Below are 48,853 nucleotides of genomic sequence, written 5' to 3' on the forward strand. Positions count from 1 at the left end.
CGTCCAGGGCCCTTGTGAGCCAGCATACCTTTGAATAACGACGCCGCAGCCCGCCAGAGGCCCCACCTCCCAGTTCGCCGGCAGCCTCAGATGTGTATAAGAGCCGCCCCCCCCCCCACAACCGTCATCCCGGCGAAAGCCGGGATCTCAGGCGGATCCATCCCCCGCACCGCTTCCGCCGCAAACCGCCAAGCTTTCGCGCGCGACAGCCGCGCCGCCATGCTACGCACGCACCGTGCCCCGCATCCTCTATCTCGCCGCCGGCTTCCTCTGCCTCGCACTGGCGGTGATCGGCGCGCTCCTGCCGGTCATGCCGACCACGGTGTTCGTGATCCTGGCCGCCTATTGCTTCACGCGCAGTTCGCCCCCGATGGAGCGCCGCCTGCTCGAACACCCCAGATTCGGTCCGCACATCCTCCGCTGGCGCGAACGCGGCGCGATCAGCCGCACCGGCAAAAAGGCGGCGACGATCGCCTTCGCGCTCAGCATCGCCATCACCCTCGCCTTCACCCCCATGCCATGGCCGCTGGTCACGCTGGCCGCCGCGGGGATCGTCGGCACATGGATCTGGACTCGACCAGAGGCATAGCGCGACGTCCCCATGTCTGGCCGCGACCTGCGTCGCTGATCCGAACGCACCCGCCGCACGCGAAAAACCCCGGCGGTCTTGCGACCACCGGGGCTTCCTCGCGTCCCTTCCCAAAGGAAAGAGTGACCGGCCGTGATGCCCTGTCAGGGGGGTGACACCCCGACCGGCACACGCTTAGCGAAGCAGCGACATGACGTTCTGCTGCGACTGGTTGGCCTGCGCCAGCATCGCGGTCGATGCCTGGCTCAGGATCTGCGCCTTGGCGAGCGCCGTCGTTTCGGCCGAGAAGTCGGCGTCCTCGATGCGGCTGCGCGCTTCGGACAGGTTGCTGGTCGTGGTGGTCAGGTTGTTGACCGTCACTTCCAGGCGGTTCTGCACCGCGCCCAGATTGCCGCGGCTGGTCGAGATCTGGTCCAGCGCCGCGTCGATCTTGGCCATCGCCGCGTTCGCTTCCTCGACCGTGGCGATCGACAGCGTCTTGGACGCGCTGCCGGCACCGGCCGTGCCGCCCTGGGTCGCCAGGCCGAGCACCGAAGTGTTGTCGCCGGTGATCTCGATCGGGCTGCCATCCTTCGACGTCAGCTTCAGCGAGCCGAATGCGGGCTGTCCGACCGTCACCGCTCCGCCGTCTGCGTCGGCCAGGCTGGCGACGCCGGTGCCTACCCCGTTGGCGATGGTGACGTTGGAGCCCGAGGTCGACGTGATCACCAGCTTGCCGTCTTCGCTCGCCGACGCCGTCACACCCGCGCTGGTGCCGGTGTTGATGTCATTGATGATCGTGTCGAGCGTCTTGTTGGTGGTCAGGTTGATGACCTTGCCGTTGACGGTCATCGTCGCAGTGCCGCTGAAGTTCGCCGGCGCGAGCGCCACGGTGACCTTGGTCTCCGCGGTCGCGGTGACGCCGGTTTCCGCCGACTTGGCGTTGATCGCCGCGGCCTTCGCGGCGGCGCTGCCATCCGACGACGCGCCGATCGACACGCCGTTGATCTTCACCTTGTCCGTGGCGGCAAACGCCGCGCTCGTCACGACCGTGCCCTTGACCCCGTCACCCGAGCTCAGGTTGAGGCCGATTGCCTGCAACTCCGTCGAACTCGCCTTGCCGCCGATCGCCAGCGCGCCGCCATCCTTGGTATTCAGCGCCACATAGCCGGCGTAGGTACCATCGGTCAGGCCCGCCTTGGTCGCGCCCGAGCTGCTGTTGGCGGTCGCCACGATGATGTCGGCGCCCGTGTCGTTGGTCAGAACGACCTTGCCGTCGACCAGCGACGCGGTCACCCCAGCCACATCGCGATTGATGTTGCTGACCAGTTCCTCGACGCTGTTGGCAGCACCAACCGAGTCATTGTTGATGACGAGGTCGCCGGCAGCCCAGCTCGTGCCCGTTGGGGCAGTGCCCTTGAGCTCGTTATACGCCTTGGCCGTGACGCCCGTCGCCGCCGAATTGGCGTTGATGGCGGCCGCGAACTTCGTCGCGTCGTCGATGTTCGACCCGGTAAGCCCGCCGCTGAATGCGTTGACGCCGTTGAAGGTCAGATCGTCGACCGCCAGGTTCGCCGCGTTGGTATAGCGGCCCGTGGTCACCTGACCCGCCGCGCCCGTGCCGGTGAGGCCGAGATCGCTGGCGCTGGTCGCGACCATTGCCATCGTGATCGTCTGGCCGGCATTGGTGCCGGTCTGCAGCTTCACTTCCTTGTGCGACCCGTCGAGCAGGTTGATGCCGTTGAAGTTGGTCGTCTTGGCGATGTCGTCGATCTGCGAGATCAGCTGCGAGACTTCGGCCTGAAGCGCGCCGCGCTCCGACGTGCCGAGCGTGCCGTTGGCCGACTGGGTCGCCAGTTCCTTCATGCGCTGCAGCATGTTGGTGACTTCGCCCAGCGCGCCTTCGGCGGTCTGCGCCAGGCTGATGCCGTCATTGGCGTTGCGGATCGCGACGCTCATCGACTTGATCTGGCTGGTCATGCGGCTCGCAATGGCGAGGCCGGCCGCGTCGTCCTTGGCGCTGTTGATGCGCTTGCCGGTCGACAGGCGCTCCATCGACGTCTGCAGGCTCGACGATGCCATCTTGGACGCGTTCGCGGCGCGGAGGCTCGCGATGTTCGTTCCGATAACAGTCATGGTGGTTCTCCGTTCAGTCTCGGCGTCCTTGCTACCCCCCCCTGAATGCGAAGGAGCTTCGAGCCGCCAATGGGGTCAAACGGCAGGGTGCGGGCTGCATTAAGCAAAAAAGTTTCGTGCCCTCGCGCACATGCGTAAGGGCGCGCGCGGCAATCTGGAGCCGGCAAGGCACGATTTTGCCGGATGGTTTACCAGTCGTTTACCATCAATGCGGCATTTGGGACGCCTGACGGAGGGAAACCTCCTTGGGGGGTTTCGAATGCAGACGATCTTTCCTTCGGCGGCGGTGCTGCGCCAGAACTACGCGCTGGTGTCGGCGCTGCGTGCGCAGGGCTTCACGATCGGCGCGGCCGACAAGGTAAAGCCGATGCCCGGCGACCTGTTCATGATCGTGGAGGGCGAAGCCCCGCCGGTCTCGTCGCGCACGCTGGTGCTGGCCGACGGCCCCGTCGCCGCCACCCCGTTCCATGACGGCAACCCCGCCCGCCTGTCCTACGGGCAGGACGACGCCGCGGTCGCCGCCGGTTTCGCCAGCGCGATGCTGCGCGGCGCCCACGCCCCCGTCGCCGCCGATCCCGAAAGCCTCGCGCTGTATGCCCTGGCCGAGCGGGTCGCCGCCGCCGACATCACGGTGCTCATCAACGGCCCGACCGGCACCGGTAAGGAAGTGCTGGCCAAGGCGATCCACATGGGCTCGACCCGCGCCGGCGGCCCGTTCATCGCGGTCAATTGCGCCGCGCTGCCCGAAACCATGCTCGAAGCGCTGCTGTTCGGTCACCAGAAGGGCGCGTTCACCGGCGCCAGCTCGGGCGGCGAGGGCTTCTTCCGCGCGGCGAACGGCGGCACCCTGCTGCTCGACGAAGTCGCCGAGATGCCGCTCGCACTCCAGGCCAAGCTGCTGCGCGCGCTTCAGGAGCGCGAAGTGGTGCCGATCGGCGCGACCACGCCGGAAAAGATCGACGTGCGGGTCATCGCCTGCGCCAACCGCGACCTTCAGGCCGAAGTCGCCGAAGGCCGCTTCCGCGCCGACTTGTACTACCGGCTCTCGGTCTTCCCGCTCTCGACCAAGTCGCTCTGCGAACGTCCGGGCGACATTGCCGCGCTCGCGTCCGCCATGGTGCTGCGCCATGCCGGCAATCGCCCGCGTCTGCCGTGGGTGACGCAACACGCGCTGGCGGTGCTTCAGTCGCACAGCTGGCCCGGCAATGTCCGCGAGCTCGAAAATGTCATCCAGCGCGCACTGCTGCTGTGCCCGGGCGATGCGATCACGGCCGACCACCTGATCTTCGATCGCGCGCCGGTCGCGCCGGTGCAACAGGCCGAAGGCACGCTCAGCAACATCGTCCAGCTCAGTGAATTCGCCGCGATCCGCGAAACGCTGGCGCAATGCGGCGGCAGCCGGATCGAGACCGCCAGGCGGCTCGGCATCTCCGAACGCACGCTGCGCTACCGCCTCGCCAAGGCGCGCGAACAGGGTGAGGATATCGCGACCCGGAGGATTAGCGCATGAGCATCGGAGCCGTAGGAGGCGCCGGCGGCATCGACCGCGTGATGCAGCTTCGCGCCCAGATCCTCGAGCGCAATGCCGCGCTCAAGAACGCGACCAGCGCGACCGCCGCGCCGGTCCAGGCACAGCAGCCGGCCGGGCCGGTCAGCTTCGCCGATACGCTGGAAACCGCCCTGAAGCAGGTCAACGGCGCGCAGAGCCGCGCCAGCGAACTGTCCGACGCCTATGAGCGCGGCGAGACGGTCGACATCGCCAAGGTGATGCTCGCCCGCCAGGAAGCCTCGGTCGGGTTCGAAGCGACGCTGCAGGTCCGCAACAAGCTGCTGACCGCCTATCGTGACATCATGAGCATGCCGGTGTAATCCATGAGCAACGCCATCGCCACCACCGAAACCCCCGCCGTCCCGGCGCTTGCGGGTGCCGCCAATCCGCTGGCTCAGGTCCGCTCGCTGCTGGCCCAGCCGGCGGTCAAGCGCAGCCTGCCACTCATCTTCATGCTCGGCCTGATCGGCGCCGCGGCGCTTGCCTGGGCGATGCTGTCGACGCCGCCGCAACGCGTGCTGTTCGCCAATCTGCCCGAAAGCGACAAGGCCGCGGTATCGCAGGCGCTCGACGCCGCGAACATCCCCAACGCGATGGACAATTCCGGCTCGATCACCGTCAACGAGGACGATTTCCACAAGGCGCGCATGCTGCTCGCCGGACAGGACCTGCCAAAGGCCGCGCCGGGCGGCTACGCCCTGCTCGACAACCTGCCGATGGGCGCCAGCCGCGCGATCGAGGGCGAACGCCTGCGCCAGGCGCGCGAAACCGAACTCGCCCGCTCGATCAGCGAAATCGACACCGTCGCGGTCGCCCGCGTGCATCTGGCGACGCCCGAAGCCACCGTGTTCGTGCGCGACAAGGCCGAACCCTCGGCCTCGGTCATCGTCACGCTCCAGCCGGGCCGCAGCCTGTCGGACGCGCAGGTCCGCTCGATCGTCAACCTCGTCGCCTCCTCCGTCCCCGGCATGAAGCCGGATGCGGTCACGATCGTCGATCAGGCCGGCGAACTGCTCAGCAAGACGGGCAGCGACAGCGCCGGCGACGCGCGCATCGACTTCCAGCGCCGCGTCGAGGACAAATACCGCCAGCAACTCGTGCAGCTGCTCACCCCGCTGCTCGGTGCCGGCAACTTCACCACCGAAGTGCAGGCCGAAGTCGATCTCGACGAAAGCCAGGCGACGCGCGAAAGCTTCGACAAGGCGAACACGGTCATGCGCGCCGAACAGGGCAGCTGGACCGGCGCACCGCGCGACGTCGCGGGCGCGCCCGGCGGCATCCCCGGCGCGCTGTCGAACCAGCCGCCGGCCGACGCCACCGTCGCTGCGCCCACGCCCGGCACGGCGCCGGCGCCCGGCGATCCGGCCACGCCCGCCGCGACGACGGCAGCCGGGGTCAAGCAGACCGACAGCTACGCGCGCAGCTACGACAATGCCAAGGAAGTCTCGGTCACCCGCGCCGCTCCGGGCAGCATCAAGCGCCTGTCGGTCGCGGTGCTGATGAAGGAAGAGCCGGGCAAGCCGCGCGGGCAGGTCGAAATCAGGCAGATCGACGAACTGGTCAAGGCCGCGGTGGGCTTCAACGCCGCCCGCCAGGATCAGGTGACCGTCGTCAGCCGCAAGTTCAGCGCCGCGACCGATGCGCCGGCGAACGGGCTGCCCTTCTACGAAACCAGCTGGTTCGCGATGGTGCTGCGCAACGTCACCGCGCTCGTCATCGCGCTGCTCGTCCTCTTCATGGGGGTCCGCCCGCTCGCCAAGGCGCTGCTCAGGAAGCGCGACGATGCCGGGCGCGGCGCAGCGCTGCCGATGGGCGGCGCCGATGGTGTTGCCCTGCCCACGCAGGTCAGCCCGGAAATGCTCGGCGCGGCGGGCGTTTCGCTCGGCGATCGCGTCGGCCTGGTGCGTGACTTCACCCGCGACAATCCCGCTCGCGCCGCGCTGGCCGTGCGCGACATGATCAAGACGGGCAATTGAGATGAACGCGCCAGCCAGCCTTCCCGCCCGCAATTTCACCGGCGTCGAACGCGCCGCCGTGCTGATGATGATCGTCGGCGACGAGGAAGCCGCCGCCATCCTGCAAAAGCTGGATCCCGACGAGGTGCGCGAACTCGGCACCGCGATGATGAACGTCGCCGATGTCAGCGAATGGGAAATGGCCCAGGTCCTCGACGATTTCACCGGCCGCGCGCAGGAGCGCAGCGCGATCCAGTTCGATCCGCGGCCCAAGGTCGAAACGGTGGTGACCAAGGCGCTGGGCCCGGAACGTGCGAGCACGGTGCTCGCGCGCATTCTGCCGCCCGAGCCCGATGAATCGATCGCCCAGCTGGCCTGGATGGACGCCGACGAGATTGCGTCGATGCTCGAGGACGAACATCCTCAGATCGCCGCCGTGCTGCTCGCGCATCTCGAGCCGGAAACCGCCGGCAAGGTGCTCGAGATGCTGCCCGAAGCGATCCAGCCGCAGGTGCTGCGCCGCGTGGCTCGCCTCGGGCCGGTGACGCCTCAGGCCATCGCCACGCTGACCGCGCTGATCGACCGCCATTCCGCGCAGCCGCGGCGCGTGGCCGGGCTGCAGATGGGCGGCACGCGTGAGGCGGCGAAGATCATGTCCTCGGTGCGCAAGGTGACCGAGCAGAAGGTGATGCCGAAACTCGCCAAGCTCGACCGCGAAGTCGCCAGGGCGATCGAAGAGGCGATGTTCGTCTTCGACAACCTGCTCGAACTCGACGACAAGAATATGGGCACGCTGCTGCGCAACATCGAAAGCGACGTGCTGGTCCGCAGCCTCAAGGGCGTGGACGAGGATGGCCGCAACCGCTTCCTCGCCTGCATGTCCAGCCGCGCCGCCGACACGATCCGCGACGAGATGGAAGCGCGCGGGCCGATGAAGATGGCCGAAGTGCTCGATGCCCAAAAGCAGATGATCGCCATCGCGCGCCAGCTGGTGAAGGACGGCACGATCACCATGCCGGGTGGCGGCGGAGACGACGATTATGTCTGAGTTCGTCGCGGGCCTTTCGGCGCGGCAGGGCACCGCCGGCATTGCCGAGGCGCTCCAGCGCGCCTTCGCGCCGCCGATCGCCTTTGCCGCCCGTGCGGTCGGCCTGCGCGACGACGCGCCGATTGTCGAGCCGCGCCATTTCAGCCCGGCCGAACCCGGCCACCGGCCGACCGAGGGCTGGGACCCGTTCGATGCAGCGCAGGACCTGACGGCCAAGCCGTTCGTCGATCCGGTCGCTGCGGCGCACGAAGCTGGCTATGCCGAAGGGTTCGCCGCCGCCCGCGCCGAGGCGGACACCGCCGCACAGGCGCACGCCGCCCTGCTCCAGCAGGTGAGCGACGCGCTGGCAAGCGGCGCGCATTTCGACCGCGAACGCATGGCCGGGCATCTGCGCCAGACCGTCCTGCATCTCGTCACGCGCATGATCGGTGAGGCCGGCGTCGCGCCCGACGTGCTTGCCGGCCGGATCGAGGCGGCGACCGACATGCTGGCGGACAGCGCCGAATCGGCGATCCTGCGGCTTCACCCCGACGACGTCGCGCTGGTCGAGGGCAAGCTGCCCAAGACGGTCTTCCCCATCGCCGATCCCGCCGTGCAGCGCGGCGGCTTCCTGATCGAAAGCGCCTCGACGATCGTCGAGGACGGCCCCGACCTGTGGCTGGAACAGCTTGCCGCCGCGATCGATCGCGTGCCGATCCCGCCCATCGTCTGAAAGCGTTCATGCTCAACAGTTTCACCTCCGATTATCTCGACGGCCTGGCATGTGGCGGCTTCAGCCCGCGGCCGATGGTCTCGGGCCGGCTGTCTTCCTATGACGGCCTGCTCATGGAAGCGGTCGGCCTGTCGCTCCCGGTCGGTACGGTCTGCGCAATCGGAACGGGCGAAAGCCGCGTCGACGCCGAAGTGATCGGCTTTCGCAACGGCAAGACGCTGATGATGAACCTCGGCGGTCCCGCTGCGCTCCTGCCCAACGCGCCGGTGCGCCCCGTCGGCCCGCCAGGCGAAGCGGAAGTCGGCGCCGCCATGCTCGGCCGCGTGGTCGATGGCGCCGGCAAGCCGATCGATGGCCTCGGACCCATTCGCGGCGCGGGCAAATGGCCGCTCGCCGGCCGTATGCAGTCGCCGCTCGACCGCGGCCGCGTGCTTCAGCCGCTCGATGTCGGCGTCCGCGCGATCAACGGCCTGCTGACCATCGGACAGGGCCAGCGCGTCGGCATCATGGCGGGATCCGGCGTCGGCAAGTCGGTGCTGCTCGGCATGATGGTGCGTGCCGCCAGGGCCGATGTCATCGTCATCGGCCTGATCGGCGAACGATCGCGTGAAGTGTCCGACTTCCTCGAGACCAAGGTCGCGGGCGAGGCGCGCGCGCGCTCGGTCGTCGTCGCCGTGCCCGCCAACCATTCGCCCGTGCTGCGCATCCGCGGCGCGCTGCGCGCCACCGCCATCGCCGAAGCCTTTCGTAACGAAGGCAAGAAGGTGCTGCTGATCATGGATTCGCTGACCCGCGTCGCGCATGCGGGCCGCGAGATCGGGCTTGCGCTGGGTGAACCGGCCTCGGCACGCGGCTATCCGCCGTCGGCGATCGCGATGCTGCCCAGCCTGCTCGAACGCGCCGGCTCCGACGTCAATACCGGCGGGTCGATCACCGGCATCTACACCGTGCTCGCCGACGGCGACGATGGCAACGATCCGGTCGTCGATTCGGCACGCTCGATTCTCGACGGCCATATCGTCCTGTCGCGCGCACTTGCCGAACGCGGCGTCTATCCAGCAATCGATCTTGGTCCATCCGTCAGCCGCGTGATGACCGACATAGCCGGCAAGCCGCACGTCAACGCCGCACGCGTGCTGCGCCGGCACCTAGCAACCTATGAGGAGAATCGCGATCTGGTGCTGATGGGCGCTTATCGCGCGGGTGCCGATACGGCGATCGATGCCGCCATTGCCTGCCATGATTCGGTGCTCGACTACATCCGTCAGGCCTATGACGAGACCGTCAGCCTGGAAGAAGCGGTGACCGAACTGGTCGGCGTATTCGGCGACGCGTGACCTGATGGCCGACAAGCATGCCAAGAAGCTCGGCCGCCTGCTGCGCGTCCGCACGCTCCAACTCGACATGACGCGAGCAGGCGAGGTCGCTGCGCGTGAGAAGGTGTCGAACGAGGAAGCCCTGCGCGCGCGCATTGCACAGCTGGCGCAAGGCGTCGCGCCGGCCCCGGCGCCCGCGCCGGGCAGCGCCACCACGCTGATCGCCGCCGCTCATTACCGCGAGCGCCTGCACCAATCGGCCGCCGCCGCCGAACGCCGTGTAGCCGAGGCACAGCGCGGCCTGGATCATGCCCGCGCCGCGACTCAGGAGGCCAAGCGCGACCAGAGCGCGATCGAGAAGTTGATCGACAGGGCGCAGACCAACGCTGCCCGCAAGGCAATGCGCGCGCTCGAAGACATGCCGGCCACGATCAAGAAGCGCTTCGACTGAAAACGGCACGATCCTTGCTGAACATAGTGGCAAAGGAGACCCGCCGACGTGCCCGACCTGCTCGCCAGCATTCAGATCACGCCCAGCCTGCCAGCGCTTGCCGCGATCGTCCCGCTCCGCGCGGCACCGGTCGCGCTGCCGGGCAGCGCCATGGTGGGACCACCCGGCATCGATTTCGGCGCGGCGCTGGTCGGACTGCTCGATCCGGCCAAGCCTCTTCAGCCATCGGACGACCGGCAAGCCGGTGCCGCGGACGGCAAGGCGTTGCCGGAGCTGGACGTCGCCGACTCGGATCCGCTGATCGCCTGGGCACCGCAGCCGCTTGGCGCGCCGCCGCCCGCGCCCACCCCTGACGCGGAGCCGACTGGCGATGCCTTGCCTTCGAGCGCACCGGTTGCGGGTTCATCGCCCGCCCCGCTCATCCCGGCCGCATCGACGGCAAGTGCGCCAGTCGCCGATCAGCCGCCGCTGGGCGTGGAAAGCGCTTCAACCGCAATGCCGCTCCGCCCCGCCGCATCTCACGCCGCCCCCACGCCGTTCACCCCGGGGTCAAGCCAGATCGCGAGCATGCAACCTGAGCCGTCTCCGCTGACACCGCCAGAGGCCCCGCCCGCGCCGATTGCTGCGGTCGATCCGGCAACCCTAGCTTCGGAAGCCGACGCTCAGCTCGACCCGATCGCCAACGACAGGTCGGTCACGCGCGAGCCGCTCGACCTGGCGAGACCGGAAGCAGGGCACTCATCCCAACCGCAGGCCGTCCTTACACCTGGTGCGCCACGGCTCGCCCCCCCGCCCAGGCCTGGGACGCCTGCTTTGCCCCCCGCCATCGCACCGGCCGTCGTTGCGCCGGCCGCTGGCGCCTCACCGATGCCAAGGCTCGCGATGGAGGTCGCGGCAACGTCAGCTGGGACCGACGCCGTGCCGCCGTCCGAGCTTGAACCGGCCAACTCGATCACCGCCCCGCTTCATGCCGATCCGGCGACAGGAGCCGATCCGGTTCGACGCTTCCATACCGTGACCCACGGCGGCGCCGCGGCGAAGGCCGACACAACCCTATGGGTCGCCTTGCAACCACAATCGCCGGTCCCTGCTGCCGTGACCAGCGGCGCGGCTGCACAGGTCTTTGCCGCCGCGCTGTCGACCGCGGGCGGCGCCGGTCCAGTCGAAGCCCGCCCGGTCGATGCCCGCATCGATGCCGCCACGCTGTTCGGCGGCCCGATCGCACTAGAGACCCGGCCGATCCCGGCCCCTGGCACGAACGCGCCGCTTGATCTGACTCGCCACGACTGGCCGGAACAGATGATCGATCGCATCGCCGCACTGCGCGATGCCGCCGAAGCGGCAGACACCCGGATCAAGCTCGCACCCGAAAATATGGGAGCGCTCGAGATTTCGCTGCGGCGTGAGGGGGATCGTGTCCACGTGCATTTCACGGCCGAGAACCCGGCCGCACGACAGCTGATCGCAGAAGCGGCACCGCGTCTCGCCGAACTTGCCGACGCGCGCGGCGTCAAGCTGGGACAGGCGACGGTCGATGGCGGCAGCCAACAGGGGTCGCAGCACGATGCCCAGCAGCGCCAGCAACCCGCACAGACCTCCAGCCACAACGGCCAGGCATCGGCGACGGCCGAGCCGCGCTCGGATGAGCGAATCGCCTGAAATCGAGAAGGAACTGAACGATGAGTGACAAGGAAGCCGCAGAAGCCGCGCCGAAGAAGAAGGGCGGCAAGAAGAAGTGGGTTTTCATCGGCGTGGGGCTGTTGGTCCTGATCGGCGGCGGGGTGGGCGGCGGCTTGTACGCGTCGAACGCCGGCCTGCTGGGCGGCGGACATGCCGAAGCTGCCGAGGCGAACGGCCCCCGTCTGGTGCCCAAGAGCGAGCAAGTGCGCGCGTCCGCAAGTGGCGAGGGCGGCGAGGGTGGAGGCGGCGGCACGCGTCCGCCGACCGGCGCCGGCGGCGACAAATATGCCTCGACCTACTATACGATGGAGAAGGAGTTCACCTCGAACCTGCGCGACAGCGTGCACTTCATCCAGGTCGGCATCGCGATCTCGACCCCCTATGACAACACGATCATCGAAAATCTGAAAACCCACGAGATGGCGGTTCGCAGCCAGGTGCTGCTGACGCTCGGCGAGACGACGGAGGACGAGGTGTTCACCGCCGCCGGCAAGGAAAAGCTGGGCAAGCGCCTCGTCGCGTCGATCAACGGCGTCCTTAAGCAAAAGGAAGGATTCGGAGGCGTCAGTAACGTTTACTTTACCAATTTCATTGTTCAGTGAGACATGGTTAACGGGGCTTCAGAAACGGCGAATGGCGCAGCAGAGCGGCGGGAACGCGCGCGCGCCGGTGCCGAACATGCCCCGGCGCTCGGCGCAGCGGCGAACATCAATCCGTTCGGCGATCTGCACGCGCTCCAGCATCTGACCGCGCGGCTGGCAAAGGCACTGAAGCCGCAGTTCGAACCCTATGTCGGCGATGGTGTGCGCTGCTGGGCCGAGCCGCTCGTCGTGCAGCGCTTTGGTGACTACAAGAGCGAACGGCCAGCTGGCCTCACCGCATGGCTTCAGCTCGCCATGGCCCCCGGTCGCGGCCGTGCGCTGATCGCCATCGACGGCAAGTTCGTGTTCGAGATGCTCGATCGCTTCTTCGGCGGCGACGGCGAAGCATCGCATCCCCTGCCTGCCGAGCTGACCGGTTCGGCCGAAACCCTGCTCATGCGGCTGGGCGCGGGGATTGCGGCGCAACTCGATCCGGCGTGGGAAATGCTCGCCCGCATTGAATTTACTTGCGTCGAGCCGGTCGCGCCCTTGTCCACGCCTCCCGAGATCGATTCCGGCGAAGCGATGGTGTTCACGCGGCTGGGTGTCGCGTCGGGCGATGCCAAGCCCCACTGGATCGACATCCTCTATCCGGTCGCGGCGCTCAAACCGCACACGCCCAGCCTGACTGCCAAGGTGATCGGCGGCGATCCCGAGCCTGAACCCGAATGGCGCAATGGCCTCACCCGCAGCGCGATGGCGTTGCGCCTGCCGGTCCGTTCCGTGCTGGCCGAGCCGCTGGTCCGCGCCTCGACGCTGATGGCGCTGAGGCCCGGCGACGTCATTCCATTGACCTTCGGCACCGACGTACCGGTGATGGTCGGCCGCCAGAAGATCGGCTTCGGCACCGTCGGCACCGCCAATGGCCGTGCCGCAATCAAGATGACCCGTTTCGAATCCATTTCGCTTGAGGACGCACGATGAACGACATGAGCGCCAGCTTTGCCGGCGACGCGGCAGTCGCCGCGAACTTCCACCTCCTTCAGGACGTGGACGTGAAGCTGACCGTCGAAATCGGCTCGACCACACTGACGCTGCGCGAACTGCTCGCGCTCGGCGAATCGAGCGTGATCGAACTCGACCGCGCCGCAGACGAGCTGCTCGACGTGTTCGTCAACGGCACGCTGATCGGCCGCGGCGAAGTCGTCACGGTCGGCGACAAGTTCGGCGTGCGCATGACCGAACTGGTCGCGCCCGAAAAGCGCGGCTGAGCCAGATCGATGATGTGGTCCTATATCCTGAAGCTGGTCGTCCTGCTGCCGCTGGTCTGCGGCCTGCTGATCGGCTGCCTGTACCTGTGGCGCAAGCTCGAGGCGCGGCTGCCGGGCAATCAGGGCGACCGCATGCTCAAGGTCAGGGAGACGATGATGGTCTCGGCCGGCACGCGCATCGCGGTGCTTGAGGTCGAGGGCAAGCGCATCCTGGTCTCGGTGAGCCGCAACGGCGTCGCGCTGATCGATCGGATCGACGCATGATTGCCTGGGCAAAGCATTTCGCGCTGGTGCTCGGCGCCCTTGCGCTTGCCCTGTTTCTGGTCGCGCCCGCGTTCGCACAGGGTGTCGCGCCGGCTGCACCGATCGCCGCGCCGGCGCCGGCGGCGACGCCGGGCATGGGCGATGCGGTCGACCGCGCGCTCGGCGACCTGGGCGGCGGTGACGCGCCGCTCTCGCTCTCGCTGCAAGTCCTCATCATCATGGGGCTGCTCTCGGTCCTGCCGGGCATTCTCCTCATGATGACCAGCTTCACGCGGATCATCATCGTGCTCTCGGTGCTGCGCCAGGCGCTCGGCCTGCAACAGACCCCGCCGAACCAGGTGCTGGTCGGCCTGTCGCTGTTCCTCTCCTTCTTCATCATGGCGCCGACGATCAGCGAGATGAACACGACTGCGATCAAGCCCTATGCCGAAGGGCGCATCGGCGCGACGCAGATGATCGAGCAGGCCGGCAAGCCGCTCCACGCCTTCATGCTCAAGCAGACGCGGGTCAAGGACATCACGATGTTCGCCAACATCGCGAAGGCGCCGCCGATCGCGAACCCGGGCGACACGCCCTTCTCGATCCTGCTGCCGGCCTTTGTCACCAGCGAACTCAAGACGGCATTCCAGATCGGCTTCCTCATCTTCCTGCCATTCATCGTCATCGATCTCATCGTCGCGACCGTGCTGATGAGCCTTGGCATGATGATGATGTCGCCGACGATCATCGCCTTACCGTTCAAGCTGCTGCTGTTCGTGCTGGTGGATGGCTGGGCGCTGACGATGGGCAGCCTTGCCTCGAGCTTCGCGAGCTAGCGCGATGGACGCCGATTATTTTATGGGTGTCGCGCGTGAGGCGCTGTGGATCCTCGCGCTCGCCTCGGCCCCGATCCTGATCCCCGCGCTGCTCTCAGGCCTGATCCTGGGCATGATCCAGGCCGCAACCTCGATCCAGGAACAAACGCTGTCGTTCGTTCCCAAGCTAATCGTGGTGGGCGTCAGCCTCGTCATCTTCGGCGGCATGATCCTGGGCCTGCTGGGCGATTTCACAACCGGCATCTTCGAACGCATTCCGGATCTGGTGAAGTAGGTTGCTCGGCTTCGGCCTCTCGATCGAACCGCAGTTGTGGGCGCTGATCTTCACCATGGTGCGGGTCGGCGCGGCATTCATCGCCGCGCCGGTGTTCGGCGCCGTGTCGGTGCCGCTCAACGTCCGCGTCGCGCTGACCGGCGCGATCGGCGTGCTGTGCATGAACGCCGCGCCGATCCAGGCACCGGGTGAGGTCTTCGCCCTTGCAACCTTCCTCGCCGTCGCGGCCGAAGTGCTGGTTGGGCTTGCGCTCGGCTTCGTGCTCCAGATCGCCTTTGCCGCGCCGCTGATCGCATCGGAAGTCATCGGGACTTCAATGGGTCTTGGCTTCGCATCGGCAATCAACCCGCAGAGCGGCGCATCGACCCCCGCGCTCGGTCAGTTCCTGACGATCCTGCTCACCTTGCTGTTCCTCGCGGTCGACGGGCACCTCATTCTAGTGGAACTGATCGTGCGCTCCTATGAGCTGCTGCCGCCGGGTGGCGCCTGGCTCGCGCCGGGCAAGCTCCAGAACATCGCCTTGTTCGGCGGCTACGCCTTCCTTGCCGGGCTGCTGCTCGCGCTTCCGGTCGGCTTCCTGCTGCTCTGCCTCAACATCATCGTCGGCATGATCTCGCGCTCGGCCCCTGCGCTCAATCTGTTCGCGATCGGCCTGCCCGCCAGCCTCGGCATGGGCGTGCTCGCGCTGCTCGTCGGCATGCCGGCGATGGGCGATTACATGCTCGTCATCCTTCGCGAGGCGCTGGACGCCACGCAGACGCTGGTGCTCGGATGAGCGAAAGCGCCGGCGAAAAGACAGAAGCCCCGACACCCAAGCGCCGGCAAAAGGCGCAGGAAGATGGCGACCTCCTCAAATCCCGCGATTTCGCCGCGGCGCTGATCATCCTGCTCGGCTGCGGTTGGATGATCCTGATGGGACCGCAACTGCTCGGCGGCATCAAGGAAGTCATGCAGGCAAGCTTCAGCTTCGGCCGCGGCGACATCGAAAGCTTCCAGCCATGGCGGCCGCTCGCCACTGCCGGGTGGAAGCTTGCCCCCTCGCTCGGCGCGCTGCTCGCCATCGCGTTCATTGGCGCCATTGCCAGCCAGGCCGCGCTCGGCTCGATCCACTTCAACGGCAAGCTGCTTCAGCCTAAGGGTAACCGCATCAACCCGGGCTCGGGCCTCAAACGGATCTTCGGCACGAACGGCTGGATCGAGCTCGGCAAGTCGCTGCTCAAGGTCGTGCTGCTCGGCGGCATCGGCGCGTGGATGCTGTGGAGTGTGTCGGATCAGACCATGGGCCTCGTCTCGTCCAACCTCACCGAAGCGGTCCGTGCGCTCGGCGACACCTTTTCGACCCTCATCCTCGTCATGGCGGGCGGGCTGCTGCTAATCGCGGGCGTGGACCTGCCGATCCAGATCGTCCGTCACATGAACCGGCTCAAGATGAGCATGCAGGAGATCAAGGACGAGCATAAGCAGACCGAAGGCTCGCCCGAAGCCAAGTCGGCACAGCGCCAGCGCCAGCGCGAGATGGCGAAGGGCGGCATGCGTCAGAAGCTTGAAACCGCGCATGTCGTGCTCACCAACCCGACCCATTTCTCGGTCGCGCTCCGCTATGACAGCGGCAAGGATCAGGTGCCGGTCGTCGTCGCCAAGGGTCGCGGCGAGATCGCGTTGGCGATCCGCGAACTCGCCGACGAGATGGCGGTGCCGCGCCTGGAGCTGCCGCCGCTTGCCCGCGCAATCTACTTCACCAGCCGCGAGAATCAGGAAATTCGCGACGATCTCTACATGGCGGTCGCGACGGTGCTGGCCTTCGTGTTCGGGCTCAATCGACAGGCCGGCGGGCAGATGCCGAACATCGCCGTGCCCGACAGCGCGCTGTTCGACGAGAATGGCGTCCAGTCAGGCCTTAAGGCGGCACGATAATGGCCGTTATCCACGATAGGGGGAAACGCAACCGTGGCCGTTGAAGCAACGACAAACAGGCCGAGCAGCGCGTCGATCGTGCAGACGCTGGGCGGCGGATCGGGTATCGATACCAGCGCGCTCGTCCAGAGCCTGGTCGATGCGCAGTTCGAGAGCCGCAACGCCGCGCTCGCCAAGCGCGAGGAGACGCTGACGGCACAGATCAGCGCCGCGGCGACTCACAAGAGCAACATCACCGGCTTTTCGACCGCGCTGTCGACGCTGTCGCGCAGCGGCAACCTGGCGACGCAACCGACCAGCTCGAACAGCGGCATCGTCAACGTGACGCGCCTTTCCGGCGCGGTGCTGACCGACGTCAATGCCCGGGTCGAGGTGCGCCAGCTCGCCGCCGCCCAGACCGCGTCGACGGCGCCGGTGACCGACAAGGCCGCACCGGTCGGCCAAGGCACGCTGACGCTGACCTTCGGCACCGCAAGCGTGGCCGATGGCGCGATGAGCGCGTTCATGCCCGGCGCCGGCGCGTCGGTCGATATCATCATCGACGCGAGCAACTCGAGCCTTCAGGGCATCGCCGCGGCAATCAACGCCAGGAATGCTGGTGTCACCGCCTCGATCCTTACCGACTCCGCCGGATCGCGCCTGGTCATCAAGGGCGGGAGCGGCGAAGCACGCGCGTTCACGCTTGAGGCAACCGAGACGCCGGGCGAAGAAGGTCTTTCCGCACTCAACATCGGTATCGGCGCCAGCGGCACCACCATCGGCAGCGCGGCCGCCGACGCCATCGTCGCGATCGACGGCGTGGCGATCAAGCGCGATTCGAACACGATCGCCGACCTGGTGCCGGGCGTGAAGCTCGATCTCGTCTCGGCGCAGATCGGCGTGCCGGTGAATATCGGCAAGACGCTGCCGACCAATGCGCTGCTGCAAGCGGTCAGCGATTTCGTGGACACGTACAACGAAGTGTTCGCGGCGCTGAACAAGGATCTCGATCCGGTGACCGGCTCGCTCAAGCAGGACATCGCCGCCAAGGCGTTGAAGCGCCAGTTGCAGCAACTGACGCTCGCCCCGCTTGCCAGCGGTGCCGGCGGCGCGCCGACCACGCTCTCGCAGATCGGCGTCCGCACCAACCGCGACGGATCCATTACCCTCGACAGCACGGCGCTCAGCCGCGCGCTGGTCAACTCGCCCGACGCGGTGGAAAAGATGTTCGCCGCACCCTCCGGAGCGGCGACCACCGGCAACGGCCTGGCCGCCGCACTCGGCGCCATCGCGGCCGAGGCTGCGAACACCACACGCGGCCTCGGTGCCAGCGAGATCAGCTATACCAAGGCTAAAAGCGACATCGCGACCGACAAGACCGATGCACTAGCCAAGGCGGACGCGCTGCGCACCCGCATGACGCGCCAGTTCGCCAGCATGGATGCCAAGGTGGCGGCCTATAAGTCGACTCAGACCTTTATCGAGAACCAGGTGAAGGCCTGGAACAGCCAGGATTGACGATGCACGCGCCGCTACGCCTGGGTGCCAATCCCGCCGCGACCTATCGCACGATCGACGCGGTCGGCCGGACCGCGGCGGCCGATCCGCACCAGTTGATCGAATTGATGTACAAGGAATGCATCGCTGCCCTGCGCGCCGCGGCATTCGCGACCGAAAAGAAGCAGGCCACGGTCAAGAGCGAGCGCATCGCCCGCGCGACGGCGATCCTGTTCGCGCTTGAATCCAATCTCGATTTCGAACGCGGCGGTGAAGTTTCGCGTACCCTGGCCACGCTCTATCACGGCCTGCGCACGCAAATCGTTCAGGCCAGCATCGGCGGCGATCCCACCCCGTTCCGCGCGGTCGCCGATGATCTGGAAGAAATCGCCGGCGCTTGGAGCCAGGCTCGCGCGGCCTAGCTTTGCCGTCGTTAACCCTATCGTGACGCGCCGCTGCGATGTTGCATACATGACTGTCCCCAGCTTCTCGCCCCTCGCGGACCTGCGCCGGCGCGCCATGCGCAGCGTGCTGGTCGTGGACGACAGCCGCACCAACCTCAACGTCATCGGACAGCGGCTGGGCCAGCGCGGCTATATGGTGGTGCTGTGCGACAATGGATGCGAGGCGCTCGACCTGCTGGGCGGGCGCGGCTTCGACCTCGTTCTGCTCGACCGGGTGATGCCCGGCCTTTCGGGGCTTGAGGTGCTGGTCGAGTTACGCGGCGCGCCCGACACGGCTGACCTGCCCGTCATCATGATCACCGCACAGACTGACAGCGCCAGCGCCATCGAAGCGCTCGAATGCGGTGCCGACGACTATATCGACAAGCCGTTCGACTTCGACGTGCTGTTCGCCCGGATCGAGCGTACGCTCAGCCGCGCTGCGCGGCTGGCCGAACTCAAGCGCTCGGTTGCGGCGATGGATGCACGCGTCGCAGCGCGCGCGATCGAGCTTGGCGAGGCCAGGACCGAACTTGCGATCACCCGCGCCGACCGCGCGCGGCTGGTATCGTCGATCCAGTCCCTGAACGAACAGGTCGAACGGCTCAGCCGTTGAACCGGCCAGCCGGCACAGCCATCAGCGGAACCAGTGGCGCCTGACGAAGTAGATCGCGACCCCCGCCGCGACTGCCAGGCTGAACCCCGTGATGACCCAGAATGATCCGGGGTGGTGTGCGTAGGGGATGCCATCGACGTTCATCCCGAACAGGCCGGTGATGAAGGTGAGCGGCAAGAAGACCATCGCCGCCACCGCGATCAGCAGCGAACGCTGGTCGATCAACTCAGCGCGAAGGTCGGTCAGCGTCTCGTGGATCAGCGCGGCGCGTTCGCGGATCGCTTCCAGTTCCTCCGCCATACGCGCGGCGCGGTCGGCGGCGGCGGCGATATGCAGCCGGTCATCGTCGTGCAGCCAGCGCACCGGCAGGGCGGCCAGGTTCTCCAATGCGATCCGCTGTGGATACAGGAAGCGACGATAGCCGATCGCGGTGCGTCGGTCGGCGTTGACCTTGCGCCGCAGCTCGAAGGCGTTGCGCGCATCGAGCCGTTCCTCGCACGCGTCGAGCGAGTCGCCCAGATCGGCGACTTCGGGGTCGAGCTGCCGGGTGATCGCATCGGCCAGCGAGGCGATCAGATCGCCGGCGTCGCGCACCTTGCCCGACGTCATCGCCGCGCGCGTGACGTCAATCGCGTCGAGATGCAGCCGTGTCACGGAAATCACGCGCTCGCCATCGACGAACAGCCGCACCGACGCGAGCGGGTCCGATATCTGCATCGCCGCCCGCGTCTTGCCACGCAGGTTGAGCACGGCGCCGCCATCCACCTGGTCGCAGCGCGGCCGAGTCTCCAACGCGGTCAGCGCATCGATCACGAACGGCGCCAGCCTTGCGGTGTCGCGCAGCCATGTCTGAACGTGATCGTCGCGGTTGGTAAGGTGGATCCACACGAAGCCGCGCCGTACACGCGTTGCCTCTTCGGGCGTCGCTTCGCGCGTGCCGCTGCGCGCGACGACATAGGCAAAGCCGCTCATGCGCCCATCGCCACGTCGACGGTCAGGCCCGGCAGATCGCGCGGGGGCGCGGTGCAGGGCATGCGCTCCGCATCGGCGCGCGCCCGATCCAGGATGGCGCGCGGCACGTCCGGGCGATGGGTCACGCGGTCGGCCTGTGCCAGTGCACGTGCTTGGCGTAGCGTCAGGTCATCAGGATCGGTCGAGCGCAGGAGGATCGAAACCAGCGCCCCCGCTTCGGTCCCGCCGCTGCTCAGCCACCGCGCGACCGCGTCGTCGGGTTGTTCGGTCAGGGGGTCCAGTGGGCCGGCCAGCGCCGCACCGAGCGCGCGACGCCGCGCCGCGCTGTCGGGCCAGCGCGCCCGCAGGGCATCGCGGGCGCTCGCCAGCGCATCGGCCAATTGCCCCAGCGAAGCGGGCAGCACGGCTTCCAGCCGCTGGCGCAGTGCCGCCGCCAGTCCCGCGGATGCACCCCCGGTGCCGATCGCGATCGTCACCGGCTGCCGCTCCACAATCGCGGGCAAGGTGAAGTCGCACAAATCGGGACGGTCGGCGACATTGACGAGCAGGCCGCGCGCCTTCAGCCGCGCGGCTACCGGCTCGGGAGTATCGCACGCCACCAGCGCAAGCCGCGGGCCTTGCGCCTCGCTCGTTGCGTCCGTCTCGTCCAGCACGACCGCGCCGGCGCGTTCCAGCAGGCGGCGCTTCGCATCCGCGGCGGCGCCTTCGCCGACCAGAATCACCGGCCGCCCATCGACGCGAACGAAGATGGGCAGGCCGGATCGTTTCACGTCAGCGCGCCCACTCGGGCACGCGTTCGGCCCCCATGATCGTCTCGGCCTGGATGCGGTCGGCGACGACCGCATATCGGTCGCCCGACACCAGCACTTCAGGCACCAGCGGTCGGCTGTTATAGGTCGATGCCATCGTCGCGCCATAAGCGCCGGCGGTTCGGAATACGGCGAGGTCGCCGGACTTCACCGCATCGACCTCACGCCCCATGGCGAACGTATCGCCGGTTTCGCACACGGGTCCTGCGATGTTCGCAACGAACTTCTCGCCGGTCGGCTCGACCGCTTCGAACGCGTGATAGGCATCGTAGAGCGCCGGCCGGGCGAGGTCGTTCATCGCGGCATCGACGATGACATAGGGATTGCCGCTCGCCGGCTTCACCCACAGCACCTCGGTCACCAGCACGCCGGCATTGCCGCAGATGAAGCGGCCCGGTTCGAACATCAGCGTCACGTCCCAGTCGGCGGTCACCCGCTTGACCATTGCGCCGAACGCTTCGGCCGACGAGACCTGTTCGTCCGGCCGGTACGGGACGCCAAGCCCGCCGCCCAAATCGACATGGGTGATCGCGTGCCCGGCCGCGCGCAGTTCGGCGACCAGCTCGCCGATGCGCTTGTACGCCGCTTCGAGCGGGTCGAGCGTCTTCAGCTGGCTGCCGATATGGATCGCGACGCCGCGCAGGTTGAGGCCGGGCAGCTTGGCAAGGCGGTTGAAAATGCCGAGCGCCTGATCGATCGCCACGCCGAACTTGTTCTCGGCCTTGCCGGTCGAGATCTTGGCATGCGTGCCAGCGTCCACGTCCGGGTTGACGCGCAGCACCGCTGGCGCGGTCTTGCCCTGCGCATGCGCCAACTGCGCAAGGACGATGCCCTCTTCCTCCAGCTCGATGTTGAACTGGCCGATCCCCTCGTCCAGCCCCAGCTGAAGCTCCTTGCGCGTCTTGCCGACGCCTGAAAAGACAATGTCCTCGGCCGGCATTCCGGCTGCAAGCGCGCGCTTCAGCTCACCTCCCGACACAACATCGGCGCCATAGCCGTTGCGCGCCAGCACGCCGAGCACGGCAAGATTGGGGTTGGCCTTGATCGCGAACGCAATATGCACGCGCGGCAGGTCGGCCAGCGCCGCCTTCAGCACCTGCGCATGCCGCTCCAGCGTCGCCGTGGAATAGATGTAGACCGGCGTCCCGACCGCGGCGGCGATCGTGGGAATGGCGACGTCCTCGGCATGCAGGACGCCGTTCTTGCGATTGAAATGATCCATCTGAAATCTTCTTACTGCGGCGGCAGGCTGAATTCGTCGCTGCGCCGTTCCTCTGAGCTGCGCAGCACTTCGTCGCTGCGCGTCGGTCGGGTCTGGGGCGGCGCCTGCACCAATTCGGTTGGCGTCGGCGTGGCCACCGCCCCATAGGGTTTGGGCGGCAGCGATCCCCCGGCGGCCGGTTTCAGCTCACCCTTGTTGCCGCATGCCGCCAACAGGATCGCCGAAAAGACCACCAGGTGTCGCATCTTATTCTCCTCTTGCGGCGCGCGCCGCCGCAATCGCCTCACGCACCCGCACCGGCGAGGTCCCGCCGAAACTGGTGCGGCTGTTCACCGAAGCATCGACGCTCAATACGCCGAAAACACGTTCGTCGATACGCGGATCGATCGCCGTCAGCTCGGCAAGCTCGAGCTGGTCGAGCCGCACGCCCTTGCTCTCCGCCGCCGCCACCGCGCGCCCGGTGATGTGATGCGCCTCGCGGAACGGGATGCCGCCCTCGCGCACCAGCCAGTCGGCAAGATCGGTGGCGGTCGCAAAGCCGCTCTCCGCCAGCCCACGCATCCGGTCCGTCCGGAACGACGCGCTCTCGACCATGCCGGTCATCGCCGCAATCGACAGCGCCAGCAGGTCGTGGCATTCGAACACCGGCGGCTTGTCGTCCTGCATGTCCTTCGAATAAGCGAGCGGCAGGCCCTTCATCGTGATCATCAGCGCCGTCAGGCACCCGACGATCCTTCCTGAATGCCCGCGCACCAGTTCGGCGGCATCGGGGTTGCGCTTCTGCGGCATGATCGAGCTGCCGGTCGACCATTGGTCGGAAAGCTTCACGAAGCCGAACGGCTGGCTCGCCCAGATCACGAACTCCTCGGCCAGCCGCGACAGGTGCAGCGAGCATTGCGCCGCCGCCATCAGGTAATCGAGCGCGAAGTCGCGGTCGCTCACCGCATCCAGCGAATTGCGCGTCGGCCCGTCGAACTCCAGCGCGCGCGCCGTCGCCTCTCGGTCGAGGTCGAACCCGGTCCCCGCAAGCGCGGCCGACCCCAGCGGACAGCGATTGCCGCGCGCGCGATTGTCCGAGAACCGCGACACGTCGCGCGCGATCATTTCGAAATAGGCCATCAGATGATGGCCCAGCGTTACCGGCTGCGCGCTTTGCAGATGGGTAAAGCCCGGCATGACGCTGTCAGCATGTTCCTCGGCCCGCGCCAGCAATGCGCCTTGCAACATGTCGAGCGCGGCCAATACCTGGTCGGTCGCGTCGCGCACCCACAGCCGGAAATCGGTCGCCACCTGATCGTTGCGGCTGCGCGCCGTATGAAGGCGACCGGCCACCGGCCCGATCCTCTCCGCCAGCCGCGCCTCGGTCAGCATATGAATGTCCTCAAGCGCCAGATCCTCCGGCACGCCGTCGCGCTCGTAATCGGCGGCGACCGCATCGAGTCCGGCGGCAATCGTCGCCGCATCGTCCGCTGCCACGATGCCCTGCTTGCCCAGCATCGCGACATGCGCCTTCGATCCGGCAATGTCCTGGCGCCACATTCGCTTGTCGAACGGGATCGACGCGTTAATCTCGCGCATCACCGACGACGGGCCTTCGGCGAAGCGCCCGCCCCACATGGAATTGGAGTCTGTCTTGCGCTCGACGATCGCGCTTCTCCCTGTCTTGCTCTCGCTCGGAATCGCCGGCTGCGATAGGCCCAACCCCGGAAACGAGCAAGCAACCGCAACTGTGCCCGCCGATAGCGGCGCTGCGGCGAACCACGCCACTGGCGAGCCCGAACGGATCGGCACGATCGACCGCAGCCACCAGGGCAAGGCGGCGCCGGCTGCCGCCTTCACCGCGCCGGACGGCAAGACGGTGACGCTTGCCGACTTCAAGGGCAAGCCGCTGCTGCTGAACCTGTGGGCGACCTGGTGCGCGCCGTGCGTTCGCGAGATGCCGACGCTCGATCGCCTTGCCGCGCGTGAGGCGGGCCAGCTGCAGGTGCTGGTCGTCAGCCAGGATCTGGAGGGTGCCGAGAAGGTGACGCCCTTCTTCCAGAAGGCGCAGTTCGCGGCGCTTCAGCCCCATCTCGATACCGAGGTCGGCCTGTCGACCCACTATGGCGTCAACCTGCCGACGACGATCCTCTACGATTCGCAGGGCAAGGAAGTGTGGCGCGTCTCGGGCGACATGGAATGGGATGGCGACACCGCCGCGGGCTGGATCGCAGAAGCGAAATGACGCCCGACCCCGCTGTGGCACCGCATCGCGGCCCACCGCTGCCGCTGCTTGGCCCGCTGATCGGCGTTGCCATCCTGTCCGCCGCCGCCATCGCGGTGCCGCGCTTCGCCCCACCGCTTTCGCTCGGGCTGCTGGTCGGTGCCGGTGTCGCGGCAGGGCTCGTCTTCTGGCTGGTCGCGCTCGCGACAGGGCTGCGTCGGGGTCCGGCATGGTGGACGGCGGCCTCGCTCGCCCTGCTTCTCACCGCCGGCGCGTTGGCCGGGCTGAACAGCGCGCGCATCGCGCGTGCCGACACGTCAGTCGACGCCAGCACCTTTGCCGAATTGAAGCTCAATCCCGACGGCACCGCGATCCTGCCCAGCTCGCCCGCGCGCGGTCCGATCTCGGCCGCCTATGTCGAACTGGTGCGCGCCGACGAGGCAGCGGCGAAAGCCTGGTCGGCGCAAGTTGCGAAGTTGAATACCGGCGTGCTCAACAGCCCCTATATGCTGAACCAGGCACCGGAAATCCTGCGCGACTGCGCTGCGATCGGCACGCTGGAAAGCGCAGCGCGGCAGGCGAGCAATGCGCGGGCGGCGCGCGTCGCCAGGCTTGAGCAAGCTATGGCGGCAGCGACCCTGCCCGATCCGGTCAAGCAAGGGATCACGATGATCGTCACGCCACCGGCGGGCGCAACCGATGCGCTGCTGCGCCAGGAGGGCGAGATGTGGCAGGCGACCCAAGCGCTTTGCGAACTGCTCGCCAAGCGTAGCTGGTCGAACGCCAACGGTTTCTTCGGCTTCGCCACCGGCGCGGACAAGGCCGCGTTCGATGCGCTGAACCAGCGCCGGGTCGCGGTCGAGGCCGAACGAAAGCGCATCCGCGACGGCATCACCGTCCGCTTCGAAGAAGGGCGCGAAAAGGTGCGCGCGGCGCTCAGCTGATCGGCCAGACCAACCTCGACCGTCACGCCAGCCTCGCGCCGGGGTCCACCGCACCACCTTACACTGTCCTTGAAGCCGGGATGGCATCGCATGCCGGTCCGTGCCCCCGGCACAAGGCCGGCGTGACGGACTATCGCACGACGCGGACGCTCAATCCGCGAACAACAGCACCGGGGTTTCGAGTAGCTTCTTCACCGCCTGGACATAGCTCGCCGCATCCCAGCCATCGACCACGCGATGGTCGCAACTGATCGACAGGTTCATCAGCTTCGCGCGGCGGATGTCGTCCCCGTCAAACACCGGCCGTTCGACGATCTTGTTCGGGCCGATGATCGCGACTTCGGGCTTGTTGATAACCGGCGTCGTCGCGATGCCGCCCAAGGGGCCGAGCGAGGTGACGGTGATCGTCGAACCCGACAATTCATCCGACTTCGCCTTCCCCGTCCGCGCCGCTTCGGCAAGGCGGCCGATCTCGGTCGCCAGCTGCCACACATTCATGTCCTGCCCGTCGCGGATTACCGGCACCATCAACCCGGCATCGGTCTGGGTCGCCATGCCAAGATGCACCCGCCCGTGCCGCGTCACCACGCCCGCTTCGTCGTCATAGCGCGCATTGAGCATCGGGAAGTCGGGCAGGGTGCGACAGATCGCAACGATCAGGAACGGCAACATGGTCAACTTGGGCCGCGATCCGCGATTCGCGTTCAGGTCGCTGCGCATCGCCTCCAGCGCGGTCACGTCGATCTCGTCGACATAGGTGAAGTGCGGGATCGTCCGCTTCGCCGCCGCCATGTTCTCGGCGATGCGGCGGCGCATGCCGATGACCTTGACCGGCACGTCTTCGCGCGCCCGGCTGGCGTGCGGCGCATGATAGCCCTGGCCGCTGCCATAGCGCAGGAAGGCGTCGAGATCAGCGTGACGGACGTGCTGGCCGTCATGCTTCACCTGGGCCAGGTCGACGCCCAGATCCTTGGCGCGCTGTCGCACCGCGGGCGAAGCGAGGACAGCGCGGTGTTCATCACCCTTATGCCCCTGCGAAAGCGGGAACCCGGCGCCATGCGCGTCGCCCGTGCCATCCTGGCCCCCTGCTTTCGTAGGCGAACTGCCAGCCGTGGGAGGCGTGACTTCCTCGACGCCCGGATTCTCGGCTTCAATCTGTTCTTCGACCTCGTCGCTAACCGGTGCCGGCTCGACTGCCATGCCCGCCGCATCGACTGCGGCCTCGTCTTCGGCCGCAACCTCGCCATCGACCTCGACGATCATCAACGCCGATCCAATCGGCACCATGTCGCCGACTTCGCCGGCCAGTTCGACGACGATGCCCGAGACCGGCGACTCCATTTCGACCGTTGCCTTATCGGTCATCATGTCGGCGACCGCCATGTCCTCCTCGACGCGATCGCCGACCTTGACGTGCCAGGCGACGACTTCGGCCTCGGCGATCCCTTCACCGATGTCGGGCAAGCGGAACGTGAAACGAGCCATCGCGGATCAGTCCTTCAAAATCTTCTTGAGGGCTTGGCCAATGCGGACCGGCCCCGGGAAATACGCCCATTCCAGGCTGTGCGGATATGGCGTGTCGAAGCCGGTGACGCGCTCGATCGGCGCTTCCAGCGCATAGAAGCAGCGCTCCTGCACCAGGCTGACCAGTTCGGCGCCGAACCCGCTGGTGCGCGTCGCCTCGTGCACCACCATGCAGCGGCCGGTCTTGCGCACCGATTGCTCGATCGTATCGATGTCGAGCGGCACCAGCGTGCGCAGGTCGATGATCTCGGCATCCACGCCCATCTCATCGACCGTCGCCAGCACGACATGCACCATGGTGCCATAGGCCAGGATGGTCACCGCCTCGCCCGGCCGCACGATTGCCGCCTTGCCCAGTTCGATCCGGTAGTAGCCGTCGGGTACTTCGCCGCCGGGATGCGCCGACCAGTTCTTGGACGGTCGATCCCAATGGCCGTCGAACGGACCGTTATAGATCCGCTTGGGTTCGAAGAAGATGACCGGGTCATTGTCCTCGATCGACGCGATCAGCAGCCCCTTGGCATCATGGGGCGTCGACGGGATCACGGTCTTGATGCCTGAGACGTGTGTGAAAATGCCCTCGGGCGACTGGCTGTGCGTCTGCCCGCCGAAGATGCCGCCACCGAAGGGCGATCGCACCGTCAGCGGCGCGGTGAACTGCCCGGCAGAGCGATAACGCAGCCGCGCCGCCTCGCTCACCAGCTGATCGAGCGCGGGGTAGATGTAATCGGCGAACTGGATCTCGGGCACCGGCCGCATGCCATAGGCACCCATGCCGATGGCGACGCCGATGATGCCGATCTCGGTGATCGGCGTATCGAACACGCGCGTCTTGCCGTATTTCGCCTGCAGCCCCGCGGTCGCGCGGAACACGCCGCCGAAATAGCCGACATCCTCGCCCATCACCAACACGTCGGGATCGCGATCCATCATCACGTCCAGCGCCGAATTGATCGCCTGGATCATGTTCATGCGAGTGGTGCCGCCTGCCTCGGCGCCCAGCTTGCCCGTGCCAGCGTCCATCACATCCTCGCTCATCACTTGCGCGCCCATGGACGGCCCGACGCGGCTTCCTCGTCCAGCATCATCTGGCGCTGCTCCTTTAGATGCCACGGCATGTCCTCGAAAACCCCGTCGAACAGTGTGTCGAGCGGCTGGTGGAGGCCATGGCCCAGGATGCCGTTCTTCTCGGCGTTTTTCTGCGCGGCCTTCACCTGTTCGGCGAGCTCGCGGTCCTGCGCAGCGTGCCGGTCCTCGTCCCACTCGCCGATCGCGACCAGATAGTCCTTCAGCCGCGCGATCGGATCGCCCAGCGGCCAGGCGGTCGGCTCGCCCGCGCTGCGATATTGCGTGGGATCGTCGGAGGTCGAGTGCCCCTCGGCGCGATAGGTGAAATGCTCGATCAGCGTCGGCCCCTGGTTGGTCCGCGCGCGCTCGGCCGCCCACTGCGTCGCTGCATAGACGGCAAGCGCGTCGTTGCCGTCCACCCGCAGCCCGGCAATGCCATAGCCCAGCGCACGCGCCGCGAACGTCGTCGCCTCAGCGCCGGCAAAGCCCGAGAAGCTCGAAATCGCCCATTGATTGTTGACGACGTTGAAGATGACCGGCGCCTTGTACACCGTCGCAAAGGTCAGCGCGGAGTGGAAGTCACCTTCCGCCGTCGAACCCTCGCCGCACCAGGTCGCGGCGATGCGCGTGTCGCCCTTCGCCGCGCTGGCCATCGCCCAGCCCACGGCCTGCGGATATTGCGTGGCAAGGTTGCCGCTGATCGAGAAGAAGCCGTCGTCCTTGGACGAATACATGATCGGCAGCTGCTTGCCGTGCAACTCGTCGGCGCTGTTGGAATAGATCTGGTTCATCATGCGCTCGAGCGCATAGCCGCGCGCGATCAGCAGACCCTGCTGGCGATAGCTGGGGAAGCACATGTCATCGCGCGACAGCGCATGCGCCGCCGCGATCGCCACGGCCTCTTCGCCCGTGCATTTCATGTAGAAGCTGGTCTTGCCCTGCCGCTGGGCGCGGAACATGCGCTCATCGAACGCGCGGACCAGCGCCATGTCGCGCAGCATGCGGCGCAGGGTATCGGGCGACAGGCGCGGGTTCCACGGCCCTACGGCCTGTCCCGCACCGTCCAGCACGCGGACCAGCGTATAGGCCAGATCGTGGAAATCGCGCGGATCGGCGGCGGTGTCGGGCCGCGGCTGCATGCCGGCCGGGGGCACATCGACCGCGGCAAAATCCACTGTATCGCCCGGCCGGAACTTGGGTTCCGGCACGTGCAGCGAGAGGGGTGGCAAATTTGGACCTGCGTCCGCCGTCATGCGCTCTCCAACCGTTTGCCCGCGCGGCCCGTCCAGGCGCATGCGGAATAGTATTTCAGGCGCTTGTTATTATCTTTCAAAGCACCTGTCCAGATAGGGCAGCATGGCTGACCTGAACCGCAGTCGACGACCGCGGATCGGCGCCGTGCCGCCTGTGCGCAACAAACGCCTCTTTCCGCGAACGGCTCCGGCTCCTAAGGGGTTTGCTTCACTTCAGATCGCTGGGGAGCGGCAAGAACCATGAAACTGATCGCCGGCAATTCGAATCTGCCGCTCGCCCAGGCGATCGCGGGCTATCTCGAGATCCCGCTGACCCAGGCCAATGTCCGCCGCTTTGCCGACGAGGAGATCTTCGTCGAGGTGCTGGAGAATGTGCGGGGCGAGGACGTGTTTGTGCTGCAGTCGACCGCCTATCCGGCGAACGACAATCTGATGGAACTGTTGATCATGATCGACGCGCTGCGCCGCGCGTCGGCCAAGCGGATCACCGCCGTCCTTCCCTATTTCGGCTATGCGCGCCAGGATCGGAAGCCGGGGCCTCGTACGCCGATCTCGGCCAAGCTGGTCGCAAACCTCATCACCACGGCCGGCGCCGACCGCGTGCTGTCGGTCGATCTTCATGCCGGCCAGATCCAGGGCTTTTTCGACATCCCGACCGACAACCTCTTTGCCGCACCGGTAATGAGCGAGGACATCAAGGCGCGCTTCTCGGACCATAATCTGATGGTCGTGTCGCCCGACGTCGGCGGCGTGGTGCGCGCCCGCGCGCTCGCCAAACGGCTTGAGAATGCTCCGCTGGCGATCGTGGACAAGCGTCGCGAGAAAGCCGGCGAATCGGAAGTCATGAACATCATCGGCGAGGTCGAGGGCCGTTTCTGCATCCTGATCGACGACATCGTCGATTCGGCCGGCACGCTGTGCAACGCGGCCGCCGCGCTGAAGGCGGCGGGCGCGCAGGACGTCGTCGCCTATTGCACTCATGGCGTGCTTTCGGGCGGCGCGGTGGCGCGGGTCGATGGTTCGGAACTGCGGGAACTGGTCATCACCGATTCGATCGGCAATCACGAGATCGTGGGACAGGCGCGGAAAATCCGTCACTTGACGATCGCGCCGCTGTTGGCGGAGGCGATGCGCCGGATCGCGGACGAAAGCTCGGTATCGAGCCTGTTCGACTAGGCCATGGCCTTCCACACCAGTGTAACGCCCACGGAGATCATCAGCCAATAGATCGCGGTAAAGAACCGCTCGGGTGACACGCGGCGCACCAGCCATACGCCGGCAAGGGTCGATGCGATCGCCACGGGGCCGAGCGCAGCTGCGGTCATCAGATTCTCGTTCGTGAACTGGCCAAGCGCAATGTAGGCGGGCACCTTGATCCAGTTGACCAGCGCGAAAAACACTGCGGTCGTCCCGATCAGCACGTCGCGCGGTAGGCGGCGCGGCAGCACCCATAGCTGCCAGGGCGGTGCGCCGGCATGTGCGATCTGGCTGGTGAAGCCCGATGCCACACCGAACAGTCCGCCAACCCAGCCGGGCGAGCGAGAAGCCGGCAATTCACCTCCACGCCGTTTCCACAACTGATAGATGCCGAACAGCATCGAGATCACTCCGACCAGCAACAGCACGACATCGGCAGAGACGCTCGCCGCGAACACATAGCCGAGCACGATGCCGACGACTGCGCCGGCCAACGTCCAGCCGAGCACAAAGCGATCGATGCTGCGCCGAAATGCCCACACGCCGACCACGTCCTGAACGATCAGGATTGGCAGCACGATCGCGGCCGCACGCACCGGATCGGTCACCAGGGCGATCATCGGCAGCGATAGCGACCCAAGTCCCGCAAAGCCGCCTTTCGACAGGCCGAGCAGGATCACCGCCGGCACCGCCACCGCGTAGAAAACTGGATCCGAGATCAGCGGCGCGGTCCGGGCGCTTGATCAGCCTGGCGGCCACGCGGTCCACGCACGCCGGCGTTGCCGCCAGCGTTGAGCTGAGCCTTCAGCACCTCTGGCGCCGGCGCGTACAGGAACCCGAAGCTGACGGTTCCATGCTTGGTTTCGACCGCATGGTGCAGCCGATGTGCCTGGACAATCCGCTTCATATAAGCCGATTTCGGCAAATAGCGGTGGTTCAGCCGCTTGTGCACGATCACATCGTGGAACCCGAAATAGATCGCGCCATAGGCGGCAATACCGGCGCCGATCCACGCAAAGCCTGGCCACCAGCCCAGCTGAACCCCGCCCAGCAGCAGCACGATCGAAGGCACGGCAAAGATCGCCGCGTACAGGTCGTTCAGCTCCCAATTTCCTTTGCGCGGCTCATGATGGCTCTTGTGCAGGAACCAGCCTGGGCCGTGCATGATCCAGCGGTGCGCCGCATAGGCAAACCCCTCCATGAAGGCGATGGTGCCGAGGAACCATAGAAGGCCGATTGCCGGATGCATGGCGGCGATATAGCGATGCGCGATGCGAAGCGCACCCTTTCTTGGCCTGTCGGTCGCCGCGACGCTCTCAGGCTGCGCGGTGCCAGAAGCGCGGCTGCGCGCCGGCCTGATCGACGCCGGCCTTCCGCAGCCGATCGCGGCATGCATGGCCGACCGAATGGTCGATCGCCTGTCGCTCGCGCAGCTCATGCGAATTGCTGATCTTCCAAAGGCGACGGCGTCCGAGTCGGTCCCGCAATTCCTGCGGCGGGTGCGCGCCTTGGGCGACCTGGAGATCCTTGGCGTCGCAACGAGCTCGGCAGCGGCGTGTGCCTAACGAGCGCGCGTACCAGCCGACTTAGCGTCCCGGCCGCGTCCACAGATCGGCGGGTCGAGGCTCAGGCCGATACAGCCGATTTCGCAGCGCCGCCTGCCCTCCCGCCTTGGCGATCCAGCCGGCCTTTTGCCACCCGCTCGTGCCGGCGCGATGATCCCAGGCATGCGCGCCGCGCCGCACCACCTCGCGCGCGATGTCGCCATAGATGCCCGCGGCCGCCAGCACCGCCCAGGCCGAGCGGAACGACAGTGCCGACGTGCCGATCCGCGCACTCGCACCATAAGCCTCGGCCATCTCGCCCAGCCATCTGGCGATGACGACAAGCCGCGGTCGAAAAGGCGGCTTCATATGCTGGCCGGGCGGGATATCCATCTCGACCAGCCAATCGACCGGCAAGTAGCAGCGCCCGATCCGGTCGTCGGCTTCGATATCGCGCGCGATATTGGCCAATTGGAATGCCAGCCCCAGGTCGCAAGCGCGATCGAGCGTCGCGTCATCATCAGGATCCACGCCCATCACCACGGCCATCATGCAGCCGACGGCACCGGCGACGTGATAGCAATAACGCAGCAGATCGTCCTCGCTGCGCGGCATCCACCCCCTGGCATCCAGCGCGAACCCCTCAACCAGATCGTGCGCGAAGCGGTGCGGCATGCGCGTCTCTTCCGCCACGATCTTGAGCGCGTCGAACGCCGGCTGCCCGGTCCATTCCCCGGCCAGGGCGCGATCGGTCAGTTCGCGGATCTGCGCCAGCCGCGCGGCGGGGTCTTCAACGACCTGCGCGTCATGCCCCAGCACCTGCCCATCGGCCAGATCGTCGCATTCGCGGCACCAGGCATAGAGCAGCCACGCGCGCTCGCGCGTCTCACGGTCAAACAGCTTGCTCGCGGCAGCGAAACTCTTTGATCCGCGCGCGATGCTCTCTTCGGCCGCGGCGACGACCGATGCACGGGACGGCACCAGTATCACAGGTCCTTTTTGTCGATCTGGCCGATCGGGATCGATGGAACGTGATGGGCCATCTGCTGCAACAGCCCTTCAAGGCTGTGGTCGACGATCAGGAGGTTGCGGTGTTGCGGCCGCATAAAGCCGACATCGCCCATCTTCGCGACGAATTCGATCAGGCCGTCATAATAGCCAGCGACGTTGAGCAGCCCGACCGGCTTGGCATGATAGCCAATTTGCGCCCAGCTCATCGCTTCCCACAATTCGTCCATCGTGCCGGTGCCGCCGGGCAAGGTGATGAAGCCATCGGCAATATCGGTGAACGCCTGTTTGCGTTGATGCATCGTGTCGACAACGTGCAATTCGGTGCAGCCGCGATGCGCGACTTCGGCGTCGACCAGCGCCTGCGGGATCACCCCGATCACTTCGCCGCCAGCCCCCAGTGCCGAGTCGGCGACAGCGCCCATCAGGCCCAGCCGACCGCCGCCATAGACGACGCCGATGCCACGCTCGGCCAGGCTGCGTCCGACAAACCGTGCATTTTCGATATACACCGGGTCGCTTGGCGTTGCCGACCCGCAATAGATGGCTAGGCGCTTCAGGGGAGAGGTGGTCATGCTTGCTCCAGCATCAGCGCGGCGGTGGCCTTGGCACTGCCCACCACGCCGGGGATGCCAGCACCGGGATGCGTGCCGGCCCCGACAAAATACAGGTTCTCGATCGAATCGTCGCGATTGTGCGCACGGAAATAGGCGCTCTGCGTCAGCACTGGCTCCAGGCTGAACGCGCTGCCTTGATAGGCGGCGAGGTCCTGCTGGAAATCGCTCGGCGCATAGCTGAACTTGGTCACGATCCGCGAATGAATATCGGGTATGAGCCGTCGCCCTACCTCATCGAGGATGCGTTTCTCCAGGATGGGGGCGACTTCGCTCCAGTCGCCGGGGAACTTGCCCATGTGCGGCACCGGCGCCAGCGCGTAGAAGGTCGAATGCCCCTCCGGCGCCATCGACGGATCGGTGACGGTCGGGTGGTGAAGATAAAGCGAGAAATCGCTGCTCAGAACGCCGGTGTCGTAAATATCGGCGAGCAGTTCGCGATAGCGCGGCCCGAACAGGATCATGTGGTGCGGAATGCCCGGCCAGCTACCCTGGATACCGAAATGGACGACAAACAGCGAGGGGGAGAAGCGCTTCTTCTCCAGCCGGTCCGCGGTGCGCTGCGCGCTGCGCGAACCCTTAAGCAGGTCGCGATAGCTGTGCACGATATCGGCGTTGCTCGCGACCATATCCGCCTCGAACCGCGCGCCGCTTTGAGTCGTCACCGCCGTCGCGCGCTCGCCCAGCGTTTCGATCTGCGCGACCGGATCGGCCAGCCGCAACACCCCGCCCAGCCGTTCGAAATGCCGAACCATGCCCGCAACCAGCCGATTGGTGCCGCCCATCGCGAACCACACGCCGCCATCACGCTCCAGCTTGTGAATCAACGCATAGATCGCGCTGGTCGTCATCGGATTGCCGCCGACCAGCAGCGTGTGGAACGAGAGCGCCTCGCGCAGCTTCTCGTTCTTCACGAAGCTCGAAACCATCGAATAGACGCTGCGCCATGCCTGATATTTGGCCAGCGCCGGCGCCGCCTTCAGCATCGACCCGAAGTCAAGAAAGGCGACATGACCAAGCTTCTCATAGCCTTCGCGATAGACGCCGGCCGAATAGGTCAGGAACCTTCGATACCCTTCGATATCGCCGGGATCGAGCTTTGCGATCTCGCCCAGCAGCACGCTGTCGTCATTGGTATAGTCGAAATTCGTGCCGTCGGGCCAGTTGAGGCGATAGAAGGGGTTTACTTCCTTCAGCGTCACGTCGTCAGCCATGCGATGGCCGGATAGTGCCCACAATTCCTCCAGCGCCTCGGGCGCGGTGATCACCGTCGGCCCAGCGTCGAAGGTAAAGCCATCCTTCTCCCAATAATAAGCACGCCCGCCGGGCTTGTCCCGCGCCTCGACGATCGTCGTATCCACGCCCGCCGACTGAAGGCGGATGCCGAGCGCCAGCCCGCCGAACCCTGCCCCGATCACCACAGCCCGTTTCACTTGGCATTCCCCCGAATTGCGGCAATCGCGCGTCCGACCGGCACCGGCGGCTTGCCGGCCAGCACCCGCGCGCGATCCAGCAGGCTGGACTGGCCGGCATAGAAGCGCGCGATGAGCCCTGCGTCCAGCCGGTAGAAGCGCTCGAGAATGCGATAGCGTTCCGCCGGCTCTGCGGCGCGGAACAGCATGCGGGACAGCATCCGGTAATAGCCGCGCGCCTTCCACTGTTTGCGCGCATAGCCGAGCGTCAGGTCGTGCAACGCGGCGCCCGACAGGTCGCTGGTTCGCGCAATCAGGCTGGCAAGGCGCACCGCGTCGGGCAGCGAGTAGCCCGTCACCGGGTGGAACAGTCCGGCACGCATCCCCGCCTTCGCCACGCGGTTGCCGCCCGAAATCCAGTATGCCTCGAAATCGCCGCCCATCGTCACGGGCAGCGCGCCGACTTCCTCACGCGCGATATGCTCGACCGCGAGCCCGCGCGCCTGCGTCCAGGCATCGATCCGCTTGCCGATGGCCTTGCGGTCGATCTTGGCCGAATCGCTGTAATAGGTATCCTCGACGAACATTCGCGTTGCGGCGAAGGGCAGCGCGTAGACGAAGCGATAGCCATCGACCTGCTTGACGCTCGCGTCCATGATGATGGGCCGCATCAGATCGTGCGGCTCGGCCAGCGCCAGCTCGCGTCCGATGAACTTCTGCCACCCGCATTCGAGTTCGGCGAGATGCGCGGCGCCGCGGCAGTCGATGACGCCGCCCGCTTCGATCCGCTCGCCGCCGACCAGCATCACGGTACGCGCGCTCGACCCCAGCACCTTGCGCCCCGTCATCACCGCCGCCCTCGGCATTGCGGCGCGCACGACCTGGTCGAAGCGATCCGACTCGATCGAATAATAGCCGGCCTTCAACGTCCGCGAATGATCGGGAAAGGCAACGTCGTAGCTGGTCCAGCCATAGGAGATCAGCGGAGCGATCAGCCAGCGGTCGGCCGGCGCGATGTCGCTGGCGAAGAATGACCATAAATGGTTGCCGCCAAGCGAACTGCCTGCTTCCACGATACGCACGTCCAGATCGGGGCGCTTCTTGCGCAACGCCAGCGCGATCAGCCCGCCGGCCAGCCCACCTCCGATGATGGCGACGTCGCAAGTGTGGATAGGTGGCATTCGCGCCCGGTAGCGGATCGCCGCACGGGGTTAAACCCCCAGCGGACGAAACGAACTTTCGGGCAAACCCACGCGTTGCGACCGCATGACAACGACCCCGATCAGGACCGCAATCGTCACCGGCGGCGCGCAGGGCATTGGCCGCGGCATCGTCGAGCGGCTGCTCGGCGATGGCTGGGCAGTCGCCGCGCTGGACTTGGATGGCGCCGCGCTGCGCGAACTTGCTGCCGCGCACGCACCCCGCCCGCTCCTGACCTACAAGGCCGATGTCGGCGATGAAGCGTCGGTTCGCGACGCCTATGCCGCCCTGGCCGACTGGACGCGCCAGCGCGGCGACCCGCCGGGCCTGGATCTGTTGGTCAGCAACGCCGGCCTCGCCGACCCCGTGAGCGGCCCGATCGAACGTCTCAGCCTTGCCGACTGGCGCAAATGGCAGGACAGCCATTTGACCGGTGCCTTCCTGATGGTTCGCGCCGCCATCCCACTGCTTCGCGAGCGACGCGGATCGATCGTGCTCATCGCCTCGACTCGCGCGCTGCAATCCGAACCCGATACCGAGGCCTATGCTGCGGCCAAGGGCGGGCTGGTCGCGCTGGCCCATGCGCTCGCCGTCAGCCTTGGCCCTGATATCCGCGCCAACGCCATCCTGCCGGGCTGGATTGAAACCGGCCCTTGGGCCAAGTCGTCGAAGCGCCGAACGCCCGAGCACCGTCCAATCGATCGCGAGCAACATCCGGTGGGCCGAGTCGGCACGCCCGAGGATATCGCTGCAACCGTCGCCTTCCTCGCCGGCGATGGCGCCGGCTTCATTACCGGCCAGCAGATCGTCGTCGACGGCGGAATGACGCGGAAGATGATCTATGCCGAATGAGGGATCGATCGCTTTCGCGATTTGATTCCCCCTTTGCGCTGTGCTTAAGGCATCGGGATTTTTGCTGCGGACGCGAAGGACTGCTTGCGATGAACATTCACGAATATCAGGCCAAGGAACTGCTGGCGAAATATGGCGCGCCGATCGCGGCGGGCCATGCCGCCTTCACCGTCGAGGAAGCGGTTGAGGCCGCCAAGCAGCTGCCCGGGCCGCTCTATGTCGTGAAGTCGCAGATCCATGCCGGCGGACGCGGCAAGGGCAAGTTCAAGGAACTGGGTCCGGACGCCAAGGGCGGCGTCCGCCTCGCCTTCAACCTCGACGAGGTCGAAGCGCATGCCAAGGATATGCTCGGCAACACGCTGGTGACGATCCAGACGGGTGACGCGGGCAAGCAGGTCAACCGCCTGTACATCACCGACGGCGCCGACATCGCCAAGGAATTCTACCTCGCGCTGCTCGTCGATCGCACCAGCAGCCGAATCGCCTTCGTCGTGTCGACCGAAGGCGGCATGGACATCGAGGAAGTCGCACACTCGACGCCCGAAAAGATCCACACCTTCTCGGTCGATCCGGCGACCGGGTTCCAGCCGCATCACGGCCGCGCTGTCGCTGCCGCGCTGGGGCTGACCGGCGATCAGGCCAAGCAGGCCGCCAAGGTCGCCGGCGCGCTGTACAAGGCGTTCGAGGCGACCGACGCGGCGCAGATCGAGATCAACCCGCTCGCGCTGACCGAGCAGGGCAACCTCCTCGTCCTCGACGCCAAGGTCGGCTTCGATGGCAATGCGATGTTCCGTCACAAGGACCTGATGGAACTGCGCGACGAGACCGAGGAAGATCCGGCCGAGCTCGAGGCGTCGAAGTACGACCTCGCCTATATCAAGCTGGACGGCGATATTGGCTGCATGGTGAACGGCGCCGGCCTTGCCATGGCGACGATGGACATCATCAAGCTCAACGGCATGTTCCCGGCCAACTTCCTCGATGTCGGCGGCGGCGCCAACAAGGAGAAGGTGACGGCGGCGTTCAAGATCATCCTCGCCGACCCGAACGTGAAGGGCATCCTGGTCAACATCTTCGGCGGCATCATGAAGTGCGACATCATCGCCGAGGGCATCGTTGCCGCGGCGAAGGACGTGAACCTCTCGGTCCCGCTGGTTGTCCGCCTCGAAGGCACCAACGTCGAGGAAGGCAAGGCCATCCTCGCCAATTCGGGCCTGGCGATCGTTCCAGCCAACGACCTAGGCGATGCGGCCAAGAAGATCGTGGCGGAGGTCCAGCAGGCTGCTTGATCGCGCCGCCCTCGATACCCATTGAAGGGGGGTCGGCGCGGCAACGCGTCGGCCCCCTTTTGCTTTTCACGAGTTCCGCTACGGCAAACAGCAACTACCATACCGGACTTGCGAAAATCGAATATCTGCGACAATGAACGTGCAGACTCAACACTGCAAAAGATCGCGACAACGCGGAGGACGCAATGAAAGTTCTGGTGCCGGTCAAGCGAGTGCTTGACTATAATGTGAAGCCCCGCGTGAAGGCGGACGGGACGGGCGTCGATCTGGCGAACGTCAAGATGAGCATGAACCCGTTCGACGAGATCGCGGTCGAAGAAGCGATCCGCCTCAAGGAAAAGGGCGTGGCGAGCGAGATCGTGGTGGTCTCGATCGGCGAGCAGAAGGCGCAGGAGACGTTGCGCACGGCGCTCGCGATGGGTGCCGACCGCGCGATTCTGATCGTGAGCGAAGACAAGGTCGAGCCGCTGGGCGTCGCCAAGCTGCTGGCCAAGGTCGCCGAAGCTGAGCAGCCGGGTCTGGTGATCCTGGGCAAGCAGGCGATTGACGACGACAACAACCAGACCGGCCAGATGCTGGGCGCGCTGCTCGGCTGGGGCCAGGGCACGTTCGCCAGCAAGGTCGAAGTGTCGGGCGACAGTGTCGAGGTGACGCGCGAAGTCGATGGCGGCCTTGAGACGGTGAAGCTCAAGACCCCGGCGATCGTCACCACCGACCTACGCCTCAACGAACCGCGCTATGCCTCGCTGCCCAACATCATGAAGGCCAAGTCCAAGCCGATGGAGCAGAAGACGCCCGCGGATTATGGCGTCGACGTTACCCCGCGCCTGTCGATCGTGAAGGTCGAAGAGCCCGCCAAGCGCCAGGCCGGCGTCAAGGTTGCGGACGTCGATGAACTGATCGGCAAACTCAAGACGCTGGGAGTTGTGGCATGAGCGTTCTCGTCTGGGTTGAACATGACAATGCGTCGGTAAAGGACGCGACGCTGGCCGCCGTCACCGCTGCGGGCAAGCTCGGCGACGTGGTCGCGCTGGTCGCTGGCCACGGCGCGCAGGGCGCGGCCGACGCGGCGGCGAAGATCGCCGGTGTCTCGAAGGTGCTGCTCGCTGACGATGCAGCCTATGGCCATGGCCTTGCTGAAAACGTCGCGCCGCTGATCGCTGACCTGATGGCTGGCTATGACGCGTTCGTCGCGCCGGCCACCACCACCGGCAAGAACATCGCGCCGCGCGTCGCCGCGCTGCTCGACGTGATGCAGGTGAGCGAAGTGCTCTCGGTCGAAAGCGCCGACACCTTCACCCGCCCGATCTATGCCGGCAACGCGATCGCCACGGTCAAGTCGTCCGACGCCAAGAAGGTGCTGACGATCCGCGGCACGGCGTTCGACAAGGCCGCGACCGAAGGCGGCAGCGCTGCAGTCGAAGCCGTTTCGGGCAAGGGCGATACGGGGCTTTCGAGCTTCGTCGGTTCGGAAATCGCCAAGAGCGAGCGCCCCGAACTCACCTCGGCCAAGATCATCGTCTCGGGCGGTCGCGCACTGGCGTCGGGTGAGAACTTCACCTCGATCATCGAGCCTCTGGCAGACAAGCTCGGCGCGGGCGTCGGCGCATCGCGCGCGGCGGTCGACGCGGGCTATGTCCCCAACGACTATCAGGTCGGTCAGACCGGCAAGATCGTCGCGCCCGAAGTCTATATCGCGATCGGCATCTCCGGCGCGATCCAGCACCTTGCCGGCATGAAGGACTCCAAGGTCATCATCGCCATCAACAAGGACGAGGACGCCCCGATCTTCCAGGTCGCCGACGTCGGCCTGGTCGGCGATCTTTTCAAGATCGTGCCCGAACTGACTGAGAAGCTGTAAGGCTTAAAAACAATAAGAGAGGGCGGCCGGCTACGAAGCGGCCGCCCTTTTTTGTTTCGCTTCGCGATTTCGGTGATACGGATAGTACACCAGCATTGGAGATCGCCGTCATGAAGCTTGCCTGGATTGCAGCGCTAATCGGCCTCTCCGCCGCCAACGGCGCCAATGCGCAAACGCTCGAATATGATTGTGATACTCAAGCAGAACATTTTTCAGTTCTGAAAGCGGTCCAGCAAGGACCCAGCTACAAAGCGAGCGGCTCGATTTCGCCTCGCGCGATCTTCCCGTCGAAAACATATGCAACGATCGGCGTGATCGATTTCGAACCCGACGACAAAAGTTGGCGCGCTCGCCTCGGCCTGACGGCGCTGGTTATCAAGAAGCGCGAAGTTGTAATGGCGACCTTGGAGATTACGCGCGCGGGCAAGTCCGAAGAGCCCGTGATGCTGGGGAGCATTGAAGACTTTCGAATGGGCGGTACGTATCCGATCAGCGTGACGCTCGGCGACAGCGGCGGCACAGCGACTATAGGTTCCAACACCGTGCCGATCAAGCTCGCGGCTCAAGGCAACATCAACGTCTCGATCATCTGTTCAGGCGGAGAATTTCTGTTTACCAACCTCAATATTGGTGGCTGAATTCTCATACAAGTAAGCCCCGTCGCTTATGCAGCGGCGGGGCTCCCTGGACGATACGTTCCGTGAAGGTTCGCTTCGTCTAATGCTCTTTCTTATCGATCAAGCATGGTAACAACGCCCTCGCCGCGATCCGGTTCCGGCACCACGACATTTTTTTGTGGCGCCATGCGCAGCACGGCAAAGCCGACCAGCGCGGAGAGCAGCGATCCGGCGAGCACGCCGATCTTCACTTCATCAACCAGCAGTTCATTGCCCGGGAACGCCAGCCCGCCGATGAACAGGCTCATCGTAAAGCCGATGCCGGCCAGCATCGCGACGCCATAGATCTGCAGCCAGCTCGCCCCGCCCGGCGGCGCGGCAAAGCCGGTGCGATCGGCGATCCAGATGCTTCCGAAAATGCCGACCTGCTTGCCCAGAAACAGCCCGGCGGCGATGGCCAGCGGCAGGGGCGCGAGCAGGATCGCGGGCGACATGCCGGCCAGGCTCACCCCAGCATTGGCAAAGCCGAACAGCGGCACGATTCCGAAGGCGACCCATGGCGCCAGCGCATGCTCCAGCCGATGCAGCGGCGATTCGGGATGATCGGGTGCGGCCGGCGATGGGGTGATCGGGACCGCCAGCGCAGCGGCAACGCCCGCGATCGTCGCATGCACGCCCGACTGGAACACGCAATACCACAGGATCAGCGCGAGAAGCAGGAACGGCCACAACGCCCGCACGCCCGCCTTGCCCAGCCAGTACATTGCGGCGAGGATCAACCCGGCAAAGGCCAGCCACAGGCCGCTGATGCTGGCGGTATAGGCCACCGCGATGATCGCCACCGCGCCCATGTCGTCGACGATCGCGACGGTGGTGAGAAACAGTTTAAGCGAGGTCGGCGCGCGCTTGCCCAGCAACGCCAGCACGCCTATCGCAAAGGCGATGTCGGTTGCGGCGGGGATTGCCCAGCCCGCCGCCAGCCCCCCGCCCCCGGCAATCGAGAGATAGACGATCGCGGGCACGATCATACCCGCCGCAGCGGCAACCACTGGCAGGCGCCGTGCGGACCAGCTCGACAGCTCGCCATCCACGAACTCGCGCTTGATCTCGAGCCCCACCAGGAAAAAGAACACAGCCATCAACGCGTCATTGACCCACAGATGGATCGTCATCGGCCCGTATTTCGGGCTGATTACCGGGCCGGTTTCCCAGTGCAGCAAATGAAAATAGGCTTCCGAAATCCCCGGCAAATTGGCAACGATCAGCGCCAGTGCGGCGGCAAAGATCAGGACGATGCCGCCGGCCGCCTCGTTCTTGAGAAAGGCGCGCAGCGCGGACGAACGAACAGGTACCTCAGTCATCATGCTTCCCTATGGCGTTGTGCCGCTGGCTCCAATAGATGACGCGCCGAAATGGCACGGATCGAAACCCCCAGGCGCGTGCGCGGCACGCAGGACATCTTCGGCGAGGAGCAGCGCCGCTTTGCGCGCGTGGTCGACGCGTTCGAAAAGGTGCGTCGTCTATACTGCTTCCAGCAGGTGCAGGTTCCCGTCTTTGAAGCGACCAACGTCTTCGCCCGCTCGATGGGCGAGACCAGCGACGTCGTGTCCAAGGAAATGTACACCTTCCCCGATCGTGGCGACGAACTGCTGACGCTGCGTCCGGAATTCACCGCCGGCATTTGCCGCGCCTATATTACCGAGGGCTGGCAGCAATATGCGCCATTGAAGCTGGCGACTCACGGACCGGTGTTCCGGTACGAGCGCCCGCAAAAGGGCCGCTATCGCCAGTTCCACCAGATCGATGCCGAGATCATCGGCGCGGCTGAACCTCAGGCCGATGTCGAGCTGTTGGCCTTCGCCGATCAGCTGCTCCACGAACTCGGCATTGCCGAGGGCGTGACGCTGCAACTCAATACGCTGGGCGACGCGCAAACGCGCGAGGCATGGCGCGCCGCGCTGGTCGCGCATTTCGAACAGCATCGCGGCGAATTGAGCGAAGACAGCCTCACACGCCTCGAAAAGAACCCGATGCGCATCCTCGATAGCAAGGATCCGCGCGACCGCCCGATCGCCGATGCTGCGCCGGACATCGACGCGTATCTGACGAGCGAGGCCGGCGCGTTCTTTGAGAGCGTGACAAGGGGGCTCGACGCCGCGGGGGTCGCCTGGACACGCAACGCGCGCCTCGTGCGCGGGCTCGACTATTACCGCCACACCGCATTCGAATTCGTCACCGGCCGCCTGGGCGCGCAAGGCACGGTGCTGGCCGGCGGGCGCTATGACGGCCTGATTGGCAATTTGGGCGGCGCGGAGACGCCGGGCGTGGGCTGGGCCGCCGGGATCGAGCGGCTGGGGATGCTGGCCGAAGCGCCCGCCGCCGAGCGCCCCGATATCGCCGTAGTCGTCGAACGTGCCGGCTATGAAGCCCAGGGTCTGGCGCTGCTCGCGCGCCTGCGCCGCGCCGGGCTGAGCGCGGAACTCTTTGCCAGCGGCAGTCCCAAGAAGCGCTATGACAAAGCGGTGAAGGCCGAGCCGAGCGAAATCATCTCGATCGACGTGCGCGACGACGCGCCGACGGTTAATCGTCGCACGCTACGCGACGGGGCTAATGCCGCGGCGATCGACACTGCGCTCGCGGGCTTCACCATCGCGTGACGATGTTTTCTTACCGTCACCCCGGCCTTGTGCCGGGGTCCACCCCGCCGCTGGGTATGGTGCCCAATTTCGGCACGGCATCGCTTGCCCAGCCCTGGACCCCGGCAGGCGGCCGGGGTGACGATCGGGAGCATGCCGCATGACCACCATTTCCCCCGAACGCATCGCCCAGATCGAGGCGCGGCGGGACGAGCTTCAGGCGATGATGGCGACCGGCGACCTGCCGTCGGACCGCTTCGTTGCGGTCTCGAAGGAATATGCCGAACTCGAACCCGTCGCCGCCGCCGCCGGGGAAGTCCGCCGCCTGCGCGCCGAGGCCGCCAGCCTCGCCGAAATGAGCCGCGACGGCGACCCCGAACTCCGCGCCATGGCGGCAGAGGAACTGCGCGAGAATGAGGCCGCGCTCGAACGCGCCGATCATGCCCTAGCCCTCGCCCTCCTCCCCCGCGACGCCGCCGACGAGCGCGCCGCGATGCTCGAAATCCGCGCCGGCACCGGCGGCGACGAAGCGGCGCTGTTCGCGGGCGATTTGCTTCGCATGTACACGCGCTATGCCGAGGCGCAGGGGTGGAAGGTCGAGTTGATCTCAGCCTCCACATCGGAAGCCGGCGGCTACAAGGAAGTCGTCGCGAGCGTGGCCGGCAAGGGCGTGTTCGCCAAGCTCAAGTTCGAAAGCGGCGTGCATCGTGTGCAGCGCGTGCCCGTCACCGAAAGCGGCGGGCGCATCCACACCAGCGCCGCCACCGTCGCGGTGCTGCCCGAAGCCGAAGAAGTCGATGTCGATATCCGCAACGAGGATCTGCGGATCGACATCTACCGCTCATCCGGCGCCGGCGGACAACACGTCAACACCACCGACTCGGCTATCCGCATCACGCACTTGCCCACCGGGATCGTCGTCACGCAGCAGGACCAGCGCAGCCAGCACAAGAACCGCGACAAGGCGATGCAGGTGCTGCGCACGCGCCTCTACGAACAGGAGCGTGAGCGCCTGTCGAGCGAACGCTCCGGCGCGCGCAAATCCATGGTCGGCTCGGGCGACCGTTCGGAGCGCATTCGCACCTACAACTTTCCGCAGGGCCGCGTGACCGACCACCGCATCAACCTGACGCTCCACCGTCTGCCCGAAATCCTGGAGGGGGAAATGGACGAGCTACTCGGCGCGCTGATCGCGCAGGATGAGGCGGAGCGGCTGGCGTCGCTGGATTCGTGAGGGCCGCATGCTGACGGTGCGCGCCGCGCTGGCCGAGGCTGCCGCACGGATCGATTCCGCCACGCCACGACTTGATGCCGAACTGCTGATGGCACACGCCCTGGGCGTCACGCGCGACGCGCTGCTGCTCGGGCATCTTGGCGACCCTGCCCCGGCGGGTTTCGCCGCGTTGCTCGAGCGCCGGCTGAACCATGAGCCGATTGCCTATATCGTCGGTACTCGCGGCTTCTGGAGCATCGACCTTGAGGTCGGCCCGGGCGTGCTGGTACCCCGCGCCGACAGCGAAACGCTGATCGAGGCGGCGATCGCGCATTTCCCCGATCGCGCCGCCCCGTTGCGTATCCTCGACCTCGGCACCGGGCCGGGCACGCTGCTGTTCGCCGCGCTGAGCGAATGGCCCAGGGCTACCGGACTGGGGATCGACGCCTCGCCGGCCGCGCTCGATTATGCCCGTCGCAATGCCGAGGCGCTCGGGTTCGCCGATCGCGCGACGCTGCAGCAGGGAGACTGGTTTGCCGGCGTTGGCAGCAGCTTCGACCTGATCCTGTGCAACCCGCCCTATATCGGCCTCGACGAACCGCTTGGGCCTGAAGTGCGCGAGCACGAGCCGGGTGAGGCGCTGTTCGCGGGCCAAGATGGCCTGGACGACTATCGCCGCATCATACCGCGCCTTTCGGCCCATCTCGCACCCGGTGGCATCGCTATCCTCGAGACCGGCTGGGCGCAGGGCGACGCCGTCTCCGCCCTGGTCGGCGCCGCGGGCCTGACCGCCTGCCTCCATCGCGATCTGGGTGGTCGACCGCGGGCAGTGTCGGCCAAGTTGAACTATCACTGCGCCACCCCAATATAGTGCTTGGAGAAAGTTGCCGCGCGGGCTAAGGATTGGCTCGGGGCAGGCAGTTTCAACCTAAATCGTTGAGAATGAACGCCGACCCACTTCAGGCATGAGCGCTGCTGATTGTCCGGCAGCCATGCGGGAAAGTCGCTGCGGACCCACGGGGCCGAAGCGGCGCGCGGTGTAACACGCATCCGGGATCGCTTATCTGACCGATGGCGGATTGAGTAAGGACAGGACACACAGACGTTGATGAACAATCGTCAGGCGAACAACGGTCGCCGTCGTGGCCGTGGTGGTCAGGGCCAGCGCCAAGGTGGCGGCAATCCCAACCAGGGCAACCGTATCGACAACCGCGCGCGCGGCAACGCTGCCCAGTTGCTCGAAAAGTACAAGAACCTCGCTCGCGATGCGCAGATGCAGGGCGATCGGGTCAACACGGAATATTATCTGCAGTTCGCCGATCATTATTTCCGCGTCCTTGCCGAAAGCCGTGCGCGCTTCGAGGAGCAGAATCCCGGGCAGCAGCAGGGCCGCCGCCCCAGCACCGACATCGACCTTTATGACGATGAATTCGGCGACGAGGGTGCCGAGGGCGAGCGCGGCAGCGAGGGTGAAGCCGGTGACGAGCAGCGCCACGAGCGCCAGCCGCGTCAGGACCGCTCACGCGAAGATCGTCAGCGCGATGATCGTCCCCGTGATGATCGCCCGCGCCGGGATCGTGACGGACGCCGCGATCGCGACGAGCGCGAACCTCGGCGCGAGCGCGCCGATCGCAGAGACGAGCCGCAGGCCGAAGCACCCGCACTGGCGCCCGTGCCGGCCCCGGCCAACGAGGATGAGGCGCTGCGCGACCAGCCGCGCCGCCGCGGCCGTCCGCGCCGGGAGGGCGTGGCCAGCGAGGAAATCGCAGCGGATCACGGCATCGCCGCAATCCTTCCGCCGGCGCTGGGCGTCGAGGGCGAAGTGGTGGTCGAAGCCAAGCCGCGCCGCCGCCGGGTGAAGAAGGTCGAGGGCGAGCCCGAGGCTGCTGAATAAGCGGCTGCCGCGGCAGGAAAATAAAGGCCGGTCCGTGGCGCACGGGCCGGCCTTTTCGTTGCGGCGGCATTGCCAGTTGACTTGCCGCCGGCGCTGGCGATGCTGCCCGGACAAGCAGTTCGGGGGACTGGGATGCGACGTCTGACCATGGCGCTGGCCGCTACAAGCGCCGCACTGTCCGGCACCCTCCATGCACAGTCGGTCGAGCAGGCCGCGCAGGGTCCAAACGCGCAGGGCGACGTCGCGGTCACCATCTACACCAACAACATTGCCATGATTCAGGACAGGCGCGAGTTGCGCCTTCCCGCCGGCAAGTCGCGCCAGGACTTTCCCGACGTGGCGGCGCAAATCCGCCCCGAAACCGTGACCCTCGCCACCAGCGGGGCGACCGTGCTGGAACAGAATTTCGATTTCGACCTGCTGAGCCCCGCGGCGTTGATGGAAAAGGCGGTCGGCCAGAACGTCACCATCGTCCGCAATGGCCAGAGCCTTCCGGCCAAGGTGCTGGCTTATAACGAGGGTGCCGTTGTCGCGGTCAACGGGCGGATCGAAATCCTTCAGAAGGAAGATCGCGTGGTGTTCCCGACGCTCCCGGCTTCGCTGCGCGCACGTCCAACGCTCTCGGTCACGCTCGACGCCACCAGTGCGGGCAGCCGCCCGGCAACGCTCAGCTACCTCACCTACGGCATGGGCTGGCGCTCCGACTATGTCGTGCTGTTCGACGAAAAGGCCGGCAAGATCGACGTGCAGGGTTGGCTGACGCTCACCAACAACAGCGGCACGACCTATCGCAACGCTACCACGCTGCTCGTGGCGGGCGGCGGTGGTCAGGGCGGGCGCGGGTCGCTGATGCAGCCGGGAACCGAGACGGCTGGCCGCGAGCGGATCGGCGACTTCTACGTCTATCCCATCGCCGGTCGCGTCACGATCGCGCAGCGCCAGCAAAAGCAGGTGAGCTTCCTCGATGTCGCCGGGGCGCCCGCAGCCAAGGCCTACGCCTATCGCAACGCCTGGCTAGGGCGACAGGACCAGCCGCGCAGCGTCGATACCGTGCTGCGTTTCTCGTCATCAAAGGACGGCGGCCTCGGCGATGCGCTGCCCGCCGGCACTGTCCGCATCTACATGCGCGACGCGCGTGGCGCTCCGCAGTTCATCGGCGAGAATGGCATCGGCCATACCCCAATGGGCTCGCGCATTGCGATCAAGACCGGCGAGGCGTTCGACGTGAAGGTCAAGTCGGTGGTGCAAGCGCGCGAGCGCGTCGGCAGCAGCAAATGGCGCACGACCATGGTCTACACGCTCACCAACGCCAAGGACGAGCCAGTAAGCGTCGAACTCTCGCAAGGCGGGCTCGACAGCTGGTGGAAAGACACCAGAATCCTGAACGAAACCTTGGCAAGCGAACGCGTCAATGCCGACGAGGCGCTGTGGAAGGTAAGCGTTCCCGCCAATGGCGATGCGACCGTTACCGCCACCTTCGAAACCCGGTACTGAGGGGGCCGATCGGTGCGGGCGTTCCGCACGATCCTGCCGGGCTTGCTCATGCTGAGCCTGCACATCCTGGACGGCGTAGCACACGCACAGGAGGTGCAGACCTCATCCGCGCCCGATTCCCTCGCGGTGACGATCTATCGCGCGCCCGATCGCAGCGCCGACGAGAAGATCGGGCGGCACGGCCTCCGCGGCTATGCGCTGATCAGCGAGACGCGCACGATCCGCATTCCGGCGGGACGCGCAACGATCCGCTTCGAAGGCGTCGCCTCCGGCATCCTGCCCGAGAGCGCGATCGTCACCGGCCTGCCGCAAGGGGTGCGTGAGAAGAACCTCGGCGGCGACCTCCTCTCTGCAGCCTCGCTCTACAGCCGGGGCTATGCCCGCCCCGTGACGCTGCGGCGCACGCGCGGAGGCCGGACTGTGGAGGAGCGCGCGATCATCCGGTCCGGCCCGGCCGGCGCAGCGATCGTCGAGACAGCGCGCGGGTTCGAAGTGCTGAATTGCGGCCCCACGGACGATGCCCTGGCATATGACGCCGTGCCGCCAGGGCTCTCGGCCAAGCCGACACTGTCGATCGAGACGGATTCGCCTCAGGCCGGCACTGCGATCGTCACCTTGTCCTACCTTGCCTGGGGTTTCGACTGGCAGGCCAACTACATCGCCAGGCTGAACGAGGATGAGAAGGGCGGCGCAAAGACGATCGACCTGTTTGCCTGGGTGACGCTCGCCAGCACCGATCTGACCAGCTTCGAAAATGCCCAGACCATGGTCATTGCCGGCAAGATCAACCGCACGACCAATCGCTTGTCCAACCCGTATGACGGTGCCGACGAATAGAGAGGTCTATATGTGGGGGGGCTCGGCAGCATTAGGTGGGTCCAGCATAGTACACAGCTGTCACTATGATAGAGCTCTACAAGATAGCCGCGTGGTGCGGCGGCGTAGAGGACGTCGGCGG

The 48,853-nt window shown here is 66.4% G+C and carries 51 protein-coding genes and 2 pseudogenes; 36 read left to right on the forward strand and 17 right to left on the reverse strand.

Annotated features, from left to right (window positions below):
- The first annotated feature begins 235 nt into the window (after positions 1 to 235).
- Positions 236 to 589 carry a YbaN family protein gene (locus BFL28_RS10910; RefSeq protein ID WP_069320602.1) on the forward strand — a complete coding sequence of 118 codons (354 nt, stop codon included), beginning with the start codon at positions 236 to 238 and terminating at the stop codon, positions 587 to 589.
- A 174-nt stretch (positions 590 to 763) separates the two neighbouring features.
- On the opposite strand, the pseudogene BFL28_RS21450 reads toward BFL28_RS10910, so the two are convergent.
- Together BFL28_RS21450 and BFL28_RS21785 are read right to left on the reverse strand one after the other, a co-directional pair.
- Positions 764 to 1,018: pseudogene (locus tag BFL28_RS21450) on the reverse strand (flagellin); the annotation flags it as partial.
- 273 nt (positions 1,019 to 1,291) lie between these two features.
- Positions 1,292 to 2,704: pseudogene (locus tag BFL28_RS21785) on the reverse strand (flagellin N-terminal helical domain-containing protein); the annotation flags it as partial.
- Between the two features lie 259 nt (positions 2,705 to 2,963).
- Between BFL28_RS21785 and BFL28_RS10920 the strand changes: the two are divergent.
- The 19 genes from BFL28_RS10920 to BFL28_RS11010 are packed head-to-tail and all read left to right on the forward strand — an operon-like array spanning position 2,964 to position 19,069.
- On the forward strand, positions 2,964 to 4,214 hold the full coding sequence (locus BFL28_RS10920; protein ID WP_069320604.1) for a sigma-54 interaction domain-containing protein: 1,251 nt from the start codon (positions 2,964 to 2,966) through the stop codon (positions 4,212 to 4,214).
- Entirely contained in the window at positions 4,211 to 4,573 is a 363-nt protein-coding gene (fliE, locus tag BFL28_RS10925) for a flagellar hook-basal body complex protein FliE (protein WP_069320605.1), read from the forward strand. Before BFL28_RS10920 ends, fliE begins: the two co-directional genes overlap by 4 nt.
- 3 nt (positions 4,574 to 4,576) lie before the next feature.
- Positions 4,577 to 6,229, forward strand: coding sequence for a flagellar basal-body MS-ring/collar protein FliF (fliF, locus tag BFL28_RS10930; protein WP_069320606.1), 1,653 nt, complete (start codon positions 4,577 to 4,579; stop codon positions 6,227 to 6,229).
- 1 nt (position 6,230) lies between these two features.
- The gene (gene fliG, locus BFL28_RS10935; RefSeq protein WP_069320607.1) at positions 6,231 to 7,256 is read left to right on the forward strand and encodes a flagellar motor switch protein FliG; all 1,026 of its coding nucleotides are present in this window, start codon (positions 6,231 to 6,233) and stop codon (positions 7,254 to 7,256) included.
- Positions 7,249 to 7,968 (forward strand): FliH/SctL family protein, encoded by a 720-nt coding sequence (locus tag BFL28_RS10940; protein ID WP_069320608.1) that lies wholly within the window; start codon positions 7,249 to 7,251, stop codon positions 7,966 to 7,968. The genes fliG and BFL28_RS10940 overlap by 8 nt, the downstream gene beginning before the upstream one ends.
- An 8-nt stretch (positions 7,969 to 7,976) precedes the next feature.
- The gene (locus tag BFL28_RS10945; RefSeq protein WP_069320609.1) at positions 7,977 to 9,305 is read left to right on the forward strand and encodes a FliI/YscN family ATPase; all 1,329 of its coding nucleotides are present in this window, start codon (positions 7,977 to 7,979) and stop codon (positions 9,303 to 9,305) included.
- Positions 9,306 to 9,309: 4 nt separating this feature from the next.
- Positions 9,310 to 9,735, forward strand: coding sequence for a hypothetical protein (locus BFL28_RS10950; RefSeq protein ID WP_069320610.1), 426 nt, complete (start codon positions 9,310 to 9,312; stop codon positions 9,733 to 9,735).
- 48 nt (positions 9,736 to 9,783) lie between these two features.
- Positions 9,784 to 11,394 (forward strand): flagellar hook-length control protein FliK, encoded by a 1,611-nt coding sequence (locus BFL28_RS10955; RefSeq protein WP_069320611.1) that lies wholly within the window; start codon positions 9,784 to 9,786, stop codon positions 11,392 to 11,394.
- Between the two features lie 20 nt (positions 11,395 to 11,414).
- A complete protein-coding gene (locus BFL28_RS10960) occupies positions 11,415 to 12,017 on the forward strand; it encodes a flagellar basal body-associated FliL family protein (protein ID WP_069320612.1) in 603 nt (200 codons plus the stop codon).
- Positions 12,018 to 12,020: 3 nt separating this feature from the next.
- Positions 12,021 to 12,980 (forward strand): FliM/FliN family flagellar motor switch protein, encoded by a 960-nt coding sequence (locus tag BFL28_RS10965; RefSeq protein WP_069320613.1) that lies wholly within the window; start codon positions 12,021 to 12,023, stop codon positions 12,978 to 12,980.
- Positions 12,977 to 13,267: a flagellar motor switch protein FliN gene (gene fliN, locus BFL28_RS10970; RefSeq protein WP_069320614.1), complete on the forward strand. Its 291-nt coding sequence runs from the start codon at positions 12,977 to 12,979 to the stop codon at positions 13,265 to 13,267. The genes BFL28_RS10965 and fliN overlap by 4 nt, the downstream gene beginning before the upstream one ends.
- A 12-nt stretch (positions 13,268 to 13,279) precedes the next feature.
- A complete protein-coding gene (locus BFL28_RS10975; protein WP_420911761.1) occupies positions 13,280 to 13,531 on the forward strand; it encodes a flagellar biosynthetic protein FliO in 252 nt (83 codons plus the stop codon).
- Positions 13,528 to 14,346, forward strand: a complete 819-nt coding sequence (gene fliP / locus BFL28_RS10980; protein ID WP_069320616.1) for a flagellar type III secretion system pore protein FliP — start codon at positions 13,528 to 13,530, stop codon at positions 14,344 to 14,346. The genes BFL28_RS10975 and fliP overlap by 4 nt, the downstream gene beginning before the upstream one ends.
- A 4-nt stretch (positions 14,347 to 14,350) precedes the next feature.
- Positions 14,351 to 14,620, forward strand: a complete 270-nt coding sequence (fliQ, locus tag BFL28_RS10985) for a flagellar biosynthesis protein FliQ (protein WP_069320617.1) — start codon at positions 14,351 to 14,353, stop codon at positions 14,618 to 14,620.
- Between the two features lies 1 nt (position 14,621).
- The gene (gene fliR, locus BFL28_RS10990) at positions 14,622 to 15,395 is read left to right on the forward strand and encodes a flagellar biosynthetic protein FliR (RefSeq protein WP_173655726.1); all 774 of its coding nucleotides are present in this window, start codon (positions 14,622 to 14,624) and stop codon (positions 15,393 to 15,395) included.
- Positions 15,392 to 16,534 carry an EscU/YscU/HrcU family type III secretion system export apparatus switch protein gene (locus BFL28_RS10995; protein WP_069320618.1) on the forward strand — a complete coding sequence of 381 codons (1,143 nt, stop codon included), beginning with the start codon at positions 15,392 to 15,394 and terminating at the stop codon, positions 16,532 to 16,534. The genes fliR and BFL28_RS10995 overlap by 4 nt, the downstream gene beginning before the upstream one ends.
- A gap of 33 nt (positions 16,535 to 16,567) precedes the next feature.
- A complete protein-coding gene (gene fliD, locus BFL28_RS11000; RefSeq protein ID WP_079247077.1) occupies positions 16,568 to 18,031 on the forward strand; it encodes a flagellar filament capping protein FliD in 1,464 nt (487 codons plus the stop codon).
- 2 nt (positions 18,032 to 18,033) lie between these two features.
- Positions 18,034 to 18,432 (forward strand): flagellar export chaperone FliS, encoded by a 399-nt coding sequence (fliS, locus tag BFL28_RS11005; protein ID WP_069320620.1) that lies wholly within the window; start codon positions 18,034 to 18,036, stop codon positions 18,430 to 18,432.
- Positions 18,433 to 18,481: 49 nt separating this feature from the next.
- Entirely contained in the window at positions 18,482 to 19,069 is a 588-nt protein-coding gene (locus tag BFL28_RS11010; RefSeq protein WP_069320621.1) for a response regulator, read from the forward strand.
- 21 nt (positions 19,070 to 19,090) lie between these two features.
- Here BFL28_RS11010 and BFL28_RS11015 read toward each other — a convergent pair whose 3' ends face one another.
- From BFL28_RS11015 to argH, 5 genes are read right to left on the reverse strand one after another with little or no spacing between them, the layout of a single operon-like run.
- Positions 19,091 to 20,041, reverse strand: coding sequence for a CorA family divalent cation transporter (locus BFL28_RS11015; RefSeq protein WP_069320622.1), 951 nt, complete (start codon positions 20,039 to 20,041; stop codon positions 19,091 to 19,093).
- Positions 20,038 to 20,811 carry a precorrin-2 dehydrogenase/sirohydrochlorin ferrochelatase family protein gene (locus BFL28_RS11020; protein ID WP_241527296.1) on the reverse strand — a complete coding sequence of 258 codons (774 nt, stop codon included), beginning with the start codon at positions 20,809 to 20,811 and terminating at the stop codon, positions 20,038 to 20,040. Before BFL28_RS11020 ends, BFL28_RS11015 begins: the two co-directional genes overlap by 4 nt.
- A gap of 1 nt (position 20,812) precedes the next feature.
- Positions 20,813 to 22,072 carry a diaminopimelate decarboxylase gene (gene lysA / locus BFL28_RS11025; RefSeq protein WP_069320623.1) on the reverse strand — a complete coding sequence of 420 codons (1,260 nt, stop codon included), beginning with the start codon at positions 22,070 to 22,072 and terminating at the stop codon, positions 20,813 to 20,815.
- An 11-nt stretch (positions 22,073 to 22,083) separates the two neighbouring features.
- Positions 22,084 to 22,317 carry a hypothetical protein gene (locus tag BFL28_RS11030; protein ID WP_069320624.1) on the reverse strand — a complete coding sequence of 78 codons (234 nt, stop codon included), beginning with the start codon at positions 22,315 to 22,317 and terminating at the stop codon, positions 22,084 to 22,086.
- A 1-nt stretch (position 22,318) separates the two neighbouring features.
- Complete coding sequence (gene argH / locus BFL28_RS11035) at positions 22,319 to 23,689, reverse strand: argininosuccinate lyase (RefSeq protein WP_069320625.1); 1,371 nt, start codon at positions 23,687 to 23,689, stop codon at positions 22,319 to 22,321.
- A gap of 112 nt (positions 23,690 to 23,801) precedes the next feature.
- Between argH and BFL28_RS11040 the strand changes: the two genes are divergently transcribed.
- Entirely contained in the window at positions 23,802 to 24,296 is a 495-nt protein-coding gene (locus BFL28_RS11040; RefSeq protein ID WP_338152251.1) for a TlpA family protein disulfide reductase, read from the forward strand.
- The gene (locus tag BFL28_RS11045; protein ID WP_069320627.1) at positions 24,293 to 25,219 is read left to right on the forward strand and encodes a hypothetical protein; all 927 of its coding nucleotides are present in this window, start codon (positions 24,293 to 24,295) and stop codon (positions 25,217 to 25,219) included. The genes BFL28_RS11040 and BFL28_RS11045 overlap by 4 nt, the downstream gene beginning before the upstream one ends.
- Before the next feature lie 150 nt (positions 25,220 to 25,369).
- Here BFL28_RS11045 and BFL28_RS11050 read toward each other — a convergent pair whose 3' ends face one another.
- The 3 genes from BFL28_RS11050 to BFL28_RS11060 form a co-directional block, all read right to left on the reverse strand.
- Complete coding sequence (locus BFL28_RS11050; RefSeq protein WP_069320628.1) at positions 25,370 to 26,704, reverse strand: dihydrolipoamide acetyltransferase family protein; 1,335 nt, start codon at positions 26,702 to 26,704, stop codon at positions 25,370 to 25,372.
- Between the two features lie 6 nt (positions 26,705 to 26,710).
- Positions 26,711 to 27,715 carry an alpha-ketoacid dehydrogenase subunit beta gene (locus BFL28_RS11055; protein WP_069320648.1) on the reverse strand — a complete coding sequence of 335 codons (1,005 nt, stop codon included), beginning with the start codon at positions 27,713 to 27,715 and terminating at the stop codon, positions 26,711 to 26,713.
- A 65-nt stretch (positions 27,716 to 27,780) separates the two neighbouring features.
- The gene (locus BFL28_RS11060) at positions 27,781 to 29,064 is read right to left on the reverse strand and encodes a 3-methyl-2-oxobutanoate dehydrogenase (2-methylpropanoyl-transferring) subunit alpha (RefSeq protein ID WP_069320649.1); all 1,284 of its coding nucleotides are present in this window, start codon (positions 29,062 to 29,064) and stop codon (positions 27,781 to 27,783) included.
- 240 nt (positions 29,065 to 29,304) lie between these two features.
- On the opposite strand from BFL28_RS11060, the gene BFL28_RS11065 reads away from it, so the two are divergent.
- Complete coding sequence (locus BFL28_RS11065) at positions 29,305 to 30,240, forward strand: ribose-phosphate pyrophosphokinase (RefSeq protein WP_069320629.1); 936 nt, start codon at positions 29,305 to 29,307, stop codon at positions 30,238 to 30,240.
- Here the strand turns inward: BFL28_RS11065 and BFL28_RS11070 are convergent.
- Together BFL28_RS11070 and BFL28_RS11075 are read right to left on the reverse strand one after the other, a co-directional pair.
- The gene (locus BFL28_RS11070; RefSeq protein ID WP_069320630.1) at positions 30,237 to 30,983 is read right to left on the reverse strand and encodes a sulfite exporter TauE/SafE family protein; all 747 of its coding nucleotides are present in this window, start codon (positions 30,981 to 30,983) and stop codon (positions 30,237 to 30,239) included. The genes BFL28_RS11065 and BFL28_RS11070 overlap by 4 nt on opposite strands.
- Positions 30,980 to 31,510: a sterol desaturase family protein gene (locus BFL28_RS11075; protein ID WP_069320631.1), complete on the reverse strand. Its 531-nt coding sequence runs from the start codon at positions 31,508 to 31,510 to the stop codon at positions 30,980 to 30,982. The genes BFL28_RS11070 and BFL28_RS11075 overlap by 4 nt, the downstream gene beginning before the upstream one ends.
- Before the next feature lie 22 nt (positions 31,511 to 31,532).
- Between BFL28_RS11075 and BFL28_RS11080 the strand changes: the two genes are divergently transcribed.
- On the forward strand, positions 31,533 to 31,826 hold the full coding sequence (locus tag BFL28_RS11080; RefSeq protein ID WP_069320632.1) for a hypothetical protein: 294 nt from the start codon (positions 31,533 to 31,535) through the stop codon (positions 31,824 to 31,826).
- A 21-nt stretch (positions 31,827 to 31,847) separates the two neighbouring features.
- Here BFL28_RS11080 and BFL28_RS11085 read toward each other — a convergent pair whose 3' ends face one another.
- The 4 genes from BFL28_RS11085 to crtY are packed head-to-tail and all read right to left on the reverse strand — an operon-like array spanning position 31,848 to position 36,020.
- Complete coding sequence (locus BFL28_RS11085) at positions 31,848 to 32,786, reverse strand: phytoene/squalene synthase family protein (RefSeq protein ID WP_069320651.1); 939 nt, start codon at positions 32,784 to 32,786, stop codon at positions 31,848 to 31,850.
- A gap of 5 nt (positions 32,787 to 32,791) precedes the next feature.
- Positions 32,792 to 33,373: an LOG family protein gene (locus BFL28_RS11090; protein ID WP_069320650.1), complete on the reverse strand. Its 582-nt coding sequence runs from the start codon at positions 33,371 to 33,373 to the stop codon at positions 32,792 to 32,794.
- Positions 33,374 to 33,384: 11 nt separating this feature from the next.
- Entirely contained in the window at positions 33,385 to 34,860 is a 1,476-nt protein-coding gene (locus BFL28_RS11095) for a phytoene desaturase (RefSeq protein WP_069320633.1), read from the reverse strand.
- The gene (crtY, locus tag BFL28_RS11100; protein ID WP_069320634.1) at positions 34,857 to 36,020 is read right to left on the reverse strand and encodes a lycopene beta-cyclase CrtY; all 1,164 of its coding nucleotides are present in this window, start codon (positions 36,018 to 36,020) and stop codon (positions 34,857 to 34,859) included. The genes BFL28_RS11095 and crtY overlap by 4 nt, the downstream gene beginning before the upstream one ends.
- Positions 36,021 to 36,105: 85 nt before the next feature.
- Between crtY and BFL28_RS11105 the strand changes: the two genes are divergently transcribed.
- From BFL28_RS11105 to BFL28_RS11125, 5 genes are all read left to right on the forward strand, one after another.
- Positions 36,106 to 36,891 (forward strand): SDR family oxidoreductase, encoded by a 786-nt coding sequence (locus BFL28_RS11105; protein ID WP_069320635.1) that lies wholly within the window; start codon positions 36,106 to 36,108, stop codon positions 36,889 to 36,891.
- A gap of 89 nt (positions 36,892 to 36,980) precedes the next feature.
- The gene (gene sucC, locus BFL28_RS11110) at positions 36,981 to 38,180 is read left to right on the forward strand and encodes an ADP-forming succinate--CoA ligase subunit beta (protein WP_069320636.1); all 1,200 of its coding nucleotides are present in this window, start codon (positions 36,981 to 36,983) and stop codon (positions 38,178 to 38,180) included.
- 185 nt (positions 38,181 to 38,365) lie between these two features.
- Positions 38,366 to 39,115 (forward strand): electron transfer flavoprotein subunit beta/FixA family protein, encoded by a 750-nt coding sequence (locus BFL28_RS11115; protein ID WP_069320637.1) that lies wholly within the window; start codon positions 38,366 to 38,368, stop codon positions 39,113 to 39,115.
- Positions 39,112 to 40,041 (forward strand): electron transfer flavoprotein subunit alpha/FixB family protein, encoded by a 930-nt coding sequence (locus BFL28_RS11120; RefSeq protein WP_069320638.1) that lies wholly within the window; start codon positions 39,112 to 39,114, stop codon positions 40,039 to 40,041. Before BFL28_RS11115 ends, BFL28_RS11120 begins: the two co-directional genes overlap by 4 nt.
- A 110-nt stretch (positions 40,042 to 40,151) precedes the next feature.
- The gene (locus BFL28_RS11125; protein WP_131818631.1) at positions 40,152 to 40,679 is read left to right on the forward strand and encodes a hypothetical protein; all 528 of its coding nucleotides are present in this window, start codon (positions 40,152 to 40,154) and stop codon (positions 40,677 to 40,679) included.
- A gap of 92 nt (positions 40,680 to 40,771) precedes the next feature.
- Here the strand turns inward: BFL28_RS11125 and nhaA are convergent, their stop codons facing one another.
- Complete coding sequence (nhaA, locus tag BFL28_RS11130; protein ID WP_079247080.1) at positions 40,772 to 42,019, reverse strand: Na+/H+ antiporter NhaA; 1,248 nt, start codon at positions 42,017 to 42,019, stop codon at positions 40,772 to 40,774.
- Positions 42,020 to 42,070: 51 nt separating this feature from the next.
- Between nhaA and hisS the strand changes: the two genes are divergently transcribed.
- The 7 genes from hisS to BFL28_RS11160 all read left to right on the forward strand — a co-directional run bounded on the left by hisS (position 42,071) and on the right by BFL28_RS11160 (position 48,732).
- Positions 42,071 to 43,315, forward strand: a complete 1,245-nt coding sequence (gene hisS / locus BFL28_RS11135; RefSeq protein ID WP_069320641.1) for a histidine--tRNA ligase — start codon at positions 42,071 to 42,073, stop codon at positions 43,313 to 43,315.
- A gap of 2 nt (positions 43,316 to 43,317) precedes the next feature.
- Positions 43,318 to 43,458 (forward strand): hypothetical protein, encoded by a 141-nt coding sequence (locus BFL28_RS21125; RefSeq protein ID WP_173655727.1) that lies wholly within the window; start codon positions 43,318 to 43,320, stop codon positions 43,456 to 43,458.
- Positions 43,455 to 44,528 carry a peptide chain release factor 1 gene (prfA, locus tag BFL28_RS11140; RefSeq protein ID WP_069320642.1) on the forward strand — a complete coding sequence of 358 codons (1,074 nt, stop codon included), beginning with the start codon at positions 43,455 to 43,457 and terminating at the stop codon, positions 44,526 to 44,528. The genes BFL28_RS21125 and prfA overlap by 4 nt, the downstream gene beginning before the upstream one ends.
- Positions 44,529 to 44,535: 7 nt before the next feature.
- On the forward strand, positions 44,536 to 45,378 hold the full coding sequence (gene prmC, locus BFL28_RS11145) for a peptide chain release factor N(5)-glutamine methyltransferase (protein WP_069320652.1): 843 nt from the start codon (positions 44,536 to 44,538) through the stop codon (positions 45,376 to 45,378).
- A 237-nt stretch (positions 45,379 to 45,615) separates the two neighbouring features.
- A complete protein-coding gene (locus tag BFL28_RS11150; RefSeq protein WP_338152252.1) occupies positions 45,616 to 46,401 on the forward strand; it encodes a DUF4167 domain-containing protein in 786 nt (261 codons plus the stop codon).
- A 132-nt stretch (positions 46,402 to 46,533) separates the two neighbouring features.
- A complete protein-coding gene (locus tag BFL28_RS11155; RefSeq protein ID WP_069320644.1) occupies positions 46,534 to 47,895 on the forward strand; it encodes a DUF4139 domain-containing protein in 1,362 nt (453 codons plus the stop codon).
- A gap of 12 nt (positions 47,896 to 47,907) precedes the next feature.
- Positions 47,908 to 48,732 (forward strand): DUF4139 domain-containing protein, encoded by an 825-nt coding sequence (locus tag BFL28_RS11160; protein WP_069320645.1) that lies wholly within the window; start codon positions 47,908 to 47,910, stop codon positions 48,730 to 48,732.
- Positions 48,733 to 48,853 lie beyond the last annotated feature (121 nt).

It is taken from the genome of Sphingomonas turrisvirgatae, from assembly GCF_001721295.1.
Classification (GTDB): Bacteria; Pseudomonadota; Alphaproteobacteria; order Sphingomonadales; family Sphingomonadaceae; genus Sphingomonas; species Sphingomonas turrisvirgatae.

Coding starts and splice junctions, on each gene's coding strand:
- BFL28_RS10975 (WP_420911761.1), top strand. CDS start 13,280: ATGTGGTCCTATATCCTGAAGCTGGTCGTCCTGCTGCCGCTGGTCTGC.
- BFL28_RS11060 (WP_069320649.1), bottom strand. CDS start 29,064: ATGACGGCGGACGCAGGTCCAAATTTGCCACCCCTCTCGCTGCACGTG.
- BFL28_RS11030 (WP_069320624.1), bottom strand. CDS start 22,317: ATGCGACACCTGGTGGTCTTTTCGGCGATCCTGTTGGCGGCATGCGGC.
- BFL28_RS11010 (WP_069320621.1), top strand. CDS start 18,482: ATGACTGTCCCCAGCTTCTCGCCCCTCGCGGACCTGCGCCGGCGCGCC.
- fliS (WP_069320620.1), top strand. CDS start 18,034: ATGCACGCGCCGCTACGCCTGGGTGCCAATCCCGCCGCGACCTATCGC.
- BFL28_RS11050 (WP_069320628.1), bottom strand. CDS start 26,704: ATGGCTCGTTTCACGTTCCGCTTGCCCGACATCGGTGAAGGGATCGCC.
- BFL28_RS10995 (WP_069320618.1), top strand. CDS start 15,392: ATGAGCGAAAGCGCCGGCGAAAAGACAGAAGCCCCGACACCCAAGCGC.
- BFL28_RS10920 (WP_069320604.1), top strand. CDS start 2,964: ATGCAGACGATCTTTCCTTCGGCGGCGGTGCTGCGCCAGAACTACGCG.
- sucC (WP_069320636.1), top strand. CDS start 36,981: ATGAACATTCACGAATATCAGGCCAAGGAACTGCTGGCGAAATATGGC.
- BFL28_RS11150 (WP_338152252.1), top strand. CDS start 45,616: ATGAACAATCGTCAGGCGAACAACGGTCGCCGTCGTGGCCGTGGTGGT.
- BFL28_RS11045 (WP_069320627.1), top strand. CDS start 24,293: ATGACGCCCGACCCCGCTGTGGCACCGCATCGCGGCCCACCGCTGCCG.
- BFL28_RS11125 (WP_131818631.1), top strand. CDS start 40,152: ATGAAGCTTGCCTGGATTGCAGCGCTAATCGGCCTCTCCGCCGCCAAC.
- nhaA (WP_079247080.1), bottom strand. CDS start 42,019: ATGACTGAGGTACCTGTTCGTTCGTCCGCGCTGCGCGCCTTTCTCAAG.
- BFL28_RS10950 (WP_069320610.1), top strand. CDS start 9,310: ATGGCCGACAAGCATGCCAAGAAGCTCGGCCGCCTGCTGCGCGTCCGC.
- prfA (WP_069320642.1), top strand. CDS start 43,455: ATGACCACCATTTCCCCCGAACGCATCGCCCAGATCGAGGCGCGGCGG.
- BFL28_RS11115 (WP_069320637.1), top strand. CDS start 38,366: ATGAAAGTTCTGGTGCCGGTCAAGCGAGTGCTTGACTATAATGTGAAG.
- argH (WP_069320625.1), bottom strand. CDS start 23,689: ATGTGGGGCGGGCGCTTCGCCGAAGGCCCGTCGTCGGTGATGCGCGAG.
- BFL28_RS21125 (WP_173655727.1), top strand. CDS start 43,318: ATGTTTTCTTACCGTCACCCCGGCCTTGTGCCGGGGTCCACCCCGCCG.
- prmC (WP_069320652.1), top strand. CDS start 44,536: ATGCTGACGGTGCGCGCCGCGCTGGCCGAGGCTGCCGCACGGATCGAT.
- lysA (WP_069320623.1), bottom strand. CDS start 22,072: ATGGATCATTTCAATCGCAAGAACGGCGTCCTGCATGCCGAGGACGTC.
- BFL28_RS10960 (WP_069320612.1), top strand. CDS start 11,415: ATGAGTGACAAGGAAGCCGCAGAAGCCGCGCCGAAGAAGAAGGGCGGC.
- BFL28_RS11015 (WP_069320622.1), bottom strand. CDS start 20,041: ATGAGCGGCTTTGCCTATGTCGTCGCGCGCAGCGGCACGCGCGAAGCG.
- BFL28_RS11155 (WP_069320644.1), top strand. CDS start 46,534: ATGCGACGTCTGACCATGGCGCTGGCCGCTACAAGCGCCGCACTGTCC.
- fliQ (WP_069320617.1), top strand. CDS start 14,351: ATGGACGCCGATTATTTTATGGGTGTCGCGCGTGAGGCGCTGTGGATC.
- fliF (WP_069320606.1), top strand. CDS start 4,577: ATGAGCAACGCCATCGCCACCACCGAAACCCCCGCCGTCCCGGCGCTT.
- crtY (WP_069320634.1), bottom strand. CDS start 36,020: ATGCCACCTATCCACACTTGCGACGTCGCCATCATCGGAGGTGGGCTG.
- fliP (WP_069320616.1), top strand. CDS start 13,528: ATGATTGCCTGGGCAAAGCATTTCGCGCTGGTGCTCGGCGCCCTTGCG.
- BFL28_RS11065 (WP_069320629.1), top strand. CDS start 29,305: ATGAAACTGATCGCCGGCAATTCGAATCTGCCGCTCGCCCAGGCGATC.
- hisS (WP_069320641.1), top strand. CDS start 42,071: ATGGCACGGATCGAAACCCCCAGGCGCGTGCGCGGCACGCAGGACATC.
- fliG (WP_069320607.1), top strand. CDS start 6,231: ATGAACGCGCCAGCCAGCCTTCCCGCCCGCAATTTCACCGGCGTCGAA.
- BFL28_RS11080 (WP_069320632.1), top strand. CDS start 31,533: ATGCGAAGCGCACCCTTTCTTGGCCTGTCGGTCGCCGCGACGCTCTCA.
- fliE (WP_069320605.1), top strand. CDS start 4,211: ATGAGCATCGGAGCCGTAGGAGGCGCCGGCGGCATCGACCGCGTGATG.
- BFL28_RS10940 (WP_069320608.1), top strand. CDS start 7,249: ATGTCTGAGTTCGTCGCGGGCCTTTCGGCGCGGCAGGGCACCGCCGGC.
- BFL28_RS10945 (WP_069320609.1), top strand. CDS start 7,977: ATGCTCAACAGTTTCACCTCCGATTATCTCGACGGCCTGGCATGTGGC.
- BFL28_RS10965 (WP_069320613.1), top strand. CDS start 12,021: ATGGTTAACGGGGCTTCAGAAACGGCGAATGGCGCAGCAGAGCGGCGG.
- BFL28_RS11105 (WP_069320635.1), top strand. CDS start 36,106: ATGACAACGACCCCGATCAGGACCGCAATCGTCACCGGCGGCGCGCAG.
- BFL28_RS11075 (WP_069320631.1), bottom strand. CDS start 31,510: ATGCATCCGGCAATCGGCCTTCTATGGTTCCTCGGCACCATCGCCTTC.
- BFL28_RS11120 (WP_069320638.1), top strand. CDS start 39,112: ATGAGCGTTCTCGTCTGGGTTGAACATGACAATGCGTCGGTAAAGGAC.
- fliN (WP_069320614.1), top strand. CDS start 12,977: ATGAACGACATGAGCGCCAGCTTTGCCGGCGACGCGGCAGTCGCCGCG.
- BFL28_RS11055 (WP_069320648.1), bottom strand. CDS start 27,715: ATGAACATGATCCAGGCGATCAATTCGGCGCTGGACGTGATGATGGAT.